This window comes from Chimaeribacter sp. YP20170169 (genome assembly GCF_056739715.1).
In genome coordinates, this window is the sequence record NZ_CP176826.1 from 57,672 (window position 1) to 115,342 (window position 57,671).

At 56.4% G+C, this 57,671-nt stretch carries 50 protein-coding genes and 3 pseudogenes (1 of these 53 only partly in view); 24 read left to right on the top strand and 29 right to left on the bottom strand.

Annotated features, from left to right (window positions below; genetic code table 11):
• Positions 1–649: 649 nt before the first annotated feature.
• Positions 650–1,630 (top strand): RepB family plasmid replication initiator protein, encoded by a 981-nt coding sequence (locus ACK3SD_RS19580; RefSeq protein WP_137765318.1) that lies wholly within the window; start codon positions 650–652, stop codon positions 1,628–1,630.
• 643 nt (positions 1,631–2,273) lie between these two features.
• On the top strand, positions 2,274–2,705 hold the full coding sequence (locus ACK3SD_RS19585) for a putative periplasmic lipoprotein (RefSeq protein WP_481127994.1): 432 nt from the start codon (positions 2,274–2,276) through the stop codon (positions 2,703–2,705).
• Between the two features lie 31 nt (positions 2,706–2,736).
• Here ACK3SD_RS19585 and ACK3SD_RS19590 read toward each other — a convergent pair whose 3' ends face one another.
• Positions 2,737–2,979: a DUF2442 domain-containing protein gene (locus ACK3SD_RS19590; protein ID WP_481127995.1), complete on the bottom strand. Its 243-nt coding sequence runs from the start codon at positions 2,977–2,979 to the stop codon at positions 2,737–2,739.
• A 144-nt stretch (positions 2,980–3,123) separates the two neighbouring features.
• On the opposite strand from ACK3SD_RS19590, the gene speG reads away from it, so the two are divergent.
• Positions 3,124–3,714: a spermidine N1-acetyltransferase gene (speG, locus tag ACK3SD_RS19595; RefSeq protein WP_481127996.1), complete on the top strand. Its 591-nt coding sequence runs from the start codon at positions 3,124–3,126 to the stop codon at positions 3,712–3,714.
• A 54-nt stretch (positions 3,715–3,768) separates the two neighbouring features.
• On the opposite strand, the gene ACK3SD_RS19600 is transcribed toward speG, so the two are convergent.
• Positions 3,769–4,665, bottom strand: coding sequence for a LysR family transcriptional regulator (locus ACK3SD_RS19600; RefSeq protein WP_481127997.1), 897 nt, complete (start codon positions 4,663–4,665; stop codon positions 3,769–3,771).
• A gap of 99 nt (positions 4,666–4,764) precedes the next feature.
• Between ACK3SD_RS19600 and aptA the strand changes: the two genes are divergently transcribed.
• The 4 genes and pseudogenes from aptA (at position 4,765) to ACK3SD_RS19620 (ending at position 11,023) form a co-directional block, all read left to right on the top strand.
• Complete coding sequence (gene aptA / locus ACK3SD_RS19605; protein ID WP_481127998.1) at positions 4,765–6,096, top strand: omega-aminotransferase AptA; 1,332 nt, start codon at positions 4,765–4,767, stop codon at positions 6,094–6,096.
• Between the two features lie 10 nt (positions 6,097–6,106).
• Entirely contained in the window at positions 6,107–7,603 is a 1,497-nt protein-coding gene (locus ACK3SD_RS19610; RefSeq protein ID WP_481127999.1) for a CoA-acylating methylmalonate-semialdehyde dehydrogenase, read from the top strand.
• 367 nt (positions 7,604–7,970) lie between these two features.
• A pseudogene (locus tag ACK3SD_RS19615) lies at positions 7,971–8,208 on the top strand (VOC family protein); the annotation flags it as partial.
• A gap of 196 nt (positions 8,209–8,404) precedes the next feature.
• Positions 8,405–11,023, top strand: a complete 2,619-nt coding sequence (locus ACK3SD_RS19620; protein WP_481128000.1) for a bifunctional diguanylate cyclase/phosphodiesterase — start codon at positions 8,405–8,407, stop codon at positions 11,021–11,023.
• Positions 11,024–11,055: 32 nt separating this feature from the next.
• Here ACK3SD_RS19620 and ACK3SD_RS19625 read toward each other — a convergent pair whose 3' ends face one another.
• The 3 genes from ACK3SD_RS19625 to ACK3SD_RS19635 form a co-directional block, all read right to left on the bottom strand.
• Entirely contained in the window at positions 11,056–11,979 is a 924-nt protein-coding gene (locus ACK3SD_RS19625) for a DMT family transporter (protein ID WP_481128001.1), read from the bottom strand.
• Positions 11,976–12,566, bottom strand: coding sequence for a TetR/AcrR family transcriptional regulator (locus tag ACK3SD_RS19630; RefSeq protein ID WP_481128002.1), 591 nt, complete (start codon positions 12,564–12,566; stop codon positions 11,976–11,978). The genes ACK3SD_RS19625 and ACK3SD_RS19630 overlap by 4 nt, the downstream gene beginning before the upstream one ends.
• Positions 12,567–13,089: 523 nt before the next feature.
• Positions 13,090–14,925: an ABC transporter ATP-binding protein gene (locus ACK3SD_RS19635; protein ID WP_481128003.1), complete on the bottom strand. Its 1,836-nt coding sequence runs from the start codon at positions 14,923–14,925 to the stop codon at positions 13,090–13,092.
• An 810-nt stretch (positions 14,926–15,735) separates the two neighbouring features.
• Here ACK3SD_RS19635 and ACK3SD_RS19640 point away from each other — a divergent pair.
• Complete coding sequence (locus ACK3SD_RS19640) at positions 15,736–16,944, top strand: phospholipase D-like domain-containing protein (RefSeq protein ID WP_481128004.1); 1,209 nt, start codon at positions 15,736–15,738, stop codon at positions 16,942–16,944.
• Here the strand turns inward: ACK3SD_RS19640 and ACK3SD_RS19645 are convergent, their stop codons facing one another.
• Positions 16,945–17,301 (bottom strand): ArsR/SmtB family transcription factor, encoded by a 357-nt coding sequence (locus ACK3SD_RS19645; protein WP_137765138.1) that lies wholly within the window; start codon positions 17,299–17,301, stop codon positions 16,945–16,947.
• Between the two features lie 140 nt (positions 17,302–17,441).
• Here ACK3SD_RS19645 and ACK3SD_RS19650 point away from each other — a divergent pair, with 140 nt between their 5' ends.
• Positions 17,442–18,833 carry an MFS transporter gene (locus tag ACK3SD_RS19650; protein WP_481128005.1) on the top strand — a complete coding sequence of 464 codons (1,392 nt, stop codon included), beginning with the start codon at positions 17,442–17,444 and terminating at the stop codon, positions 18,831–18,833.
• Positions 18,834–18,899: 66 nt separating this feature from the next.
• On the opposite strand, the gene ACK3SD_RS19655 is transcribed toward ACK3SD_RS19650, so the two are convergent.
• From ACK3SD_RS19655 to ACK3SD_RS19665, 3 genes are read right to left on the bottom strand one after another with little or no spacing between them, the layout of a single operon-like run.
• Entirely contained in the window at positions 18,900–20,222 is a 1,323-nt protein-coding gene (locus tag ACK3SD_RS19655; RefSeq protein ID WP_481128006.1) for a methyl-accepting chemotaxis protein, read from the bottom strand.
• Positions 20,134–20,565 (bottom strand): hypothetical protein, encoded by a 432-nt coding sequence (locus ACK3SD_RS19660; RefSeq protein WP_481128007.1) that lies wholly within the window; start codon positions 20,563–20,565, stop codon positions 20,134–20,136. The genes ACK3SD_RS19655 and ACK3SD_RS19660 overlap by 89 nt, the downstream gene beginning before the upstream one ends.
• A gap of 23 nt (positions 20,566–20,588) precedes the next feature.
• Positions 20,589–21,371, bottom strand: coding sequence for a serine hydrolase domain-containing protein (locus ACK3SD_RS19665; RefSeq protein WP_481128008.1), 783 nt, complete (start codon positions 21,369–21,371; stop codon positions 20,589–20,591).
• Positions 21,372–21,602: 231 nt separating this feature from the next.
• Here ACK3SD_RS19665 and vapB point away from each other — a divergent pair, with 231 nt between their 5' ends.
• Together vapB and ACK3SD_RS19675 are read left to right on the top strand one after the other, a co-directional pair.
• Complete coding sequence (gene vapB, locus ACK3SD_RS19670; protein WP_481128009.1) at positions 21,603–21,833, top strand: type II toxin-antitoxin system VapB family antitoxin; 231 nt, start codon at positions 21,603–21,605, stop codon at positions 21,831–21,833.
• Positions 21,830–22,246, top strand: a complete 417-nt coding sequence (locus ACK3SD_RS19675; RefSeq protein ID WP_481128010.1) for a type II toxin-antitoxin system VapC family toxin — start codon at positions 21,830–21,832, stop codon at positions 22,244–22,246. Before vapB ends, ACK3SD_RS19675 begins: the two co-directional genes overlap by 4 nt.
• Positions 22,247–22,627: 381 nt before the next feature.
• Here the strand turns inward: ACK3SD_RS19675 and ACK3SD_RS19680 are convergent, their stop codons facing one another.
• From ACK3SD_RS19680 to ACK3SD_RS19710, 7 genes are all read right to left on the bottom strand, one after another.
• A complete protein-coding gene (locus ACK3SD_RS19680) occupies positions 22,628–23,305 on the bottom strand; it encodes a hypothetical protein (RefSeq protein ID WP_481128011.1) in 678 nt (225 codons plus the stop codon).
• Positions 23,292–24,371: a hypothetical protein gene (locus ACK3SD_RS19685; protein ID WP_481128012.1), complete on the bottom strand. Its 1,080-nt coding sequence runs from the start codon at positions 24,369–24,371 to the stop codon at positions 23,292–23,294. The genes ACK3SD_RS19680 and ACK3SD_RS19685 overlap by 14 nt, the downstream gene beginning before the upstream one ends.
• Positions 24,371–25,372 carry a PD-(D/E)XK nuclease domain-containing protein gene (locus tag ACK3SD_RS19690; protein WP_481128013.1) on the bottom strand — a complete coding sequence of 334 codons (1,002 nt, stop codon included), beginning with the start codon at positions 25,370–25,372 and terminating at the stop codon, positions 24,371–24,373. Before ACK3SD_RS19690 ends, ACK3SD_RS19685 begins: the two co-directional genes overlap by 1 nt.
• Positions 25,373–25,754: 382 nt before the next feature.
• The gene (locus tag ACK3SD_RS19695; RefSeq protein WP_481128014.1) at positions 25,755–26,228 is read right to left on the bottom strand and encodes a hypothetical protein; all 474 of its coding nucleotides are present in this window, start codon (positions 26,226–26,228) and stop codon (positions 25,755–25,757) included.
• A gap of 368 nt (positions 26,229–26,596) precedes the next feature.
• Positions 26,597–27,496: a DMT family transporter gene (locus ACK3SD_RS19700; RefSeq protein ID WP_481128015.1), complete on the bottom strand. Its 900-nt coding sequence runs from the start codon at positions 27,494–27,496 to the stop codon at positions 26,597–26,599.
• Complete coding sequence (locus ACK3SD_RS19705; RefSeq protein WP_481128016.1) at positions 27,496–28,242, bottom strand: 2OG-Fe dioxygenase family protein; 747 nt, start codon at positions 28,240–28,242, stop codon at positions 27,496–27,498. The genes ACK3SD_RS19700 and ACK3SD_RS19705 overlap by 1 nt, the downstream gene beginning before the upstream one ends.
• A gap of 8 nt (positions 28,243–28,250) precedes the next feature.
• Positions 28,251–29,474 (bottom strand): argininosuccinate synthase-related protein, encoded by a 1,224-nt coding sequence (locus ACK3SD_RS19710; RefSeq protein WP_481128017.1) that lies wholly within the window; start codon positions 29,472–29,474, stop codon positions 28,251–28,253.
• 111 nt (positions 29,475–29,585) lie between these two features.
• Here ACK3SD_RS19710 and ACK3SD_RS19715 point away from each other — a divergent pair, with 111 nt between their 5' ends.
• Positions 29,586–30,530 (top strand): LysR family transcriptional regulator, encoded by a 945-nt coding sequence (locus ACK3SD_RS19715; protein ID WP_481128018.1) that lies wholly within the window; start codon positions 29,586–29,588, stop codon positions 30,528–30,530.
• 296 nt (positions 30,531–30,826) lie between these two features.
• Here the strand turns inward: ACK3SD_RS19715 and rluF are convergent, their stop codons facing one another.
• On the bottom strand, positions 30,827–31,696 hold the full coding sequence (gene rluF / locus ACK3SD_RS19720) for a 23S rRNA pseudouridine(2604) synthase RluF (RefSeq protein WP_481128019.1): 870 nt from the start codon (positions 31,694–31,696) through the stop codon (positions 30,827–30,829).
• Between the two features lie 321 nt (positions 31,697–32,017).
• Here rluF and ACK3SD_RS19725 point away from each other — a divergent pair, with 321 nt between their 5' ends.
• On the top strand, positions 32,018–32,653 hold the full coding sequence (locus tag ACK3SD_RS19725) for a DUF2268 domain-containing putative Zn-dependent protease (protein ID WP_481128020.1): 636 nt from the start codon (positions 32,018–32,020) through the stop codon (positions 32,651–32,653).
• Between the two features lie 87 nt (positions 32,654–32,740).
• On the opposite strand, the gene ACK3SD_RS19730 is transcribed toward ACK3SD_RS19725, so the two are convergent.
• Positions 32,741–33,511: an arylamine N-acetyltransferase family protein gene (locus ACK3SD_RS19730; RefSeq protein WP_481128021.1), complete on the bottom strand. Its 771-nt coding sequence runs from the start codon at positions 33,509–33,511 to the stop codon at positions 32,741–32,743.
• 98 nt (positions 33,512–33,609) lie between these two features.
• Between ACK3SD_RS19730 and ACK3SD_RS19735 the strand changes: the two genes are divergently transcribed.
• Positions 33,610–35,031, top strand: coding sequence for an aminotransferase-like domain-containing protein (locus ACK3SD_RS19735; protein ID WP_481128022.1), 1,422 nt, complete (start codon positions 33,610–33,612; stop codon positions 35,029–35,031).
• A gap of 120 nt (positions 35,032–35,151) precedes the next feature.
• Here ACK3SD_RS19735 and ACK3SD_RS19740 read toward each other — a convergent pair whose 3' ends face one another.
• Both ACK3SD_RS19740 and ACK3SD_RS19745 read right to left on the bottom strand, forming a co-directional pair.
• A complete protein-coding gene (locus ACK3SD_RS19740) occupies positions 35,152–35,934 on the bottom strand; it encodes an HNH endonuclease (protein ID WP_481128023.1) in 783 nt (260 codons plus the stop codon).
• Positions 35,935–36,280: 346 nt separating this feature from the next.
• Positions 36,281–36,682, bottom strand: a complete 402-nt coding sequence (locus ACK3SD_RS19745) for a (R)-mandelonitrile lyase (protein WP_137765163.1) — start codon at positions 36,680–36,682, stop codon at positions 36,281–36,283.
• Positions 36,683–37,093: 411 nt separating this feature from the next.
• Between ACK3SD_RS19745 and ACK3SD_RS19750 the strand changes: the two genes are divergently transcribed.
• From ACK3SD_RS19750 to paoC, 5 genes are all read left to right on the top strand, one after another.
• Entirely contained in the window at positions 37,094–37,546 is a 453-nt protein-coding gene (locus tag ACK3SD_RS19750; RefSeq protein WP_481128051.1) for a (R)-mandelonitrile lyase, read from the top strand.
• 11 nt (positions 37,547–37,557) lie between these two features.
• Complete coding sequence (locus ACK3SD_RS19755; RefSeq protein WP_481128024.1) at positions 37,558–38,304, top strand: carboxymuconolactone decarboxylase family protein; 747 nt, start codon at positions 37,558–37,560, stop codon at positions 38,302–38,304.
• A gap of 338 nt (positions 38,305–38,642) precedes the next feature.
• Positions 38,643–39,266: an aldehyde dehydrogenase iron-sulfur subunit PaoA gene (gene paoA / locus ACK3SD_RS19760; protein WP_481128052.1), complete on the top strand. Its 624-nt coding sequence runs from the start codon at positions 38,643–38,645 to the stop codon at positions 39,264–39,266.
• Positions 39,263–40,213, top strand: coding sequence for an FAD binding domain-containing protein (locus tag ACK3SD_RS19765; RefSeq protein WP_481128025.1), 951 nt, complete (start codon positions 39,263–39,265; stop codon positions 40,211–40,213). Before paoA ends, ACK3SD_RS19765 begins: the two co-directional genes overlap by 4 nt.
• Before the next feature lie 4 nt (positions 40,214–40,217).
• Complete coding sequence (paoC, locus tag ACK3SD_RS19770) at positions 40,218–42,413, top strand: aldehyde oxidoreductase molybdenum-binding subunit PaoC (RefSeq protein ID WP_481128026.1); 2,196 nt, start codon at positions 40,218–40,220, stop codon at positions 42,411–42,413.
• Between the two features lie 84 nt (positions 42,414–42,497).
• Here the strand turns inward: paoC and zigA are convergent, their stop codons facing one another.
• Positions 42,498–43,715, bottom strand: a complete 1,218-nt coding sequence (zigA, locus tag ACK3SD_RS19775; RefSeq protein ID WP_481128027.1) for a zinc metallochaperone GTPase ZigA — start codon at positions 43,713–43,715, stop codon at positions 42,498–42,500.
• Between the two features lie 121 nt (positions 43,716–43,836).
• Between zigA and ACK3SD_RS19780 the strand changes: the two are divergent.
• Positions 43,837–44,102, top strand: a pseudogene (locus ACK3SD_RS19780) (SDR family oxidoreductase); the annotation flags it as partial.
• A gap of 611 nt (positions 44,103–44,713) precedes the next feature.
• Here the strand turns inward: ACK3SD_RS19780 and ACK3SD_RS19785 are convergent.
• Both ACK3SD_RS19785 and ACK3SD_RS19790 read right to left on the bottom strand, forming a co-directional pair.
• Positions 44,714–45,199 carry an N-acetyltransferase family protein gene (locus ACK3SD_RS19785; protein ID WP_481128028.1) on the bottom strand — a complete coding sequence of 162 codons (486 nt, stop codon included), beginning with the start codon at positions 45,197–45,199 and terminating at the stop codon, positions 44,714–44,716.
• Positions 45,193–45,627, bottom strand: a complete 435-nt coding sequence (locus ACK3SD_RS19790; protein WP_481128029.1) for a rhodanese-like domain-containing protein — start codon at positions 45,625–45,627, stop codon at positions 45,193–45,195. Before ACK3SD_RS19790 ends, ACK3SD_RS19785 begins: the two co-directional genes overlap by 7 nt.
• A 95-nt stretch (positions 45,628–45,722) precedes the next feature.
• On the opposite strand from ACK3SD_RS19790, the gene ftrA reads away from it, so the two are divergent.
• Complete coding sequence (ftrA, locus tag ACK3SD_RS19795; RefSeq protein ID WP_481128053.1) at positions 45,723–46,691, top strand: transcriptional regulator FtrA; 969 nt, start codon at positions 45,723–45,725, stop codon at positions 46,689–46,691.
• Positions 46,692–46,784: 93 nt separating this feature from the next.
• Here the strand turns inward: ftrA and fdhA are convergent, their stop codons facing one another.
• The 4 genes and pseudogenes from fdhA to ACK3SD_RS19815 form a co-directional block, all read right to left on the bottom strand.
• Complete coding sequence (fdhA, locus tag ACK3SD_RS19800; RefSeq protein ID WP_481128030.1) at positions 46,785–47,975, bottom strand: formaldehyde dehydrogenase, glutathione-independent; 1,191 nt, start codon at positions 47,973–47,975, stop codon at positions 46,785–46,787.
• Between the two features lie 559 nt (positions 47,976–48,534).
• The gene (locus ACK3SD_RS19805) at positions 48,535–48,990 is read right to left on the bottom strand and encodes a DUF4174 domain-containing protein (RefSeq protein ID WP_481128031.1); all 456 of its coding nucleotides are present in this window, start codon (positions 48,988–48,990) and stop codon (positions 48,535–48,537) included.
• Between the two features lie 115 nt (positions 48,991–49,105).
• Positions 49,106–49,228 (bottom strand): annotated as a pseudogene (locus ACK3SD_RS19810) (IS5/IS1182 family transposase); the annotation flags it as partial.
• A gap of 137 nt (positions 49,229–49,365) precedes the next feature.
• Positions 49,366–50,085: a GntR family transcriptional regulator gene (locus tag ACK3SD_RS19815; RefSeq protein WP_481128032.1), complete on the bottom strand. Its 720-nt coding sequence runs from the start codon at positions 50,083–50,085 to the stop codon at positions 49,366–49,368.
• A 188-nt stretch (positions 50,086–50,273) separates the two neighbouring features.
• Between ACK3SD_RS19815 and mngA the strand changes: the two genes are divergently transcribed.
• Together mngA and mngB are read left to right on the top strand one after the other, a co-directional pair.
• Complete coding sequence (gene mngA, locus ACK3SD_RS19820; protein WP_481128033.1) at positions 50,274–52,187, top strand: PTS 2-O-a-mannosyl-D-glycerate transporter subunit IIABC; 1,914 nt, start codon at positions 50,274–50,276, stop codon at positions 52,185–52,187.
• A 24-nt stretch (positions 52,188–52,211) separates the two neighbouring features.
• Positions 52,212–54,833 (top strand): mannosylglycerate hydrolase, encoded by a 2,622-nt coding sequence (gene mngB, locus ACK3SD_RS19825; protein ID WP_481128034.1) that lies wholly within the window; start codon positions 52,212–52,214, stop codon positions 54,831–54,833.
• A gap of 154 nt (positions 54,834–54,987) precedes the next feature.
• Here mngB and ACK3SD_RS19830 read toward each other — a convergent pair whose 3' ends face one another.
• Together ACK3SD_RS19830 and ACK3SD_RS19835 are read right to left on the bottom strand one after the other, a co-directional pair.
• Positions 54,988–56,019, bottom strand: a complete 1,032-nt coding sequence (locus ACK3SD_RS19830; RefSeq protein WP_481128035.1) for a methionine synthase — start codon at positions 56,017–56,019, stop codon at positions 54,988–54,990.
• A 27-nt stretch (positions 56,020–56,046) separates the two neighbouring features.
• Positions 56,047–57,024 carry a DUF1852 domain-containing protein gene (locus ACK3SD_RS19835; protein WP_481128036.1) on the bottom strand — a complete coding sequence of 326 codons (978 nt, stop codon included), beginning with the start codon at positions 57,022–57,024 and terminating at the stop codon, positions 56,047–56,049.
• A gap of 367 nt (positions 57,025–57,391) precedes the next feature.
• Between ACK3SD_RS19835 and hiuH the strand changes: the two genes are divergently transcribed.
• On the top strand, positions 57,392–57,671 hold the 5' portion of the coding sequence (hiuH, locus tag ACK3SD_RS19840) for a hydroxyisourate hydrolase (protein ID WP_481128037.1). It continues 131 nt past the right edge of the window; the window shows 280 of its 411 coding nt (coding positions 1–280); it begins with the start codon at positions 57,392–57,394; its stop codon lies beyond the right edge, outside the window.

Sequence of the window (57,671 nt, forward strand, 5' to 3'; positions counted from 1 at the left end):
ACACTTTAATTTATCCCAATCCTGCTCGTTATTGTTTCCGAGAGAAAGCAATGTTGGGACAGTTAAGTTTTATTGATGGATAATTATTCCTGATAGCCTGAGATGAATCTGGAGTGTATGGCCGTAGCAAAAGTGGCTTGGGTAGGTTCAAGGCACCTCCCTGCTTTTCAGCGATGCCGACACCATGTTTGCCAAAAAGGTTATCCACTTATCCACCGGCCAGATCCTAATAATAAGATCCGTATAAGATCCCTCTAAGATCCAAAAGAGATCCCCGATCGCCGCAGGCCGCGCCACGTCTGGGCTGGCAGGGGGTTCACATAAGCGGAAAACAGTAGAATATAAGCTGTAGTGAGTAACCGATAAGCTGTAGGTGGCTGAATATAAGCTATAATTAGCGGATGACATAAGCTATAGTGAGCGGGAGGGGCAAAATGGGCATCCATCCGGTGGATAGATTTTATCATTTATTTACAATGGCTTATGTCGATACATCCCTTTTGTTGCAAGATTTGCCGTAAAGTGTCCACCGCGCGGGGTGCACAACAGGCGGCGTTAATTGGCCATTTTCTGCTGTAGTCAGGCCACCGTATCTACCTGGAGTCCCATGGATAACGACAGCATTGATTTTGACAACCTGTTCCAGGAAGTGGACAAGGTCACCGGTGAGTTGGTGACGCTGACACCCAATGCCAACAACACGGTGCAGCCGGTGGCACTGATGCGGCTAGGGGTATTTGTCCCAACGCTCAAGTCCCTCAAGAACAGCAAAAAGAATACCCTGTCAGTCACTGATGCCACTGAAGAGCTATCACGGCTGACGCTGGCTAAGGCCGAAGGCTTTGATAAGGTTGAAATTGTCGGCCCCCGGCTGGACATGGACAACGATTTCAAGACGTGGGTGGGGATCATTCACTCCTTTGCCAAGCATAAGGTTATTGGCGACAAGGTACAGCTTCCGTTTGTCGAGTTTGCCAAGTTGTGTGGCATCCCCTCCAGCCGCTCGTCTAAAAAGCTGCGGGAGCGTATCAGTCCCTCCCTGAAACGGATTGCCGGTACGGTGATCTCATTCACTGCCAATACCAAAGAGCACACGAAAGAGTACGTCACCCATCTCGTGCAATCTGCCTACTACGACACCGCCAAAGATATTGTGATCCTTCAGGCCGATCCGCGGTTGTTTGAACTCTACCAATTTGATCATAAAGTCCTTTTGCAGCTCAAGGCCATCAACGTGCTGAAGCGCCGGGAGTCGGCTCAGGCCATCTATACGTTTATTGAGAGCCTGCCGAAGAACCCCGCCCCTATCTCACTGGCCCGGTTGCGGGCCAGGCTGAACCTGAAATCTCCTGTCTTCTCCCAGAACCAGACGGTGCGCCGGGCGATGGAGCAGCTCAAAGAGATTGGCTATCTGGACTACACCGAGGTGCAGCGCGGGCGGGCGGTCTTTTTCAACGTCCACTACCGCCGGCCGAAATTGAAAGCGCCAAAGAACGCCAGTGAAGAGGTGATCCCGACTACCCCGGCCGTTGTGGCCGAACAGGATCCAGCGTTGGCGAAGAAGCTCCAGGTGCTGGAAAAGCTGGGCATCACCATGGAAGACCTTGAAAAGTTGTTCAAAAACCAATAGCGGCATAAGCTGGAGTGAGTAACGCAATGGCATTTGTCAGGCCGTTACTCACTACAGCTTATCTATAGTGGCTGGTGAGTAAGGTTACTCACTATAGCTTATCTTCTGCCGCCACCGCTGCGCCGCTTCTGTGCTGGCCCCCTTTCACTCCCCAAGCGGTACAGGCTTCTCACCGGTATTTTGAATATAAGCTGTAGTGAGTAACTTACTCACTACAGCTTATATTGCCCGATCACTTTCTCGCTCAAACGCCTAAAGTCCGCCCGAAGGTTGCCGATAGCTCTGCTACAGCGGGTCACTTGCTTGCCGTTCAGCGCCCGGCGGCTCACTTCAGCTTATGCCCTGACGTTGTGTTGTCGATAAGCGAGCAATACCGAGATATAAGCTGTAGTGAGCAACATAAGCTGTAGTGAGTAATCTACTCACTACAGCTTATGTTCAACGGACGGCATATTGCGTCAGATAATGGATGTCTCCGGGCCTTGTTCCTTAGGGGCAAAGGGTGAGCCTATCTTTGGCTGAACCTTCCATTCGGACACGGAACACTTGCCCAGTTATCTTGGGATTAAACTTACTGTTAGGTTTTATAACTGCCGCTTTCAAGGTTAAAACAAATTTATAGAAAATAATCAAAGGGATAAGTATGAAACATTTAGTGATGTTGGCACTGTTGGCTTCAATGTCTTTGACAGGATGTGCAACCATCGTAGGCGATGATACGCAGCTGGTGCAGGTGAACAGCAACCCGACCGGGGCGCACTTTGCCATCTCTGATGAGACAGGAAAAGTGGTTGCCCAAGGCATTACTCCACAGGACGTGACGCTGGAAAAATCAAACGGTGACTACTTCGGCAAGAAGGGCTATCAGGTCACCTTTACCAGAAAGAACTACCAACCGACCACGCTGCCCATTGAGGCCGAGGTCAATGGCTGGTACATCGCTGGTAACCTGATCTCTTTCAATGTGATTGGCTACCTCCTGGTAGACCCGTTCAACGGCGGGATGTACACCTTGAAACCGAAATCGATTGATGCGCCGTTGGCGCTGACTGCCAGCCCACTAGTGATGCAATAGAACAAGCCCGCAGATTGCGGGCTTTTTGCTGTCAGGGGCGGATAGGGAGATCGACCAATGGCTGCGTGGAGAGCAGCCCCTGCAAAGAGAGATCCTCATCCAGTACCTCCCAATGAATGCCCCGAGGGCTTAGCTCATACTGGCTCAGCTGGTCTGGGCTGGCCCTCCGTAAACGCGGAAAGGGCTTCAGGGGTATTCCCAGGGTACGGCCATCACTCAACTCCAGCCACATTCTGCCATCGCTAAACTTCGCTGCCTTGATTGATACGCTCATCATGCCTCCACGTCAGATCCAGCGTTAATGATAGGAGCGCCCACGCCCACCGTCCACGGGCGGCCCGTCTCGGAAAAGTGGTATAACGCGCGCGCACCCTGCTATACACTGCCCAAAGACCCTAATCAGGCAGGAGAGTGGAATATGGAAATAACCAACACTGAAAAAAACGCGCTGGCGAAGAAGGGTGAGGCCGCCAAAGCCAAGGAGAAAAACGCGCCGGTGATTAAGCTGCGCCCGCTGGAGCGGGAGGATCTGCGTTTCGTGCACCAGTTGGACAACAACGCCAATGTAATGCGTTACTGGTTCGAGGAGCCTTATGAGACCTTTGCCGAGCTTTCCGCGCTGTATGATGAGCATATCCATGACCAGCGGGAGCGCCGCTTCCTGATTGAGCATCAGGGGCTGAATGCCGGGCTGGTGGAGCTGGTGGAGATAGACCACGTCCACCGCCGCGCGGAGTTCCAGATCATCGTGGCACCGGAATTTGGCGGCAAGGGCATTGCCTCTCAAGCCATCAAATTGACGATGGATTACGGCTTCAGCGTGCTGAACCTCCACAAAATCTACCTGATCGTGGATAAAGAGAATCCCCACGCCATCCATATCTACAACAAGATTGGCTTTGAAACAGAGGGCGTGCTGAAGCAGGAGTTTTTTATCAACGGCAAATACCGTGACGTCATGCGCATGTGCCTGTTCCAGGCCGATTACCTGAAGCGCTTCTCCTCCTGAGGTCAACCCCGGCCCGCCGGGGCTTCACATCATCCGCCCCGATCATCGCGGGAGTCAGAGGGCGTCCAGGAAAAGCTCCAGAATGGCATTGGCGCGGCGCACTTTGCGGGTGACGATGGCGATGCTGCTGCTGAAGGTCAGGCGCTCGGGCGCGATGGCGCGCATCATCCCCCTGGCGATCCACTGGGCAGCGTAGTGGTCAGGCAGAAAGCCAATGAAGCGGCCGGTGAGGATCAGGAAAGCGATGCCCTCACGGTCAGAGGCGGTGGCGGTGCAGTTCAGCATCTGGTGCATTCCGATGGCCTGCGCGGTCATGCGGAAACTGGGGGCGATGGCGTCATGCTCTGCCAGCTGCGCGTCATCCGGCTCGCCCTCCAGCGCAAACAGCGGGTGGGTGTGGCTACAGTAGAGGTTTGAGTGCTCATCATAGAGCTGGCGGTAGTCCAGCCCGGAAATGGGCGCAGTGAACGGCAGTGCGCCGACATGCAGTCGCCCATCCATCAGGCCACGCTCAATCTCCGCCGCGGTGCTCATGCTAAGGTTGATGCGGATCTCCGGCCCTTTCTCCCGCAGCGCCTCCAGCGCGTGGGTGATCTTCATCATCGGCTGCGTCACCAGATTGTTGATGATGCCGATATTGATCTCACCGCGTAAGTGCTTGTGCATCTGGTTGACCTGCTGACGGAAAATCTCAATCGCCGCCATCATGGTATCGCTGTAATGCAGGATCTCCCGCCCCTCATCCGTCAGGGCAAAGCCCGCGCGCCCGCGCTGGCACAGCCGCATCCCCAGCCGCTTCTCCAGATCGCTCATGTGCAGGCTGATGGCCGAGCGTGTAATGCCGAGCAATCCTTCTGCCGCCGAGAAGCTGCCGCACTCACTCACCACCTTGAAAATGCGCAATAACCGGATCTCAAAATCGGTCACCTGAGCCAGCGATTTGTTTTTCATATAGGTGAGAAATTCCATAACCAAAGATGTGTTTATATGGATTTAACTTACCTAAGGCTTGGATGCAAACTCTTCCTACACTTGTTGGGAGGAAACACCATGTCTGACGCCATTGACACCTCATCACTGAACCTGAAAGCGCACTGGATGCCGTTCAGCGCCAACCGCAATTTCCAGCGTGACCCGCGCTTTATTGTTGCCGCCGAGGGGCGCTGGCTGACCGACGACAAAGGGCGGCAGATCTATGACAGCCTCTCCGGACTGTGGACGTGTGGTGCCGGGCATACCCGCCGCGACATTCAGGAGGCGGTTGCCAAACAACTCGGAACGCTGGATTACTCGCCCGGCTTCCAGTACGGCCATCCGCTCTCTTTCCGGTTGGCAGAGCAGATCGCCGCGCGTATGCCGGGCACGCTCAACCACGTCTTTTTCACCGGCTCTGGATCGGAGTCCGCGGACACGTCGGTGAAGATGGCGCGTGCCTACTGGCGCGCCAAAGGGCAGCCAGCAAAGACCAAGCTGATTGGACGCGCGCGCGGCTACCACGGCGTCAACGTGGCGGGCACCAGCCTCGGCGGCATCGGTGGCAACCGCAAAATGTTCGGGCAGTTGATGGATGTCGATCACCTGCCGCACACCCTGCAACCCCATCTGGCCTTTACCCCCGGCATGGCGGAGAGCGGTGGCGTGGCGCTGGCGGATGAGCTGCTGAAGCTGATTGAGTTGCATGACGCCTCCAACATCGCCGCTGTAATCGTTGAGCCGCTCTCCGGCTCGGCCGGGGCGATTGTGCCGCCGCAGGGCTACCTCCAGCGCCTGCGCGAGATCTGTACGCAGCACAACATCCTGCTCATTTTTGATGAGGTGATCACCGGCTTTGGCCGCATGGGGCGCTGGAGCGGGGCGGAGTACTTCGGCGTCACGCCAGACCTGCTGAACTTTGCCAAACAGATCACCAATGGGGCAATCCCGCTTGGGGGCGTGGTCGCCAGCAGCGAGATCTATGACACCTTTATGGCGCAGCCGCTGCCGAAGCACGCCGTGGAGTTTGGCCACGGCTACACCTACTCCGCGCACCCGGTGGCCTGTGCCGCCGGGCTGGCAACGCTTGGTTTGCTCGAGAGCGAGGGGCTGATCGCACAGTCGGCAGAGCTGGCGCCGCACTTTGAGACATCACTCCATGCCTTGCGCCACTGCCCGAACGTGGTGGACATCCGCAACTGCGGGCTGGTGGGTGCCATCCAGCTGGCCCCGCGTGAGGGCGATGCGATCGTGCGCCCGTTCGATGCTGGCATGGCGTTGTGGAAAGCCGGGTTCTATGTGCGTTTCGGCGGCGATACCCTGCAATTTGGCCCAATGTTCAACACCCCGCCGGCCGAGCTGGATCGGCTGTTTGATGCCGTGGGCGACGCCTTGCACCATATTGATTGAGGAACCTGACATGACCACCCTTACCCATTTGATCAATGGCGAGATGCGCCCGGCCGATGGCCGCACCGCCGCGATCTACAACCCCGCCACCGGCGAGGTGATCCGCCAGGTGGAGCTGGCAAGCGCCGCCACCGTCCAGGAGGCGATTGCCGCCGCCAAGGCCGCACTGCCGGCGTGGCGTAACCTGCCACCGGCCAAACGGGCGCAGGTGCTGTTCCGCTTCAAGCAGCTGTTGGAGGCGCATGAGCAGGAGATTGTCGTGCTGATCAGCGAGGAGCACGGCAAAACGCCGGAGGATGCGGCGGGCGAGCTGAAGCGTGGGATTGAGAACGTTGAGTACGCCTGTGCCGCGCCGGAGTTGCTGAAAGGTGAGTACAGCCGCAACGCCGGGCCGGAGATTGACGCCTGGAGCGACTTCCACGCGGTGGGGGTGGTGGCTGGCATCACGCCGTTCAACTTCCCGGCGATGGTGCCGCTGTGGATGTACCCGCTCGCCATCGCCTGTGGCAATACCTTCGTGCTGAAGCCCTCCGAGCGCGATCCTAGTTCTACACTGCTGATCGCCTCACTGTTCCAGCAGGCTGGCCTGCCAGCCGGGGTGCTGAACGTGGTGAACGGCGACAAGGAGGCGGTGGACGCGCTGCTCGACAGCCCGGACGTCAAGGCCATCAGCTTTGTTGGCTCCACGCCGGTCGCCGAGTATATCTACAGTGAAGGCACGCGGCGCGGCAAGCGTGTGCAGGCGCTGGGCGGGGCAAAAAACCATGCGGTGGTGATGCCGGATGCCGATTTGGATAATGCGGTCAGCGCGCTGATGGGTGCGGCCTATGGCTCCTGTGGCGAGCGCTGCATGGCCATCTCCGTGGCGGTCTGTATCGGTGATGAGGTGGCGGACGCGCTGGTCGCCCGTCTGACGCCGAAAATCACTGCCCTAAAGGTGGGCGCGGGCAGCCAGTGCGGGCTGGACATGGGGCCACTGGTGACTGCCGCCCACCGTGACAAGGTGGCGGGCTATGTCGCGACCGGCCTCACCGAGGGCGCGACGCTGGTGGTGGATGGCCGCTCCCTTCAGGTGGCGGGCCATGAGGAGGGCTTCTTCCTTGGCGGCTGCCTGTTTGACCATGTCACACCAGCGATGCGCATCTACCAGGAGGAGATATTTGGCCCGGTGCTCTGCATCGTGCGTGCCGCCTCGCTGGAGGAGGCCATTGCGCTGATCAACGACCATGAGTATGGCAATGGCACCTGCATCTTCACCCGTGACGGCGAGGCGGCGCGGCGCTTTGGCAATGAGATTGAGGTGGGCATGGTAGGCATCAACGTGCCACTGCCGGTGCCGGTCGCCTTCCACAGCTTCGGCGGCTGGAAGCGCTCGCTGTTTGGCGATCTCCATGCCTATGGGCCGGACGGCGTGCGCTTCTATACCCGCCGCAAAACCATCACCCAACGCTGGCCTGCGCAGCAGAGTCAGGAAGCGGCGCAGTTCGCGTTTCCCAGCCACCGCTAATCCCTTCCCGACCAGATAATGGCCCCCTTTAAGGCCGGTTTCCAGCAGGAGATCGGCCTTATCACATTTCTCATTGTTATCATTTTTCCCCACATCGCCCGGCCGCCAAGGGGCCGGCGGGGCTGTGCGCTTATCATTGCCTCAATTGCAGAGAAATGACGATTTCTGATTTGCTGTCTATTCTGTCGCCTCACTTCTCCTGCGATGGCATCAATCACTCTGGCGAGCCAGAAACAATTCACCAGCGGGAGGAGGGCGAAGGGTATGTCTGCAAGAGCGATGTTCTTTAAACATGCGGAAGAGAATTTGAAGCGCAAGCGATCGGCCACTGATGGCCTGAAAGAGGATATTGACCAGTTTCGCCAGGAGACCCAGCGACCACGGGCTACAGCACGTCGCGGTCTATGTCGATGACATGGCAGCGGCGGTCAGCCGTTTCGAGGCGGCGGGCGGGCAGATGTTTACCGCGCCGCAGCCGCTGATGTTCCCGACCGAGCGCGGCGAGGGCAACCTCTTCTGCTACGGGCAGCGTGAGTGAGCTGATCTCTTTGCCCTCACCACTGCCTTATGAAATCGAAACCTCCCTGCGCCACTGGAAACCCTGATCCTGACGGGCCTGCCGCGGGCAGGCCCTGCCCGCCCGCCATTCACTATACTTAGCTTAATCCGTTGAGCCTTCAGGCTTTCGCCCGCCGTGCCGATAACAGAGCGGCCCGCCTTGCAGCCGGCCGGGACGGGGCCAGCCGCCGCGCGGCTTCTCCGCTGTTCGCACCCATCCGAAACCTGATTTGGTAAGAGTGAATGAAGAAAAATATCTCTGTGAAGCGTTTTCTGGCGCCTGACGGCGACCATCACACCACCACTACCTTTATCCGGCGCACCCTGCGCTGGGTGATGGCACTGCTGGCGTTGCTGTTCGCCATCGCCATTGGCGCGCTGGTCAGCATTGCTGGCAACCTCAATGATCAGGCAGACGCGCAGAGTGCGCTGCTGCTGAAAAAGGCCCTCGACAACCGGCTGGAGCGACTGGTAACCCACACCAACGACAACGCGTGGTGGAGCGAGGCCTATGAGAACCTGCATGTTGAGGTGAATACCGATTGGGCCTACAGCCGCGAAAACTTGGGCGCCTCCCAGTACTCGGATTTCGGTTACGAGGGGCTGTTTGTGATCGATGGGCAGGGTCACACCCGCTACAGCGTCATCCGGGGCAAACTCTCCTCCCTGAGCCTGACGCAGTGGCTGGGCAGCGATCCGTTGCCGCTGATCCACGCGGGCCTGAAGCCGGACGAAAGTGAGTCCTCCACCAGCGCGCGGTTCCTGCTGAACGGCAATCTGGCGCTGCTGGCAGCCTCCACCCTCTCGGCGGGCAACGGGGGGCATGTCAGCCCGGTGACGGGGCCGCCGTCGCTGCTGGTATTTGTGGACGTGCTGGGGCCGCAGAAGCTGGCGGCGCTGGGCAACGAGTATGGCATCCAGCAGGTGAGGGTGGCGCAGGGCGACACCGCGCATGGCCCCCGGCTGGGCACGTTGCGGGTGCCACTGCCCAGTGGCGAGGTGACGCTGGCGTGGCGCAGCGCGGAGCCGGGCCGCCAGTTGTTGCGCTACATCCTGCCGCTGCTGCTGGCGCTGGGGGTGATAACCGGCCTCAGTGCCGTCTTTATGATGCGCAGCGCCCTCAACAAGGCGCGCCTCTACGATGAGAACAACTTCCTGTTGGAGCAGCACCGGCAGGCGCTGACCGCCAGCGAGCGCCGCTTCCGCGATGTGGCGGAGGCCACCACCGACTGGATCTGGGAGACTGACGCCCAGCTCAATTTCACCTACCTCTCCGAGCGCTTCCCCAGCATCACTGGCCACCGCATCGCCGCGTGGCTGGGCCAGCCAGTGACGGAATTCATGCAGGCGGACAACGTGTCGCTGGGCGACTGGATCACCGAGCCGGGGCAGACCGGCCACCGCCGCCTGCTGCACTGCCGCTACCTCTCCGCGCAGGGGCACCAACGTTACTGCCACATCGCCCTGAAACCGGTGATTACCGAGAGTGGAGCGGTGTGCTACCGCGGCACCGCCACCGACGTCACGCTGGAGGTGGAGGCACAAGCGCGGGTGCAGTACCTCTCCCTGCATGATGAGCTGACCGGCCTGCCGAACCGCACGCGGATGCGCGAGTTCCTGGAGGGAAAATTGCAGGCGTTGCCAGATAACGAGCATCCGCTGGCGATGGTCAGCCTGGATCTGGACAAGTTTAAGCCGGTGAATGACCTGTTCGGCCACCCGGCGGGCGATGCGGTGCTGCATGAGGTTTCGGCGCGCCTGCGCGGTTGCCTGCGCGAGTATGATCTGGTGGCGCGGCAGGGCGGCGACGAGTTCATCCTGATCCTGCCGGACATCATGCGACGCGAGGAGATTGAGGCGATCTGCGCGCGCATCCTGACTGAGGTACGCAAGCCATTCATCGTTAGCGGCAATGAGATCTTCATTGGCGTCAGCATGGGCATCGCGCTCGCGCCACAGGACGCGGTGGACGCGGGCGAGCTGCTGCGCTTCTCGGACATCGCCCTCTATGAAGCGAAAAACGCCGGCCGTAACACCTGGCGCTTCTACGCGCCAGAGATGGAGCAGCAGATCGTGCAGCGCCGCGAGCTGGAGGAGAGCCTGCGGGACGCCATCCGCCTGCAACAGTTCCGGCTGGTCTACCAGCCACGCTACGATCTGCACTCGCGGCGCGTTACGGCCGTCGAGGCGCTGATCCGCTGGGATCACCCGCAGCTGGGGGTGATTATGCCTGACCAGTTTATCCCGCTGGCGGAGGAGACCGGGCTTATCAACGCCATCAGCGAATGGGTACTGCGCACCGCCTGCCGGGACGCGGCACAGGCGCTGGGCGATCTCGCCATCTCGGTGAACATCTCCGCCGTGGAGTTTGGCTCACGCGGGCTGATTGAGCGGGTCAAGGCAGCCTTGGCGGCCGCCGGGCTGTCGCCAGAGCGGCTGGAGATTGAGGTGACGGAGGGGGTGACGCTGCACAACCCACAGCAGAGCCTGGCGCTGATGCAGGAGCTAAAGGCGCTCGGTGTGCGCTTGCTGATTGATGATTTTGGCATCGGGTACTCCTCCCTGAGTTACCTGCGCAGCTTCCCGTTCGACGGCATCAAGCTGGATAAATCCTTTATCGACGCGATGCCCCATGATGAGAACGCCAATGCGGTGGTGGAGAACATCATTGGCTTGGGCAAGGCGTTCTCCCTGAGCATCACCGCCGAGGGAGTGGAGACACAGGCGCAGTTGGACAAGCTCAAGATGTTGGATTGCGACGAGATGCAGGGCTATCTGGTGGATCGTCCGCTGGAGCTGGCGGCGCTGCGTGAGCGGCTGGCGGCGATGGGTTCTGGCAAGAGTGGGGAGGAGGGGCGTTGACGGGGCATGACGCCCCGCCAGCGCGTTACGTGTCAGGCAGTCGCGCGGCGGGCGGCGCGGCGCTTGAGCGGTACGGTGATCACCAGCAGGCTGGCGACCACCAGCGCGATGCCGCCCCAGCCGAGCGCTGGCAACCGTTCACCGACGATCACCACCGCCAGCAGTGCGGCGATCACCGGCTCCAGCAGGGTGATGGTGGTGGCGGTGCTGGCCGGAATGCGCGCCAGCCCGTAACCGTAGCAGAGGTAGCCAATAAACATCGGCACCGTGGCCATGTAGAGGCCGACCGCGGCGTTGCCCCATGAGGCCAACAGCGGTGCGCCGGTCACCAGCAACACCGGCAGCAGCAGCAGGCCGCCAAGGCCAAAGGTGGCGCCCATTGCCGCACCTGAGGCGATGCCGCGCTGCATCAGCCGCCGCGCAGACCATGAGTAGAAGGCGTAGGTAAAGCCCGCCACCAACCCCAGCGCCATGCCGACCATCACCCCGGTAGAGCCGCCATCCGTATGTACCGCCGCTTCCGCCAGACAGAGCAGCACCAGTCCGGCAACGCCAAGGGCCGCACCCACCATCCAGCGCGGCGTCAGGCGCAGCCCATCCAACCGGTACTCAATCAGCGCTGAGAGCAGCGGGGCAGAGCCGATCGACACCACGGTGCCGATGGTCACGCCGGCATAGCGCATCGAGGCGTAGAAGGCCAGCGGGTAGATTGCCACTGCCAGCGCGCCCATCAGCAACATCTGCCATGAATGGCGCAGGTGGGCGCGCTGGCGTGCGATGCCACGAAAGGCAATGGCCGCCTGTAACAGGCCGCCCAACCCCATCGCCGCTGCGCCAATGGCGGCGGCGCTGACGTCTGGCGCAAAGGTGGCAGCGGTGCCGGTGGTGCCCCACAGCAGGGAGGCGACCAATACCCCGGCGACGCCCAGCAGGCGCTGTTGTGGTGTCGGGTTCACAGCGCCTCCATCATGGCGAGCGCCATGGTTTTGGCCTGGCGCACGCACTCACCGCTGCCCTCCAGCCCGGCGCGGGAGATCGAACCCTCCAGCAAAAAGGCAAAGTGGCGGGCAAGCAGCGCGGCCCGCTCCCTGTCCCCGGCCAGCATCTCGGCCAGATGCCCGGCGAGAATCGCTTCCACCTCCTCTTTGTGGATGCGCACCGCCTGCCGCCCCGGCGCACCGGCCGGCAGTTCGGCGGCGGCGTTCAGCAGCCCACAGCCGCGGAATCCGCGCTCATAGGCATACTCTGCATGATCCTCATAGGCGAGGAACACCGCCAGTACCCGCTCCTGTGGCGTGGTGGCCTGTTGCAGGCGCAGCGCATAGAGTGCCAGCCACTCCTCATGGCGGATTTGCAAATAGGTGGCAATCAGCTCCGCTTTGGAGGCGAAGTTGTTATACAGGCTCTTTTTGGCGACGCCAGCCCGCTTGATGATGGCGTCAATGCCGGTGGCGGCAATGCCATCGTTGTAGAACAGCACCCGCGCCGCGCCCAGCAGGCGGTCACGGGCGCTCTCCGGTTTCTCGTGCAGCGTGTCGCTCATGGCAACCCCCAAAGCAATAGGTAGGTAGACCAGCCTACCTACTTGCCGAGGGTCGTCAATCACTATTATCAATGTCAAAAGTAAAAAGCATTCACAAAGACCATAAAACTGGGGTGCCAGTTCGGCACCCTAATTACATAAAAACAATGCCTTTTTAGTACCATTTAAGCGCTGTTAACACACATGAATGGCACTGTTTTTTATCAGTTGGATTCGCTGATCGAGCCAGCACTCTATTGACGCTATAGCAACTGGTCAGCCATAAAATCAGGGTGCCAGTTCGGCACCCTAATTACATAAAAATAATGCCTTTTTAGTACCATTTAAGCGCTGTTAACACACATGAATGGCACTGTTTTTTATCAGTTGGATTCGCTGATCGAGCCAGCACTCTATTGACGCTATAGCAGGTGGTCAGCCATAAAATCACAGTGCCAGTTCGGCACCCTAATTGCATAAAAGCAATGCCTTTTTAGTACCATTAAAGTGCTGTTAAGGCACATGAAGGGCACTGTTTTTGTCATCAGACGGATTCGCTGACAAAACCGGCGATCTGGTGTCGCCATAGTCGGCTGTATAGCCCGTTGAGCGCCATCAACTCTTGATGGGTGCCCATCTCCACAATCTGCCCTTGGTTCAATACAATCAGCCGATCCATCTTGGCGATGGTGGAGAGGCGGTGCGCGATGGCAATGACGGTCTTGCCCGCCATGATCGGCTCCAGGTTCTCCTGCACCGCCGCCTCCACTTCGGAGTCGAGGGCGGAGGTGGCCTCATCCATCACCAGAATCGGCGCATCCTTCAACAGTACGCGGGCGATGGCGATGCGCTGGCGCTGGCCGCCGGAGAGCCGCGTACCGCGTTCGCCGACATGCGCATCCAGCCCGGTGCGCCCTTCGCTGTCACTGAGCTGGGTGATGAACTCGTCAGCCTGCACCTGGCGCAGCGCCTCCATGATGGCCGCATCCGAGGCGTTGGGGTTGCCATACATCAGGTTCTCACGCAGCGAACGGTTTAGCAGCGAGGTGTCCTGGGAGATGACGCCAATCTGCGCGCGCAGGCTCTCCTGACTGACATCGGCGATGTTCTGCCCATCAATCAGAATCTGGCCGCTCTTGACGTCGTAGAAGCGCAATAGCAGGTTCACCAACGTGGATTTACCGGCACCGGAGGGGCCAATCAGGCCAATCTTCTCGCCGGGACGGATGGTCATATTGAAGTTCTGCACCACGGAGTTGTAGCTGTCGTAGTGGAAGTGGATAGCTTCAAAGCGGATCTCGCCACGCGGGATGGTGAGCGCCGGGGCATGGGGGCGGTCAGCGACATGGATCGGTTGCGCCACCATCTCTAGTCCATCCTGTACCATGCCGATGCCGCTGAACACGCCATTGATGACCCACATCAGCCAGCCCGACATGCTGACAATCCGCAGCATCAATCCAATCGCCAGCGCAATCGCGCCCACGCTGAGCAGCGACTGCGTCCAGAGCCAGAGTGCCAGCCCGGTGGTGGCGACAATCAGCATACCGTTCAGCACCGTAATCAGCGTGTCGATGGTGGTAATGGTGCGCCCGGCCTGCTGCGCCTTCTGGGTCTGGTCGGTGATGGCCTGACGGACGTACTGCTGCTCCAGCGAGGTGTGGGCAAACAGTTTCAGGGTGGTGATATTGGTGTAGCTATCCACGATGCGGCCCACCAGCCGCGAATAGGCATCAGAGGAGCGCACGCCGGTTCTCTTCAGGCGCGGGATGAAGTAGTAGAGCGTGAAGGTGTAGCACACCAGCCAGACGATCAGCGGCAGCATCAGCCGCCAGTCGGCGGAGGCGAACAGCACCAGCGAACTGATGATAAAGATCAGCACCTGCCAGAGGGCGTCCACGGCCTGTACCGCCGAGTCACGCAGGGCATTGCCGGTCTGCATGATGCGTTGGGCGATGCGCCCGGAGAAGTCACGTTGGAAGAAATCGACGCTCTGTTTGATCACATAGTTGTGGTTTTGCCAACAGATCAGGCTACCCATGCCGGGGCTGATGGTCTGGTGAATCAATAGATCATGCAGGCCGACGCAGAGCGGGCGCATCACCATCGCCACCACCGCCATCCACAGCAGCTCGCCGCCATACTCGCTAAACAGCTCGCTCATGGTGGTGGTGTTGACGATATTGATAATCCGGCTGAGGTAGTTGAACAGTACCACCTCTATCAATGCGCCAATCAGGCCGACCACCAGCAGCGCGATAAAACTTGGCCACACCTGGCGCAAATAGTAGAGATAGAACGGCAGGACTTTATTGGGCGGCGCTTCACTGGGCGCGGTCTGGAAAACGTCAATCAATCTCTCTAAACGTCGATAGAACATGGTAGCTCTCACGTAATCAGTGATCCAACAATGCAGACACCATCGATTGCCCCTTTTGGCAATCACAAGGCTGCCCCATACATGGCTAACAACTTCTGGTTTACTGAGCGGGAAATCCGGTGCTGTGTGCCGTTCAATTACGTCAACAGGAGTGAGTGGGCATTAGGACAGGCGTGGGAATATGCCATTTTTGGAATAGTGTTCTGAATATAAGCGCCCTCTACAAAAATAGTCGCTCCATCAGGGACTGTATATGCCGCACAGCTTAAGGAATCGTAAAGACACGCCCCATCGCAAGGTGAAAAAAGATGAGAAAACACCAGAAAAGAGCGGAATCAAAATGATGCTCTATTGGTGCGGTAGTGATATATTTTTGGTACTGTAAGTGTACCTTTGTGATGCCTTTTAGATACCTTTCTTATGTCATTTATTACGGTGGGAATAGCATAAAAGCCTGTGATGAGAAAAGGCTCCATCTTTCAAAGGCGCGAGAAAACCCTGTCAGGCAGCCAACTTGAATCTTCGCGGCATGGCGGCTTTTACGGACTATTCTTAGCGTAAAAATTTATCGGCACCGCGCTGTTTCTCCCCGTATCCTGTTTTTACACCCGTGAATCAGGATTAAAAAAATCGTTAAGGTGACACTTGGGACGGTACTCTGGCGGTTTTTTTAAAGACCCGGTACGCTTAGCCAATCACAGCAGTCGATGGTTTCTCGACCACGACTTTTTCAACGCTCAAACATAACCGTGTTATGTCGAACCCAACATGGGCCTGAACAGATACGTTTCAACAGAGAGGTTTTGACCCATGCTTGATACCCCACTGGCCCGCCTGTTTCACCGCCTGAGGCAGAGGGTGCGCGGCACGCCAGCAGCCTCCGGTTTTGAGCTGGTGTATGACGCACCCGTTGAGACCACCCTTCAGGCGGCGGATCTGCGCAATAGCGCGGAGGTGTGGTGCGAAATGTTCGCCCGCGCGCGACAGCGCATCGACATCGCGCAGTTTTATGTGGCCGGGCAATCTGGCTCGCGACTGGATGCAGTGCTGGCAGCGCTGGAAGGTGCGGCAGCGCGTGGCGTAAAGATCCGTTTATTAATCGATGAGAAGGGGGTGGGACTCAGCACCCCGGAGACGCTGGCGCAGTTGCAGGCGATGCCGGGGCTGGCGTTCCGAGTGATTCCCTTTAGCCGATTGGCGGGCGGCATTCTCCATGCCAAGTATTTGGTGGTGGATCGGCAACAGGCATTTGTCGGCAGCCAGAATATTGACTGGCGCGCGCTGGAGCATATTCAGGAGACCGGTCTATTGATCACCGGGGGCGAGGTGGTGGCCCAGGTGGCGGCCATCTTCGAGCAGGACTGGCGCGCACAGGCGCGGCTGGTGGCTGGCCAGACGGTGCCACGGCATGTAGGGCATGGCCCGCGAGGCGACGTGCGGCAGGGTAACTATCTGGTAGCCAGCCCGCGTGACTGGAACCCGCGCGGCGTGGCGGATGCCCAGGAGGTATTGCCGCGCCTGCTGGCCTCCGCCCGCCGCCGCATCCGGGTGCAGGTGATGGAGTACGCGCCGCTGGCCTATGGCGAAAATCGATCGCGCCCCTTCTATGGTGTGATTGACAGCGCCTTGCGCGCGGCGGCGGCACGCGGCGTGCCGGTGGCGCTGATGGTCTCGGCGTGGAGTACCAAAAAACCGGAGATTGAGTGGCTCAAAAGTCTGGCGCTGGTGCCCGGCGTGACAATAAAAGTGGTGACGCTGCCGCCTGCCGAGGCTGGCTTCATCCCTTTCGCCCGCGTGGTGCACAGCAAAATCATGACCATTGATGGCGAGCTGGCTTGGGTTGGCACCAGCAACTGGAGCGGCGGCTATTTTGACAACTCGCGCAATGTGGAGTTGGTCTTGAATGACACAACGATGGCGCGGCGGCTCGATGCACTCTACCAACAGTTATGGGACAGCCCCTACGCTGCGCCACTGCGCATTGATGGGGATTACCCAACCCCGCGCCCCGGCGGGTAGTCACGCGCCCTGACGTGGCGGCAGGTTCTGGGTGGTGACCGCCTGTGTCAGGGCATCTTCCTGAACCGCGTTCAACAGCGCATCCAGCAAGCCGGGGAAACGCGCGTCCAGATCCTCCCGCCGCAGTGACAACAAGTTCTCCCGGCCATAGGGCCGCTGCCAGATCACCCCACTGTCACGCAACACGCGCCAGTGGTGGGTGAGGGTCGATTTTGGGATGCCGCTCAGTACGGCGCTGCATGGGTGTTCGCCGCCGCCGGCCAGCACCCGCACCACGGTCAGGCGCAGGGGGTTGCCCAGCGCGGTCAGCACATTTTCCAGACGGATCTGGTCACGCTCAGGGTGGTTCACAATCATCAATGGCTCCAGGGACTCGACACGCTCCACGTAATCTACTTTAAAATTCCTCCATTGACTATTGTTCGAGTATATACGTACATTGATAGTACGAATGTATTCGTACTGTAGTCCTTTAATCGCATATGGAGATCTGCCTCATGACTGTTCCTTCGCCCTCGCTGGCCGCCAACCGCACGGGAAGCCTGGCGCTGCTGGCCTTCGCCCAGCTCATCTACTCACTGGACATCAATATCGTTTTTGTCTCCCTGCCGGAGATTGGCGCGGGGCTGGGGTTCTCCGGGCAGACCCTGCAATGGGTGGTGAGTGCCTATACCGTCTGCTGTGGCGGTTTCCTGCTGCTAGGCGGCAGGGCGGCGGATCTGCTGGGGCAGCGCCGCATGTTTATGGTGGCATTGGCGATCTATGCGCTCTCCTCGCTGATGGGTGGGCTGGCCTGGAACCCGATGGTGATCGTCGTGGCGCGGGCGGTGCAGGGCATTGGCGCGGCGTTGCTGTTCCCGGCCACGCTGTCACTGATTAACCGGCTGTTTGCCGAAGGGCCGCCGCGCAACCGGGCGCTGGCGATCTGGGGCGGGGCAGGGGCCAGCGGCCTGACGTTAGGCTCACTGGCGGGCGGCCTGCTGACCAGCCTCTGGGGCTGGCCGGCGGTCTTCTACGTCAATGTGGTGCTGGCCGCACTGGCGATGGCGGCGGCCTGCGTGGTGCTGCCAAAAGATGTACCGCCCACCGCGCGCCGCCACTTCGACCTCGCTGGCGCGCTGACCGTCACTGTTGGCGCGACCCTGCTGGTCTACGCGCTGGTACAGGGGCCGGAGGAGGGCTTTGGCTCCACGCCGATTCTGTCAGCGCTGCTGCTGGCGGCCTTTTCCCTGCTGGCCTTTGTGGTGGCCGAGCGCCGCAGCCATGACCCGCTGATGCCGGTACGCCTGTTCGCCAATCGCCATCTAGTGATCGCCATGCTCATCACCTTCGTCTACATGGGCACCTTTGGCGCGCTGCCCTACTTCCTGACGCTGTTGTTCCAGCAGGTATGGGGTTACAGCGCCTTGCAGACCGGGTTGGCGTTTATCGTGCCTTCGCTGGCGATTTTCGCTGGCACGCAGTGTGGGGCGCGACTGGCGAACCGCCTGCCGGTGCGCACCGCCCTCGCCGTAGGTTTCATCACAGGCATTGCGGGCACGCTGGGCTTGGCGTTGGCGGCGCTGGCTGGCATGGGCTATGCGTCTATCGTGCCGGGGTTGATTATCTCAGGCGTCGGGCAGGGCATTGTCTGGACGGCCATGTGGATCGCGGCCTCTGCAGGTGTCACCCCGCAGGAGCATGGCGTCGCCTCGGGCATGGCCTCCACCACCCTGAATGTCGGCAACGCCATTGGCATTGCGCTCCTGATCGCCTGTGCCAGCGGTGCGACGCACAGTTTCGCGCTGGTTGCCCAGCACGCCTTCTATCTGGCAGCGGCTGGCATGGTGCTTGGCCTGTTCATTGCGCTGGGACTACCGCGCCCGGTGAATGTGAGGGCGTGGCAATAGCGACGCCCAAAATTCACTGCATAGGCCGAAACAGGCACAAAAAAGCCGGCAATTGCCGGCTTCTTTTTACTCTTGCTCGAGGGCATTGGTGACGTTGCTGATGGCGCGTACCACCTGCTCAGAGCTTTGCTGGATTTCGCTGATCACCCCGCCCGCCTGATGGGCCAGCTCGACCCCCTGATCGGCACGCTTGAGGTTGGATTCAATCCCCTTTAGCGCTTTCGCTGCCAGCAGGTGGTTTTGCTGCACCATGTTCTCAATTTCGCTGGTGGAGCGGTTGATGTTGGCGGCCAGCGTCCGTACTTCATTCGCCACTACCGCGAAGCTGCGTCCCTGTGCTCCGGCTCGCGCCGCCTCAATCGCCGCGTTGATGGCAATCAAGTTGGTGTGGCTGGCGATGCTGCGGATGCTCTCTACCAAGCTGCCAATGCGCTCCGAGGAGTCGCTCAGATCGGAGATGTCGCCGGAGATGCCATTCAGTTCGCCAGCCAGCGCATTGATGTTCTGCACGCTGTTTTCAATCACGTTCGCGCCAAGGCGCGTGCTCTCGTTGGTCTGCAACGCGGTGTGGTACGCCTGCTGGGCGGCGTCCCGCTCCATCTTGTTCTTCTCCACCTGCGCGGTGACGTTGGTGGCGAACTTCACCACTTTATAGAGCGCGCCCTTATTGTCGAATACCGGGTTGTAGGTGGCGCGTAGCCAGATGGTGCGCCCCTGTTTGTCCATGCGTGAGAACTGGCCAGAGATAAACTCGCCCCGGTTGAGCTTTTGCCAGAACGTCCGGTACTCCGGGCTGGTGCGCAGCGCCTCGGAACAGAACAGGCTATGGTGCGCCCCCTCAATCTCTTTGGCCTGATAGCCCATGGTCTTCAGGAAGTTGTCATTGGCGGTCAGCACTTCACCCTTCAGGTTAAAGGCGATGACCGCCATTGAGCGCTCAATGGCCGCGGTCATGGCGCGCTGCTCCTGCGCATCAATGATGCTGACGGTGATGTCGGTCGCCAGCTTGACGATTTTGATCACGCGACCATGACGATCCGGCACCGGCACATAGTTGGCCTCCAGCCAAACTGGGCGGCTGTGCTTTGCCAGCCGTATAAACTTATCGCTGAATTTTTCACCGCGCCGCAGCCGCTGCCAAAAATCGCGGTATTGCGCGGAGTGCACCAGATCGGGCGGGCAGAACATGCTGTGGTGCTGGCCGATCACCTCACTGGCCTGATAGTCCATGCAGTCCAAAAACAGCGGGTTGGCGGTAATGATGGTGCCATCGGGTGTGAACTCAATCATGGCAATGGAATCATTCAACGAATTCAGCGTCGCCGTTGAATGCGTTTTTTTCTGCCATGCAAGGCGTGACAAAATTCCTGATGTAATAGTGGAAAACATGTAAACCTTTCATTGTGATTATTGTATACAGGTTGGTTATCGGCAGGCGGGCAGGGGAGTTGAATGAATTTGCTTCACATCGCCGCCCAAGGCGGGCGGCGATGGCGACCTGTTGCCATGCGCCGCTCTGGATAGGGTACATAATGCTCACTCTCCCATCCTGCATCTGATTAATCGTTGAGAAAGTGCATGGCTCGCCTGACTTCAGCCCTCTTGGAAAACGGCAGCCGCGCACACTGTCCCGTTTAAGCTGCAGATAGCGCTGTACGATTTCAAGCGGTGGGCCGTCTTCATCAAAAAAGGCATTGATGCGGGCTATATCACTTTCCGCGATCTCATTCATGGCTTCGCCAGCGAGGGCAAGTTTCAATGGAAAATGGTGATAAAGGCTGCCGGGTCAATCCAGTAGTGGGTGTTGAGCGCACCTGCCCAGGCAGCACTGCGTCCATAAGGGCCGGGCCGCGTATTGATGTCGAATGAAAACCCCCACTTGTGCGGCATATCGGGGAAAAGGTCAAAATTGTTCGAGCGGGAGGGATAATGGCTCACCATCTCAGCAACATCTAGTTCACCCATCTGATTGCTCAACATTGAGGCAACTGTCTCAGGTGCCAAGATGTTAGCACCATGAAAACGGCCACCATTAAGCAGCATTTGCAGGAAAGCCATATAGTTACGCGGCGTGCTGAACAGGCCAGTGCCAGCCAGTGAAAAATCGGTCTGCTGTGGGGATTCATAGGGCGCGGAGGTGAAGGAGCCATCTGCTTCCCTCTGGGCCGCCGTCGCGGTGCGTGCACGCTGCTTATCACTGATCACGAACCCGGTATCATGCATACCCAGCGGTAAAAAGATGTTGTCGTGGAAGTACTCCTCCAGCCCCTGCCCGCTGACGGTTTCAACCAGCCTGCCCACCCATTCGATCGACATGCCATACTGCCAGCGTTCACCGGGGGTCAAACTCCAGCGGCGATGAAGCAGAGGATCAAAATCAGCAAAAGAGGCCTGCCCCAGGACCCTAGATCCGACATCAACATGTGCACAGTCGGCAGGCTGTAATACTCCTGGATCAGGAAGGTCAACCGTAAATTTACGGCCCTGAACAGACAAATCCCAGTTAATGTCTGTCCATGATTTCGTCGGGAGAACCATTATGCATCTTCCGTAAACATGCGCCTGCCTTCGCATAAGCAGCTCTGCAATGAGTTTTCCGGCTTTATCCGTTTTCGGATCTCACCGGAAAAAGAGTGAAACCCATATAGGCTGAACATACCCATATGCTTGGCATCTGCATATGTAACACCTATACAAGCTGGGTTTGCAGGCATATACTTCACCTATGTGGGAATACTCCCTGGCACACTCAGCATATGAGGAAAAACCATGCGCACAGTTTCTATTTTCAAAAACGGCAATAACCGCGCCATCCGTCTGCCGCGCGATCTGGATTTTGAGGGGGTGAGCGAGCTGGAGATCGTCCGGGATGGGGACAGCATCATCCTGCGCCCCGTCCGGCCGACCTGGGGCTCGTTCGCGCAGCTCGAAAAAGCCGATCCGGACTTTATGGCGGAGCGCGAGGACATTGTCACCGACGAAGGACGATTTGAGCTGTGAACAAGACCTACATGCTCGATACCAACATCTGCTCGTTCATTATGCGTGAGCAGCCGGACGCCGTGATCCGACGTCTGGAGCAGGCGGTGCTGCGCAATCACCGGATTGTGATCTCGGCCATCACCTATGCCGAGATGCGTTTCGGCGCCATCGGTAAAAAGGCGTCGCCCCGTCATGCGCCGCTGGTTGATGCATTCTGCGCCCGCCTTGATGCCATTCTGCCGTGGGACCGGGCCGCAGTGGACGCCACTACCGAGATCAAGGCGGCGCTGGCCGCGGCCGGCACGCCTATCGGGCCAAACGATACGGCGATCGCTGGGCATGCGATTGCCGCCCGCGCCATCCTGGTGACAAATAATGTGAGGGAGTTTGAGCGGGTGCCGGGCCTGACGCTGGAAGACTGGGTTAACTGATGGCAGAAAAAACGGATGAAGGGAGGATGTCCTCGGTGTGCCAGAAGCGGAAGTTGAAGTGCCAGAGGCTCTCTAAAAGTTGGTGGCTAGTTTGCAGAGATAGTTGGGCATCACTTGGATACAATGTTAATACCGCCTGTGATACCCGCAGAGGTACTAGATTTAGATACTGAGAAGGATACCTTGAACATGAATTAAGAGTACTAAAAGGCAAAGAACGGCACTTGGCATATCGAAAATATGGGTTATTAACATTGGTAAGATTATAATTTTACCGCGCAAAAAGCATCAGAGCGATGTAACACAAGACATAGGAATTCTTAAATTTGAAAAGAGGATGTATTTTATTAAAGCAAGGCCGCCTTTAGGCAGCCTTTTATCTTACTTGTGAATATTCATTAAACTGTCAAATAGTTTTTTGATTAACTCCTTTTCCGCTCGTGCTTCGATTTGAGCCATACTATTTCGGGAAATTTTTAGCTTACCGCTAAATTCTTGGTCATGAATAGTGCATGTCAATCGGTCAAGTCTCATTTTTTTGTGAATAAGCTCATCTTTGAAATATTTTTTTAGATCGCTGGTGCTATTAATTTGCATCTTGGCAAGAGCAAATTCAGCAACCTGAATTTGAGATACATCTAGTTGCACTATATTAAGTGTTAGCTCTGTGTTTAAATAACTGAACCATGTGAACGGGTCAATCTCAATCTCTTCTAAACTGGTGCCAAGACCAAGGTTTTTTACCAGTGCCTGCGCAAATGGTTTAAGTGTTCTTGGTGGATTATCAAGAAGTAAAACTGGGGCGTATTGTTCGTCAAAACTGAAAGATGTTACTCTATATTCAATGCGTTCAATAGCAGTACTATTGCCGTATAGATTACTTATTCTGTCTTCGCTTATTATCTTTTCGATGAAGCGAGCGTGAAAATGAGAGGCTCGTGATTTATCAAATATAAACCCTTTCCCTTTCTCTTCAGTAAAAGGATCACCCATGAGTTTTTCAACTGTTTCACTAGTAGTGAAACGATTGTTTAGTATAATCCATTTAACTTTTTTCATGCTCTCCCACCTTTTTACCCGTCACGATATTATAGGCGTTTACTGCTGACTGTTCAATTAGTGAGCTGATTTTCTTTTTTTCAATTTCATTTGCTACACGAAGGGTAACATTGTATCCACTACCTTTTTGGTTATTGATTCCTTTAATTTGATAGGAAAAATCAGAGCATTTTTCTGAATCCTTGAAGAAAGCTTCAACCAAAATTCTATCTCCTGTTCCGCTTTTGGGTTTAGCAGACCAAGCAATTCTCCCGATATAGTACCCTTTGTTATGTAGTTGGGTGAAAATAGCAGAACTATTTACAGAATCACCTTTTAGAACAGCTTTTTTTACGAATCCTGTTTCGATTTCTTCTTCTTCCTCGTCATCACCTTTGCTTGTTGAGCGGTTAAGCTCTACGTTAGTAACGTCGTCAATTTCATACCCACTTAATCCTCCCATGACCTCTTGAAAAAACTGACTTCTTAACGCTGGTGCAGGAATTGCTTCTAACGAGATTTCAAACTTTTCAACATCAATGGATTTAATCTTTGATAACTCTTTTTGTAATAGTGTTATTACATCTTTAGCCTTTTGGTTCTGAGGCATACGAATATCAACATTATCGGTATTTACTGTAAGATCAATCTTGATGTTGCGATTGTCTATCTGGCGCAATGCTGTTCTGGACAAGTCTACTTCTTGGAAATTTACCTCGATTGCTAGAGACCCATCTTTTTTCGCAGTGATTTTTACGGTTTCACCAGATCCGGTGGCTAACTTTTTCTTAACTAATTCCGCTGCTGTTTTTAATTCTGTCTGAGAGGATGATGCTTGGAGCTTGACACTAGTTATACTCTCTCTCTTATCATAAGTTTGTACAAGCTCCTTAATTGAATCTAGATCACTATATCCATGAGGTAGTTTGCAAACCTCTTCAATTAATTCTTCCTTTGTTAAGTCTTGAGAGACAATAATACCTTTCCGCAGTAATGCCTCGCGTAATCTTGCGATGGTAATTCTTTTATGATGAAGTGCGTCATATATATTTTTGTCAGTAGCGAAATAAATATTCATATTGTTCATCAACGTTGCTCCATACCTATAGCTTCAAGACTGTATTGAATTACTATTGCAACTGTTTTTTCGAATGAGACTTTTGAAAACAAACGTTCACTTTCGCCTGATAACCAATGGGCACTATACTTTTGTTTTGCTCTTTCAAAGTGATGAATGGCGTCTTCATGCGGATTTATATGACAATGTCTAATTTTTATTCTTTTTGCATCAATCAGTATTTGATAATTAGAAAGCATGTCAAGGAAGTAGATGAACTCATCTTCACTATTTCCTGGTTGATTATAATAAATTACGTAACCACTATCTTCTTTTTCGCCCATCCAGTCGAATTCTTCATGCTTTATTATTATAAATGGTGATGTTAAAACCTCAACAGTAGCTGCAGTCTTGTTGTTGATAGGATGTTTTATCCTAGTGAGTGCTAAGTCTGGGTAATAGAAATAGTACAAATCGGGTTGAGGCAAACCCCCGGATCCAATAAGCATTTTAATATCTGATGCTACATTTATCATATCGGATATTTTGAATGGATCTAAAAGGTGTAATTTTATGCTTGGAGGGCATTTTATTATTTCAGGATCGACTTTTTTCATAATGGAGGAATAAAAATCTTTGTCGTAAAGGTTGTCATGATTATAAAGAAATAATAAACCTCGAACTTTGTAACCTAATGACTCATCCCGCACATATCGTTTACACCACTGCTGGCTAATATTGGCGCATTCTGTAGCGAGAGCCAAAGAAGAAAGTGCATCTTCTACCATCCCTTTGCCGATACTACTTTGGGCATAGCTTTTAAGGTCTGTGTTCAAGTACACAACCTCTTCTTCATAGGGATCGGTATAGTAAAACACCACATCGCTAGGATGTGTTTTTTTGTCATGAGCTTTTAAGTCGCAATCCCAGTTCATATCTTGACTAGTTGCTCGTAGCCATTTGAAAATTTTAAAAATATCTTGGGTTATCTTATTTGCAACATGCTGTATTGAAGAAGTCTCTCCGCCCATTTTTAATATTCCTTTTTAGTGTGTGTAGATAAAAATCATTCAACGATATGAATTACATCATATTTTGTAAATATGTCTAGTGTGAATGAAGTTGCATGTGAGTTGTTGTGATTACAGTGGTATTAAAACGAACGCAGGGCATGGTATTGTAAGTAACTCTGAAATTCGCACCATTCTCTTTTAGAGAGTGGGCTACGCTACTGTGGAAGCGAGCATGGTGATCCATGGGCATGCGCCCGTTCCTGATGGTTTCAGGATTTAGTGAACTTCCGCTTCTCGCTCTAAGCGGACATCAGCCGATGAGTCAGCCCGCTCTCCCGCTCTGTACCAGAAGCAGCCACTAACCCCTTCACTAGGAACCGCCCTTACAGAGGGAGTACGTTTAAGAGCGATTTGGGCGCGTTGCGAAGAAGACCACTGCTGCTCCGATAGCGACGATGAGCGTATCTTCGATCAGGCCACTCTTGGTCTGCCCCATCCCTGCCATGGCCTTTTTGCGTGCCGCAAGCGTGACATAAGCAAGTGGCACAGCGGCAGAGATAGCGATTGCTGCCCCGGTTTTTTCTTCTCCGCTGGGTGCCAACGCGGCACCCGCAATCCCTGCACTGGCCACGCGTGCTGACAAGCCCAAAAGCACGGTGCGGTCTGGTGCTGACTTCATCTTGTCGCCAAACAGTTCACCTACACCCATCGCTAACGCGCCGTATTTGAATAGCGGACGGTCCAGCAGCAGGAGACTGCCCGATGTGTCGCGCCCGGTAAGGCGTGCTCCAGCAAGCGCCGCCATCGGCGTCATGGAGCGGCAACTGGCGACAAAGCCAATCAGGGCGGAATAAACAAAATCGGTTATTTTCATTCATTATCTCCCGGATAGATAAATTTTTTAATTCTTCAAGCTTTATGCGGAGGGTGCCAGGTCATTAATTTTGCGCGGCCTCGTATACCAATGACCACTGCCATAGTCAGTATAGATGATCGGTCTGAGACAGCAGAAATGACGGAAGTGGGAGGCTGAAGAACGCAGGCTGGATTGAATTGCCGTGTCAAACCTCAGCGATAATCATTTGCTGTCAAAGCGAGTTGCAAATAGACGGCACCGCACCCGGCCGGCTAGCCGTATCACGCATCAGCACCCAACGCAGTGGTTCACCCCCGGCGGCTGCCAGATCGATACAGCGGTGACGCTCCGCCGGGTAGCGCGCCGCCTGCCTTACGCGGCAAGCCTCAATTACTGAGCGCAACCTCCGCCACTTTGCGGGGGCGCGTCGCCCATACGGAGGCACCGACAATCAGCAGGCCGCCCAGCCAGGCGGCGGGGGTCAGGGACTCCTGTAGCCAGAGCATGGCGAACAGCGCACCAAACAGCGGCTCTGTGCCCATCAGCAAAGAGGCGCGGGTCGGCGTGAGGCGTTTCACGGCATAATTCTGTGCGAAGAAGGCGAACAGCGTGCAGAACAGCACCAGATAGAGCGTCGCGCCCCAAAACGCCGCGCTCTGCGGCAACGCCGGGATGCCCTGCCGGGTAACCAGCAACAGCGCCAGCGAACCGGCCGCGACCACACCGGTCTGCACCGCAGTCAGCGCCAGTGCTGGCACGTTGCGGTGCTGCATCAGTTTTTTTGTCAGGCACACCATCACTGCCCGCAGCAATGCGGCCCCGAGGATCAGCTTGTCCCCCGCGTTCATCGTGATGGCGACGCCCCCGGTCAGCAGCAGCGCCCCGCATAGCGACACGCCTGCGGCGATAAACGCGTTGTTTTCCGGCCGCTGACGCAACATCAGCCATTCAACAAACGGTGTCAGCACCACGCAGAGGCTGATAAGAAACGCCGCGTTGCTGGCGCTGGTCAGCGCCACCCCAAAGGTTTCACACAGAAATATCGCCAACAGCACCGTCCCCAGCAGCAGCCCCGGCACCAGCGCCTGTCGCCAACAGCCCCTTAACGCCGGCACCAGCAGCACAAAGGTCAGCATAAAGCGGATAAACAGAAAACCGGCAACCGGGTAGAACAGCACGGCCTGTTTAGCCATGCCGTAGCTGGTTCCCCAGACCACGGCCACCACCAGTAACATAACGGCCGCATACTGGGCCGTCGCATTCGCACTCTGGCGTTGATTATCCATTACTTAACCCGCTCATAGGCAATAACCAGCACATCACGATACCCCTGTGAACCTTTGCTGCATAAGATGGGCGAAACCTCATGCATCACGCGATGGTCATCCGCCACAATGACATCCAGCGGCTGGTTCAGCGTTTTGGTGCAGAGCACATTCCGCGCATTATCCGTAACGGTCGTGATGCCGCCCGAGACGTTCACCCGGCGGAGCAGCATCATCGCGATATAATCAACCCCATCCCGATGCAGCCCCTCCGGGGTGGGTTTGCCGGTTTCTTCGGCGTCCGTCAAAATGCGGTAAGGGTGCAGACGGATACGCCATGTGCAGCGCTCCCCTTCCGCTTGATTAAAGATATTACCCAGCTCACGCAGCAGGGAAGTAAACAGCGGGTGGGTGATAAACCCCTCCTCCAGCGGTGGATAGACCCGATCTACCCCACCGTTGAGCGTATTGATGTTTTTAGGTTGTGAGTAAGCGGCGTGCGGCAACAGCGTCAGTTCACCCTGTGGATCGCACAATTCAAACTGGCTGTAACGGCGATAGCGATACGTCCCGTTATCTGCCATAAATTCATCACGCGACAGCGAATCCCAATAGCGGGAGAACGAGGAGAGGGAATCCTCTTCCAGCGCCAGATCCTGTTTTAAGTCATCCCCGGCAATAAAAATCCAGCCATCGGTTTTAATAGCCTGCGCCGCATGATGGATGGCGTGGGCTGGCAGAGCGTAAGATTTGCTGATGATATCCATGGTTCACCTCAGGCAGTTAATGAGCAATCAGGGGTTACAGAGGAGGACAGGTCGGCCAGGTTGCGGCTGCCGCGTACACGGGCAATCTGTTTTTCCCAGCCATCACGGTCGGTCAGGTAGAGCGGGTCGCGCGCCTTGATGGAGACCAGGTCAGCAGCGCCCCTGCGTAGGTTAAACGTCACGGTGCCGCTGACGGTTTCCGCACTGGTACGGATAAAGGCGGCAATGGACGCAGCCAGCAGGCTGTACCAACGGCCTTCTATCGCCTCGTTTACCCAGATTTGCTCCAGCGCCAGTTTCTGACGCAACAGCCCGGCATCCAGGGTGGCGGTTTCCAGATGACGGAACGCCGCCATCAACAGCATGGCAGCCGGGGCTTCCCGCACTTCCAGCACCTTCTCGCCACCTTCAAGGTGTTCCAGCCCACTGAAGCGGCCGATACCATGGCGGCCAATGACCGTGTTCAGCTGTTCAATCAGCGTCAGCAATGGTAGCGCCTCGCCATTCACTGCCACCGGCAGGCCGTTTTCAATACTGATCGCGAGGTGTTCGTCCGGTTGGGGCTGCTGACATGACGTCCACTTAAACAGGGCTTCCGGCATGATGAAATCTTCTGGATTATCCAGCGCACCAGATTCGTACTCACGCACCCAGATATTGGCATCACCGCTGATCCCGCGCGCTTGGAAGCACGGCAGGCCTGCCTGCGCCAGCGCCTGGATTTTCTCCTCGCGGCTGAGGGCCGAATATTCATAGGGGCTGCCGGTAAAACCGGTAAAGTTCAGTTGGTGCAGTGCCCCATTAAGACGACGAAGGCTGTTTTGTGACTGATTGGCGGTATGCAGGATAGCGTCACAGCCGAGTATTTCCGCCTGCTCAACGGCCAGGCGGGCAATCAATGGCCGGGAGAGGGATGAACTGATGGGGTAGATCCCCAGGTATTGCGCATTGGCCCGGATCGCCGGAATGATAAACTCGTGCGCAAAGGCTTCACGTGCATCAATAATCTGTAAATCGACGTTGAAAAAACCGGCGATGTCCCGCAGGTCCTCGGCGTGCACCCCATCTCCGAGATCGACGGTAAGCGCGGTGACTTTGCAACCGGTCTGCGATAGTTTGTACAGCAGGTAGCTGCTGTCCACGCCCCCGCTAAACAGGGTCAGGATATGTTTCGACTGACGGGATATATAAGAGAGATCGTCAAGGCTGCGCACGTGTTGGTAGCGATTCATGGCCTCTTTCCTTATGAAGTAAACGTTGGTTTTTCAGGGCTTGCCGTCAGGCGAGTATGGGCGATCCCGCGCAGGTGAATAAGCCGGGTAAACAAACAAGACTCTTACGCTATGCGAACAAATCAATACATGGGCTTGCTGCCGTATATGGCGGTGTTTGTCAAAGTGGTGGAGACAGGCAGTTTTTCTGCGGCGGCGGAACAGTTGGGCACGACGGCCGCGTCGGTCAGCCGCCAGGTAGCGAGCCTTGAGCAGGCGCTGTCGGTCAAGCTGCTGATAAGAACTACGCGGCGGCTGAAGCTCTCGGCGGCGGGGAGCGATGCCTACGCCCGCTGCTGTGAGATGGTCGAGTCGGCCAGATCCGTGCTGGAGCTGGCGGAACGGATCAACGACACGCCGCAGGGGATGGTCAGGCTCAGCGCCCCGCGCGCCTTTGGCAAAGAACTGATCGCCCCGCATATCGAGGAGTTCTTACACCGCTACCCGGAGGTGGATATTCAGCTGAAACTCACCGATCGCCCGGCTGACCTTATCGGCGATGACCTAGACCTGATGGTGCGCATTACCGACACGCCCCCGGCCGGGCTGGCGGCGCGCCCGCTTATCCGCGTCAGCCATATCCTCTGCGCGACGGCCGCTTACCTGGAAAAACGCGGCTGCCCGCAGCACCCCAATGACCTCGCGCAGCACAGTTGCCTCTATCTCGGGGAAGTGGCTGGAGATAACTGCTGGCGATTTTCCCACCTGCACACCCAGGAGCAGATTAACGTCACGGTGCGCGGGCGCTATGTCACCAACCACAGCAAAGCGCGGCTGGAAGGGGTGCTCAGCCATCTGGGAATCGGTTGTTTGCCGTGGTTTGTTGCCAGAGACGCGCTGGCCGCCCAACAGGTCGTCGAGGTGCTGCCGCAGTGGGACTACCAGACCTCGTACTACGGCATGTCGTGGATCCTCTACCACCCAAACCGTTTTCTGCCGCCGAAATGCCGGGTGCTGATCGATTTCCTGGCGGAAAAGATTGCAGATAACGATGTAAACCGGCGTGCCTGCCGTTAATCAAAAGGTGAAGCTTCGGTGGATCACACCGAAGATTGTCCGGTATACGTTATCTTGACCTTTGGGTGGGTGCGCTGCCCCCACCAACTCCGTTTGGCGGTACTCTTTCACCGGGAGCGAAACAACGCTGCTTACCACTCCAATTCTGAGCATCAGACACCGGCCTCTGCCGTTTTTTGATCTGATTGCTTTCGCCAAGCATTCCAGATAGGCGGGAACCCGGCATCGTCAATGTCGCCGTCCGGCGTGGGGGAGGGCAGTGGGACTAATCCAGTGAGGTAGGAAAGCAGCGCGGATCAGCGCCCCTTTTTCTTGCGGCCGGGTTGGGTGAAGCGCTTGCGACCGGCCGGTGCGCCACCGGATTTGTCCGCGCTTTTCGGCGCGCCGCCCGTGGGCTTTTTCACCTGCGGCTTGGCCGGCGCTTTTTTCGCGGGTTTATCTTCAGAAGAGGAGTGTTCAAGCAGCTTGAACAGGTCGATCAGCTCATCGTCGGTCAGATCCCGCCATTCACCCTGCGGCAGCCCTTTCAGGCTGATATTCATGATGCGCGTGCGTTCCAGCTTGGTGACTTCATAACCAAAGTGCTGGCACATGCGGCGGATCTGGCGGTTAAGCCCCTGCACCAGCGTGATGCGGAACACAAACGGTGCCTCTTTTTTCACTTTGCACTTTTTGGTGACCGTACCGAGCATCGGCACCCCAGCGCCCATGCCGCGGATAAACTCGTCGGTGACCGGCTTATTTACCGTGACCACATACTCTTTCTCGTGATCGTTACCGGCGCGCAGGATTTTATTGACCAGATCGCCGTGGTTGGTCAGCAGGATCAGCCCTTGTGAATCTTTATCCAGCCGTCCGATAGGGAACACGCGTGTGCTGTGGTTCACAAAATCAACGATGTTATCCTGCTCGCCCTCTTCAGTGGTGCTGACAATGCCGACTGGTTTATTCAGCGCGATCAATACCAGATCTTCTTCATTGCGCGCTTCAATCAGCCGGCCGTTCACTTTCACCACATCCCCGGCCGAGACCTGATCGCCAATGGTTGCGCGTTTGCCGTTAATAAAAACCAACCCCTGTTCAATGTAACGGTCGGCTTCGCGACGGGAGCAGATACCGCTCTCGCTGATGTATTTGTTAAGACGGGTGGTTGAGTGGCTCAGCATGGTTCCTCCGAAAAAAACGGACTATACCCTATGCCCGGCAGGTCGCGAAGCCTGGCCTTAAAAAATCCGCGCAGGCGGCTAAAGCGCATACAGGCCGTGGTGGCCCAGCTATTTTTGCTGTGGCCGGAAGCGGGCTACGGTGGCGCGGTTGTCGTAAACCCTAGCGTGTATTGCGGTTCCACACCCGGCCAAAATCAACCTCTGCCAGCAAAGATGGCACCGGCCCCCACAGCGCTACCGGAGCCTGCCACGGAAACACCATGACATGAGGTATCGCCATGTTAACATGCTGTTATTTCCTGACGCCTTGGGGGCCACACAATGTCTCATATGACTCTGCATATTCTGGATGCGCAGAAGAAACTCACCGCTCACCGTCAATGGTTTCATACCTGCCTGACCGCTACCTACGAACAAGCAAAAAAGGTGATGCAAATCCCTGCTCTGGATGTCGTGATCAAGGCTGGAAAGTTCGTCATTCCGGAAAAGGGGCACTTAGGATATTGTCCCGAGCCTGGCATCGTGTATGTGACAGTTGATCCTGAAAACCCCGCATTCTGCAAAAATGACGCCCAGTCGCTGGAGCGCATGTTTGCTCATGAACTGCACCATGTGGCGAGGTGGGCCGGGCCGGGGTATGGCACCACGTTAGGCGAGGCGTTAGTCTCAGAAGGTCTTGCAGGGCATTTTGTTCTTGAGCTTTTTGGGGGTGAGCCTGAACGTTGGGAAAGCATTCACCCAGATAGCGTGCAGGCTTATTATTCACAACTCGATGAAAACTGGCACCGCACCGATTACGATCATAACCGGTGGTTTTATGGCACCGGTGATTTACCTCGGTGGCTGGGGTATACCGTAGGGTTCAATCTGGTTTCCAAATATCTTGCAGTGGCACCGCATCTAAGGGCCTCAATGCTCTCCAATGTGGATGCAAATGCGTTTAAGGTGTTTATTTAACAGCCAGCGAAATACTATTTGGCACTTTCATACCGGTGTGCGGTATACAAAGTGCCGTAGTGCCGCGGGTTAATTTATCATTCTGGCTTATTGCATAACTGATAAAGCAAAGCGGCTTTCCAGTACATGGGCGATGTTGTCTGTCGTCAGCTGCTGCTTCTCGACCTGATCTGCGGTGATTGTCTTCAGCATGTCGCCCAGCAGAATGGCGCGCCCCTCAGGTTGGTGCTGGATGACCAGCAGCTTTTGCACGAAGATGGCATCGGGGTGCGTGGAGTTAAGGTAATTGGCTGGGGCAAAATCAATCCACTCCTGATGTGACAGGTCAAAGGCATATTGATTGGCCCACTCTCCTTCAACCTTTGCCTGAAGCAGATACTCCCCACGCGCGTCACGGCTGAGCCGGAACGTGTCGAAATCCTGCATGATGTCCGTATCAAGCATGTCCAAAGCCACCGGTGCGCGGATGCCGTAGCTCCCAAACCCCAGGTCGCAAAGCCACTGGCGGCCATCGACCTCTGCCACTACCGCCATATGGGTCTTTGGCCGGCGCGCCGGATAGAACATCGGCCGGGCCGCAACAAAACGGTAGGTGATCCCCAGCGCTGCCAGCGCCATCGCAAACAGCCCGTTAAGCTCATAGCAGTAGCCGCCCCGCCGCTGGTGTAACAGCTTGCCGGCAATCTCCTCGGGTATCATCGAAACGACTTTACCCGCCTGTACATCCAGATTCTCGAACGGGATCGAGAAGAGCTGGTGGCGCATAATCGCGTGTAGCGTGGCGCTATCGGCCGCCGCCTGCCCGCCATAGTTTATGCGTCGGAAGTAGGCGGAAAGGTCGAAGTTGTCACTGTGCATGTTGCCTCCTTGGCTGGATTGTATTGGGCACACTATAGATGGCGACGGCCATCATCTGTATAGTCAGATTTATCAAAAACTAGCCTGTACAGATCACGATGTCCCTCCCACACCCGTCGACTCCCCACTACCGCCGGATTGCCGAGATGCTGCGGCTTACCCTTGCCTCAGGCGCGTTGCGACCGGGGGATCGCCTCATCTCCGCGCGTAAGCTGGCCGAGCGCGAGCAGGTCAGCCTGCCCACCGCGCTGGAAGCACTCCGTTGCCTTGAAGTGGAGGGCCTGATCATTGCGCGACCGCGATCGGGCTACTTCGTCCGCCAGAACAGTATGCCCAGACATGCGCAGCCCTCCCGCCCCGTGCCGGTGACCCTGTCTGCCGTGGCCCGGTCACTGTTTGGCAGTGCTGAAACGCGGCTGGTTCCGCTTGGCGCCGCGTTACCCGATCCCGCCTGGCTGCCCGTGGATACCCTGCAACGGGCACTGCAGGCGGCAGGCCGTCGGCTGGATGCACGCGGGCAGAGCTACAGCCTCCCGCCGGGAAGGGCAGATCTGCGCCATAAGATAGCCGCGCGTGCCGCCCAGTGGGGCGCGCTTTTTGGCGCGGACGATCTGGTCATTACGGCTGGCGCAACGCAGGCGCTGCGGCTGGCCCTCCATGCGGTGTGCCAGCCAGGCGACGTGGTGGCGATTGAACAGCCCGCCTACTTCGGCACGCTCCTGCTGCTGGAGGATTTGGGCCTGAAGGCACTGCAGATCCCCACTGACCCTAAAGAGGGCTTATTGCTGGCAGCGCTTAAAAAAGCCATTCAGCGCCATCGCCCGGCAGCCGTCATTGCCTCGCCTACGGTGCAAAATCCACTCGGTGCCAGTATGCCCATCGCGCGCAAACGGGAGCTGGTGGCGCTGCTTGCCAGTGCGGGCCTCCCTTTGATTGAGGACGATGTGTATGGCGATCTGGCAGGCGGGGCGCAGCGTCCACCCGCGTGCAAGGCATTCGACCAGAGTGGGAATGTCATCTATTGCAGCTCACTGTCCAAAACCCTTGCTCCGGGCTGGAGAGTTGGCTGGATTGCGGCCGGACGCTATCACGCCAAGGTATTGCAGGCCCGCATGGCAGGCGACTGGGCGGGCGCGCCGCTGATAGAGGCTGCGGCGAGCGAGATGCTGGCAAGTGGTGACTACTATCGGCATCTGCGGCACCTGAAGCTCCGCATTGCGGAGGGCGTACGGGCTGTTATCGCGCAGGTCACGGCGAGCTTCCCACCGGGTACGCAGGTGGCCGCACCAGAAGCCGGTTTTCTGGTTTGGGTGGAACTGCCGCCCCAAGTGGATGCGTTGGAGGTACATCGCCGCGCACTCGCCCTGGGCATTGGCGTCAGCCCTGGCCCGCTGTTTTCCCCAGAGGCAGCCCTACAGAACTACCTGCGGCTGAATTGTGCGAATGAACCCACGCCCCACCTATTAAATGCAGTGGCCCAGCTCGGCACCCTATGCCATGAATTATCCCAAGGGCAATGACGCCTGATATTTGTCTGCGGCTGCTTTCGGCGTTTCAAGAGCTAATGAGGGGTTGGTTATCATTAATATTATGTGCCACTTTATCAGCCATATTTTATACGGCTGATAAAGTGCCAATAGCTATCTATTGATATTGACGGGATACTTTGGCTTCCTTAGCTCTTTATTATGGAGTGCCTGATATCGCTCTTCTTTTTGTGCCCTCTCTGACAATATGACTTTATTGTTGCGAAAGCTCAGATCGCCATTGTCAAATAAGTGGTGCAGATCTGCTGCCAGTGCAATGCCGTTTTCAACGCTGGGTTTTCCCTGATTGGCATGGCCAATGATATGGCAGGCTTCAAGCGCAAGGGAACTGCCGGTGACGGCACATCTGCCGTGCCAGTTGTCCAACACCTCACGCCTGAATGCCGCCTGATCCATCCGGACTTTTACCATCCGCAGGCCATCTTCGCGACGCGAGCGTGGTTCATAGCCTGCTGCGTATGAGCCTGTCAGCGTAGTCAGGACGTCTACGACCTCCTTCACCAGCGGCGCGGCGAAGGAGGCGCCCTGGCTGCAAAAGTGGCGTTGGAAGAGGTTGAAGCGCTGATCCCCACCTTTATGGGGCAACATCTCGCTCACTTTTAGCGGGTCTAACATGATAAATGGATCGAGGCGAGACAGGTCTTTCAGCGCAAAACGGTATGGGTAGCCCGAGTCGGGATTTATCGAGTGGCCGGTGATCTCATATTCGCCGCATAGATAGAAGCAACTCGCTTTGCCAGCCAGCCTTTGAATGATGAATACCCGGTCGCCAACCTTAACGCGTGCATGTCTCGTTTTTGAGCTAATGCCATAGCCGCCTTCAGGCTTAAAAGTATGTTCGTTTTGTGGGCCGTGGTAAGCGTAGAAATAGTGCATCTCATCGTCCTTGAAAAGTTTATATTTCTATATCGGCAATTCATGTGAAAAGTTTAATCACCCTGTAGAGCGCATTAAAAGGGTGGCATGAGTAACTCGCCAAGTTTCAATGCAGGTGTCGTTTTGCTGGCGGGGAGTGATAAAGGCTTCCCTGACGCAGCAGAGAAAGCCTTCATACCTATTGATCAGAGTTGCTGGCTGGTGGGCCGACGGCAGGGTGTTTATAAAATCACGTTTTCCTGCACCGATCTCTTACTCGGTAATATGGCCGGTAAGCTCCGTCGCCACCGCGTCGTGCACCCAGCGCCGGTGATGATGATGACGTTATCTTTGTTACCGTGGCTCCTCACTTTTCCCCATACTGTTCATCGGTCACTTTTTCCAGCCACTCCACTGCCTTGCCATCCTGCGCTTCCTGAATCGCAATGTGCGTCATGAAGGTGGTGGCGCTGGCACCGTGCCAGTGTTTTTCAAACGGCGGGATCCACACCACGTCGCCGGGCCGGATCTGGCGGGCTGGCTCGCCCCAGGTCTGCACATAGCCGCTGCCAGCGGTGACAATCAGCGTCTGGCCGAGTGGGTGGGTATGCCAGGCGGTACGCGCGCCGGGTTCAAAGGTCACGCTGCCGCCGCTGGCACGAGCCGGCTCATTGACCGGGAAAAGCGGATCGATACGCACTGTCCCGGTGAACCACTCTTCAGGGCCGACAATGGACGCTTGTGAACCACACGTATAAATATCAGTCATCTGCTGCTCCTCAGTTTTGCTGCTGGCATCTGTCAGGGCTGGTTGATCGGCTCTGGGATTTGTCTCGCTCTTGCGAGGCCATTAAAGGAGTGAGTGTAGGCCAGATCAACGCCGTGAATAAGTTGCTCGATAAGAATGGAGTAATGAGCAGATTTCATCAATAAGGGGTGATTAACTGCTGAGTACCGGTCGATCGCAGAAATTAGGAGGCCCAAGGGGTTAATAGCCAGAAGAGGACATGCACAAACAGATTATTGCATTCCATTCATAACACCATGCGGGAATCAGGAATAATTCCCTCGGCAGGTGGGTTTTATACTGAAAAGCTGGCGGTTCCACCACGCTGCCCGAGCCTTCACTATTAAGCATGGAGCCTGTATGAAGCGAATATCCGTTATTGCACTCTCATTGATGTGTTGTTCTTTTGCCCTCTCCGCTGAGGAAAATACTTCTGCCATTACCGTACGGGAAAATGGCACCCAGCCTTCGGTGAAAGGTTCTGCCGACTATTTTACCGGTTCCGTGCGCATTGACGCGCCGTTCAAAGGAACGGGGGCCGCACGGGTGAGCGGGGCTTCCGTGACCTTTGAGCCGGCGGCGCGCACCGCGTGGCATACCCATCCGCAGGGCCAGACACTGATCGTGACCGCCGGCGTGGGGCGGGTGCAGGAGTGGGGCAAGCCAGTGCGCGAAATCCGTCCGGGCGATACGGTCTGGATCCCGGCGGGCGTGAAGCATTGGCATGGTGCCGCGCCTGAAAGCAGCATGACCCACATCGCCATCGCGGAGAACGTTGGCGGCAAGGTGGTGGATTGGATGGAAAAGGTCAGCGATGAGCAGTATGGCATGGCGGAAAAATCCTGAGGAGAGAGCAGATGATCAAAGGTTTTAACATGGCGCTTGTGATGTGTGCCGCGCTGGCATCCTCCTCCGGCCTGGCTGAGGAGCAGCCCCATCCTGAACAGCGGCGAATCGACCAGATGCTGCAAAAGCAGACCCACCCGCTGACCGAACAGCAAAAAAACATTGCCCTGATAGCGGCCACGGCGGCAGTGGGCAATATGTCTGGTCTCCATGCCGCGCTCGGGCGCGGGCTGGATGCGGGCCTGAGTGTGAGTGACTGCCGGGAAGTGCTGGTGCAGCTGTATGCCTATGCGGGGTTTCCGCGTAGCCTCAATGCGTTGAGCGAACTGATGCGGGTAGTGGATGCACGCCAGCAGCAGGGCAAGCAGGATGAGCCGGGGCAGGATCCAGGCGCACTGCCGACCCCCGAGGAGATGCTGGCGGCAGGCACGCGCAACCAGACCGCGCTGGTGGGCAAGCCGGTACAGGGCGCGCTGTTTGAGTTTGCACCGGCGATCGACCAGTACCTGAAGTCCCATCTGTTCGGCGATATCTTTGCGCGCGACAACCTTAGCTGGAAAAACCGTGAACTGGCGACGGTAGGGGCGCTGGCGAGCCTCAGCGGCGTCGAATCGCAGCTTAAATCCCATCTCAATGTCAGCATGAACGTTGGATTGAGTGCCGGGCAGCTTGCTGAACTGGTGCCTTTCTTTAACGCACAGGGCGAGCAGGGCACCGCACAGCGGCTCAAATTAGCACTGGACTCCCTCAATCAGTAACGTCTTACCTAAACCGTGTCGGAAAAGGTTCCGGCACGGTGAGGTAAAACCTCTCAATCATTAATCGTTCAGGCGGGCCAGTTTCTCTGCTTCTGATTCATGAACCGCACTCATATCACTATGTAACAATCAGGCAGAGTCATTACCCCTAATTGCATCTATCTTTAAAAGTTGAAAATAAAAATCGCGCCCCTGGGTAGCGAAGCGCCTGCATTTTTCACTTTTTGCGTTGGAGGCACGATATGAGCAATGATAAAAACAATACACCCGCACACCATCCCCACCACGATAGCCACCGCCTTTCCGCCGAACCCGGTGCACCGCACGTTGATCTCTCTCTGTCGAGACGGGGGTTGTTGAAGGCCGGTGCAGCCACAGCCATTGTGGCGGCGGTGCCCTCAACCACGGCATTTGGGGCCAGTGAACCTCAGGTCACGCCGCCGCCAGAGATATCCCCACTGACCCTCAACGTGAACGGCGAGGTGCGGCAGCTGGACGTTGATACCCGCACCACGCTGTTGGATGCGTTGCGGGAGCATCTGCACCTGACCGGCACCAAGAAGGGGTGCGATCATGGGCAGTGCGGTGCCTGCACCGTGATGGTCAATGGACGCCGCATCAACTCGTGCCTGACGCTTGCGGTGATGCATCAGGACGATCGCATCACCACGATTGAAGGGTTCGGCAACCCGGACAAGCTGCACCCGGTGCAGGCGGCCTTCATCAAGCATGACGGCTATCAGTGCGGTTACTGTACGCCAGGGCAGATCTGCTCCACGATTGCGGTACTGGAGGAGCTGAAAGCGGGCATCCCCAGCCACGTCACGGCGGATCTCACCTCCTCGCCCCCGCTGAGCGACAGCGAAATCCGCGAGCGCATGAGCGGCAATATCTGCCGTTGCGGTGCCTATTCCAACATTCTTGCTGCCATCAATGACGTCGCCGGGAGTGAACACTCGTGAAAGCTTTTACCTATGAACGCGTAAAAACAGCGGCGGAAGCGGCGGCAAGCGCGCAGCGTACGCCGGGAGCAAAATTTATCGCTGGCGGCACCAATCTGCTCGACCTGATGAAGCTGGAGATAGAGACGCCTGCCCATCTGATCGACGTCAACGGACTGGCGCTGGATAGCATCGAGCCGACCGCCGAGGGAGGGTTGCGCATCGGCGCGCTGGTGCGCAATACCGATCTGGCGGCAGATATGCGGGTGCGCCGGGATTATGCGGTGCTGTCGCGCGCGTTACTGGCCGGTGCCTCTGGCCAGCTGCGTAACAAAGCCACCACCGCGGGCAATTTATTGCAGCGTACGCGCTGCCCCTACTTCTATGACACTAACCAGCCCTGCAACAAACGCCTGCCCGGCAGCGGTTGCGCGGCGCTGGAGGGCTTCAGCCGCCAACATGCGGTCATTGGGGCCAGCAAAGCCTGCATCGCCACGCACCCGAGCGATATGGCGGTGGGTATGCGCCTGCTGGATGCCGTGATTGAAACGGTTGACCCGGCCGGCAACGGACGCAGCATTCCCATCGCCGATTTTTACCGTGCGCCGGGCGATACCCCGCATCTGGAAACCGTCCTGACGCCCGGCGAGCTCATTACCGCCGTCACCCTGCCGCGCCCGCTCGGCGGCAACCACATCTACCGCAAGGTGCGCGATCGCGCCTCCTATGCGTTTGCGCTGGTGTCGGTCGCCATGGTGGTGCAGCCGGACGGCAGCGGCCGTGTGGCGCTGGGCGGGGTGGCGCATAAACCTTGGCGGCGCGAGCAGGCCGACGCGGAGATGGCACAGGGTACTCAGGCGGTGTACCAGCGCCTGTTTGCTGACGCCCAGCCAACACCTGAGAATGAGTTCAAACTGACACTGGCGAAGCGCACGATCGCGTCCGTACTGGCAGAAGCGAGGGCATGAACGCATGAAATTTGAGAATCCGGCCAAAGATAACCCCATAGACCAGCTCAAGGTGGTCGGGAAGCCCCATGACCGTATCGACGGGCCGCTAAAAACCACCGGCACCGCGACCTATGCCTACGAGTGGCATGATGTTGCGCCTGATGCCGCCTATGGCTATCTCGTGGGTTCATCCATCGCCAAAGGCCGCATCAACGGCATCAACACCGAGGCGGCGCGCCGCGCGCCGGGCGTGCTGGCCGTGGTCACCGCTGACAATGCTGGCCGTCTGGGCAAAGGCGACAAGAATGCCGCCGCGCTGCTGGCAGGCAAGGAGATCCAGCACTACCATCAGGCGGTTGCCATCGTTGTGGCGGAGACCTTTGAGCAGGCGCGTGCCGCGGCGGCGTTGGTTGAGGTGGATTACCGGCGGGAGCGCGGCGCGTGGGATCTGGCGCGCGAAAAAGAGACAGCGAAGCAGGATGAAAGCGAGCCGGACAAAAAGACCGGCGACTTCGAGCGCGCCTTTGCCACAGCCGCCGTGAAGCTTGACGCCACCTACACCACCCCCGACCAGAGCCATATGGCGATGGAGCCACATGCCTCGCTGGCCATGTGGCAGGGGAATAAAGTCACCGTCTGGACTTCTAACCAGATGATCAACTGGGGCCGGGAAGATCTGGCGAAGACGCTGAATGTGCCGGTCGAAAACGTTCGCTTGATCTCGCCCTATATTGGCGGGGGCTTTGGCGGCAAACTGTTTTTGCGCAGCGACGCGGTGTTGGCGGCACTGGGTGCCAAGGCTGCACAGCGCCCGGTGAAACTCGCCCTGTCCCGTCCTCTTATCCCTAACAACACTACCCATCGCCCGGCCACCATCCAGCACATCCGCATTGGCACCGACAGCGTGGGGCATATCACCGCGATTGCCCATGAGAGCTGGTCGGGCAATCTGCCTGAAGGCAAGTCCGAGACGGCCGTCCAGCAAACGGAGCTGCTCTATGCCGGTGCCAACCGTTTTACCGGGCTGCGGCTGGCAAGGCTCGATTTGCCGGAGGGCAACGCCATGCGCGCACCCGGCGAGGCACCGGGATTGATGGCGCTGGAGATCGCCATTGACGAGATGGCGGAGAAGCTGGGCATGGACCCGGTGGCGTTCCGTATTCTCAATGACACGCAGGTCGATCCGGCGAATCCTGACCGGCCCTTTTCCCGGCGTCAGCTGGTGGAGTGCCTGCGCACCGGCGAGGAGAAATTTGGCTGGAGCCGCCGCAATGCCCAGCCCGGACAGGTGCGCGACGGCCGCTGGTTAGTCGGCATGGGCGTGGCGGCGGGCTTCCGTAACAATCTGGTGATGGCCTCTGGCGCGCGGGTGCATCTCGACCCACAGGGCGTGGTCACCGTTGAGACGGATATGACGGACATCGGTACCGGCAGCTACACCATCATCGCCCAGACCGCTGCGGAAATGATGGGCGTGCCGCTAGAGAAGGTGATGGTACGTCTGGGCGACTCAGATTTTCCGGTGTCGGCCGGATCGGGCGGGCAGTGGGGCGCCAACAGTTCCACCGCTGGCGTCTATGCGGCGTGCGTGAAACTGCGTGAGGCGGTGGCGCAAAAGCTTGGGCTGGCCGCTGACGAGGCGCGCTTTGTCGAGGGTGAGGTGCGCGTCGGCGACCGCCGTATCCCACTCGCTGACGCGGCGCAGGGCGGCCGGATCACGGTGGAAGACACCATTGAATTTGGCGATCTGGCGAAAAAGTACCAGCAATCGACCTTCGCCGGGCACTTTGTCGAGGTGGGCGTCGATATGGCCACCGGCGAGGTGCGTATCCGCCGTATGCTGGCGGTGTGTGCCGCCGGGCGGATCCTCAACCCTAAAACCGCGCGCAGCCAAGTGATTGGGGCGATGACGATGGGCGTGGGTGCCGCGCTAATGGAGGAGCTGGCGGTGGATACGCGGCTGGGCTACTTCGTGAACCACGATTTGGCGGGCTACGAGGTGCCAGTCCATGCTGATATTCCCGAGCAGGAGGTCATTTTCCTCGACGACACCGATCCCGTCTCGTCACCGATGAAAGCGAAAGGCGTCGGCGAACTGGGGCTATGCGGCGTCAGCGCGGCGATTGCCAATGCCATCTACAACGCCACCGGCGTGCGCGTCAGGGATTACCCGATTACGCTCGACAAACTGCTGAAGGGCTTGCCACAGCTGGTCTAGGCACAGCTGATAGACGCGGGCGGCCATAGGCCGCCCGCTTTTTACCTTCAGAGCCAGTGCCGCGCCAGCAGGTGCAGACGGGCATTACCCAAACCACGGCTGAAATGGGTCGGGGAAGTTCTCCCAGCCTTCAGGCCCCTTATTCATCTCATCATACGTCAGCAGGGCAGCATCAAGTTGCTGCCTTAACTGCGCCTCATCCATGTTGATGCCGATAAACACCAGCTCCTGGCGCGCATCGCCGGTGCCTACCACCCAGTTCTCCAGAATGAACTGCAAGGTGTCCGGATCCTGCGGCCAGCGCTCCTGTGGCACACTCGCCCACCACAGGCCCGCCAGCCCCTGCCGGCTGACCCCACCGGCCTGCGACCAGGAGCCAGCATGGCGCGGGCGGCTGGCCAGCCAGAAGAAGCCCTTCGACCGCACCACGCCGCGCATATCTCCCTCCACGATCTCCCAGAAGCGCTGCGGGTGGAACGGGCGGCGCGCGCGATAGACAAAGCTGCGAATGCCATACTCTTCCGTCTCTGGCGTGTGCTCCCCACGTAGTTCTTTCAACCAGCCCGGCGCCTGCGAGGCGGCATCAAAGTCAAACAGGCCGGTGTTCAGCACCTGATCGAGATCCACCTGACCAAAAGAGGAGGTAACAATCTTGGCGCGCGGGTTCAGCGAGCGCAGAATGGCGGTCAGCCGCTTTTTCTGTTGCTCATCAACCAGATCCATCTTATTGAGGATCAGGACGTCACAGAACTCAATCTGGTCGATCAGGAGATCCACCACCGTGCGCTCATCCTCTTCGCCCAGCGATTCACCCCGGGCGCGGATGCTCTCATCAGACTCATAGTCGCGTAGGAAATTGAAGCCATCCACCACGGTCACCATTGTATCGAGGCGGGCCACCTCAGAGAGGCTTTGCCCATCCTCATCGGCGAAGGTAAATGTCTCCGCCACCGGCAGTGGCTCAGAGATCCCAGTGGACTCAATGACCAAATGGTCGAAACGGCCCTCTTTCGCCAGTCGGTTCACCTCAAGCAGCAAATCCTCACGCAAGGTGCAGCAGATGCAGCCATTGCTCATCTCCACCAGTTTCTCATCCGTTCGCGACAGTTCGGCCCCGCCATCGCGCACCAGCGCGGCATCAATGTTGACCTCAGACATATCGTTGACGATGACCGCTACCCGCCGCCCCTCGCGGTTATTCAGGATGTGGTTAAGCAGGGTGGTTTTGCCAGCGCCGAGAAAACCGGAGAGCACCGTAACCGGCAATTTTGGGGGGTTGGATGTGAAAGGGATGAATGACATTGCGGCTCCTTGAAGAAAATAAACTAAAGGTGTGCTCAAGGGGGATACCCGCTGACGCCACCTTAAATGTTATGTTATAACATAACTAAAGTGACTGTCTACACGGAGTCTGCTGCTTCACATTCAGCAACCTGCTCTCTTCGGCTCACTCAATTCAGGCTCCTCTGTTCTGGTAACCTCATCGTCTTCTGTTTACCAAGGTGCGGCAATGACAAGCCTGTATGCCGCCACTAAAGGTGCCGTTGTCGCGATGGTGAAAGTTGGGCCTCTGCGCTAGCCGGGCGCCGTATACGCGCCAATACATGGGTGCCGGGTCCAATTAAAACGAATTTCAGGCATTTTATGCCGGAGGAGTCGCGTCAGCAGTTTGAGGATAATGGAATTAGCGGGCAGTACAAATTATTGCTGGCCCGCTTCTCATGCTCTACTCCACCTAATTGGCAAGCGCCCTCTCTTTCAGGCCGTGCTGCACTACGGGCGGTTTAAAATTAAAGATTTTCCATATAGTGAAATGCTTTAAGCAGTTTTTCTTCCGATTCCGGTGGTGATTCCAGATTTATCCCTATCTCCTCTTCAACCTTCTTCATTAATTCATAACGGGTAATACCCAATCTGTTAGCGACATGGTTAACACAACTTCTTGCATGCGAAGCCCTGTGTGCCAAGGGTCTTGTGGGGTCCAGAACTCTTTTCCTTGATGAGGAGTGAGACATTGATTCATCCTTAAAGTAGGGTTTTCTCCAATCTGCCACTCTTTATAGTGGCATATCCCAACTTTTTCCATAGGCCATCAATTGTTTACGCTGGAAAGGATATCTGAGACGTTAAGCAAGGAGTCTGCTCCATTCAATATAACCCGCAGCCATCTTTATGCCATGCCGAATGTCCCTATATTACTGTGGGCTTCTACATTAGGAGGCTATTTTTATAGTTCACTCCCCATTACCCAAATAGTGCACCAGACCTATCAACGACTATTTTATATAGTGCGAAGAGATTCACTTGTGCAGGTTTTGCAGTGCCTCTTCATTCATTGCATAAGGTATCCACTTCTGGTCAGGGGCGCCGCCATGCTTTTTATAGAAGGCTTCAGCCTGATGATTCCCGGCCATGACATCCCATTTCAATCGGCCGCCCCCTTTTGCCAAAGTCCAGGCCGCGAGATGGCGAAAGAGTGCTGACCCCACGCCATGTCCCCTATAACCCGCATCGACAAACAGCTCCTTGAGAACAACCGTGCATTTTAGGTCATAGGTAAAAGGGATAATTAACCCCACGGCATAACCCGCAAGGCCATCACTGCACTCAGCCACAAAAATATGGCATTCAGGGTGCTCGCCAAACGCGCGTGCCAGCAGTGAGTGCTCGTCGACGTCAAATTCCCTGATATAGTCCTCGAACTCCGCCAGAAAACGCATGTGCTTGAGCAGGGCGGGTATATCATCGGGCATTGCTGCCCGAATCGTCATATCGCGACTTAACATTCGCAGGAGAATCCATCGGTAGCGGCGGGGGTGGCTTCTCCCTGCAGGGAAAGCCCTTCATCCACCCAACCGGTCAGGCCGCCAATCATCTCTTTTACCGGAAAGCCCAAACCAGCCAGACGAACCGCTGCCCGGTGTACGCCGTTACAGTGCGGGCCTGCGCAGTAGACCACAAACAGCGTATCGCGTGGATAGTCGGCCATTCTCTCTTCAGTTATGGTACGCGTCGGAATACTGATTGCGCCGGGCACATGCGCTGCCGAGAATGCCTCATGGCTTCTTACATCGACCAACACATAGTCTACATTGCCCGTCTTCTGGCTTTGATGCACATCAGAACAATCGGTCTCAAAGGCCAGGCGACGGCTAAAGTGTTGCAGGGCTTCTGAAGGGGTAGCGGCGGCTATTTCACTGATTAAACTTGGCATAGGAAAGGTCTCTTGTGTGAATGTAGGTTGATTGTATGGAGCGCGGACAAACTGATACAGTGGCGCATCTGACAATAACTGGTAGTTTTCCGCCAATGTTAAATCATCCAAATGTCGTGGCTATTCTTGCCTATGACGGGCTGTGTACCTTTGAGTTTGGGATCGCGGTGGAGATATTCGGCCTGCCACGCCCCGAATTTAATTTCCCTTGGTATGAACACCGGATAGTGGCGGTGGATGCCTATCCAATGCAGGCGTCAGGTGGGATCCAGGTTGCCTCCCGTTTTGGGCTGGAATCATTGAGTGAAGCGCACACCATTATTATTCCCGGCTGGCGTAACCGTGATGAAACACCACCGCAGGAACTGCTGGACGCCTTAAATGACGCCTACCAGCGCGGGGCGCGCCTGCTCTCAATCTGTTCGGGGGTATTTGTGCTTGCCGCCGCAGGTTTATTGGATGGGAAGAGTGCAACCACGCACTGGCGATATACCGATGAACTCGCTGAACGTTATCCCGGCATCACTGTTGACCCCAATGTGCTTTATGTTGACAGCGGGCAGATAATTACCTCGGCGGGGAGTGCTGCGGGTATTGATGCCTGCCTTCATCTGGTGAGCCGTGATTACGGGATGCATGTCGCCAATATTGTTGCCAGGCGCTTGGTCATGGCTCCCCAGCGTTCTGGCGGGCAGACCCAATTTATCCCTTCTCCCGTTGCCCAGAAGCCCCGGGATGAAATTGCCTCCGTGCTTGAGTGGGCGCTCCAGAATTTGGACAGCGATCTGTCAGTCAAACAATTGGCGGATAAAGCGTTAATGTCAGAGCGGACTTTTTTAAGGCGGTTCCGGGAAGCGATGGGTATTACGCCCAAGACATGGGTGCTGCAAGCGCGAATGAACTTGGCGCGTGACTTATTGGAAAGCAATCACCTGCACAGTGAGCAGATTATGGCGCGCTGCGGGTTCAACTCTATGGAGAGTTTCCGTGCCGCTTTCCGTAAAGCCGTTGGCATCTCGCCCTCTTCATATCGCAATCAGTTTGGGAAAATAGGCGCAGAGTAGGCGTTTATTTAATGACATAGGAAACGAATTGCCCCTAAAACAGAGCCACAGGCGCTTAGGCTCTCTGTGGCTCTGGCGAGATTTTAGCAGGGATTAATCAGTCAGCATCCCATGCGGGTCGAGTACATATTTTGCCGCAACGCCCGCGTCAAACTGCGCATACCCTTCGATAGCCGCTTCCAGCGGAATGACCTGTGCATTCACAATTTTCGCGATGGGCAAGCGGTCATGCAGGATGGCGTTCATTAGCTGGCGGTTGTAGCGCAGCACCGGGGTCTGGCCGGTGTGGAAAGATTGCGCCTTCGACCAACCCAAGCCGAACTGCAGACTAAGCGATCCCTGCTGTGCCGCTTTCTCATGGGCGCCCGGATCTTGTGTGACATACAGGCCGGGAATGCCGATCTTGCCCGCCACGCGGGTAATTTCCATCATCTGATTAAGCACGATCGCCGGCTGCTCTTTGCCAGAGTGTCCGCGCGCTTCAAAACCGACCGCGTCAATGGCGGAGTCCACCTCCGGCACGCCCACCACCTGCTCGACCATCTCCCCCAGACGATCGTGTTTACTCAGATCGATTGGCACAAAGCCCATTTTTGCCGCGTGCGCGAGGCGCTCCTGATTGAAATCGCCCACCATGACCACCGCTGCACCAAGGATCTGCGCTGACGCCGCGGCCGCCAGGCCCACCGGGCCAGCGCCCGCCACATAGGTGATGGAACCGACGCCAACGCCCGCCGTCACAGCCCCATGGAAACCGGTCGGCAAGATGTCTGAGAGCATGGTCAAATCTTTTATCTTGGCTAGCGCCTGATCGCGATCGGGGAACTTCAGCAGGTTAAAGTCAGCGTAGGGCACCATGACATATCTGGCCTGCCCACCCACCCAGCCGCCCATATCCACATAACCATAAGCGCCACCCGCGCGGGACGGGTTGACCGTCAGGCAGACACCGGTATCCAGCTCACGGCAGCAGCGGCAGCGGCCACAGGCCACGTTGAAAGGCACTGACACAATGTCGCCGACGGCCAGCATCTCTACATCGCGACCCTTTTCGATCACTTCCCCGGTAATCTCATGCCCCAACACCATGCCCGCAGGAGCCGTAGTCCGGCCGCGCACCATGTGCTGATCCGAGCCGCAGATGTTGGTTGAAATGACTTTCAGGATCACGGCGTGTTCGATTTTCTTACCGGCAGGATTGGTAAACGTGGGATCAGGGATATCTTCAACTTCCACCTTGCCCGGCCCCTGATAAACGACGCCGCGGTTTGATTGAGTGCTCATAACATCTCCTTAATGTGATGCCCTATGCTTGAGGGAGGGCATGTTGTGAAGTAGTTGTTTATCTCTTCCTCATCATTACCGCCGTTGTGGCTCATCACTCTTTCGCCATCAAGCACGGGCTTAGGTACTACAGACTCCCACTCCACAGGCTCAAAATATTGTCAGACTTGCGCTGGCGGCAGTTCATTCGGTGTGAAGACCGACGCAACCCTCACGGCCGTGCCGGACTCCTGGAACCGTACTGCCAGCAGGGCCTCCCCAAGGACTGGAAACGCCCAGCTACGGCTTCCCTATTGGTTGTTTAACCACCAAATGAATCTTCATAATAGACTGATATCTCAGGATTGGCCTTTTACAGACATTCACGTACCGCGCCTGGATGTTCAGCGCGGGGTAGCAGGCACGATAGGGAATAATTTGCGGCAGTCGCGCGATACACACGCCCGATCAGGGAGAGGGCGGTAGAGCCTGCCATTGATGGCTAATACATGACTTTTTACCGTTCGAATAATGGGCGAACACGTTCCCCCATAAAACCGGTACGACCATGAGCGGGCTGTTAATCTTGCCCCGCTTTACGCATCGGCATCCTGTCGATGGTGGATAGCAAAACCTCCGCTGAGATAGGTGACGTTTCCCGCAGTTTTATGCCGCCATCTTTCCCCACCAACACGATTTCAAAACCTTCAGGCTGTAACTGCGAACGCAGCGTGCTTTTGGTATTCGGCGAGGTATCTGTCAGCACAATAATATCGCGCTCCTCCAGTGCGGGCTGCTGCTGTTTGAGCATCCTGACCTGCTCAATATATTTCGCATCCTGCTGTGAGGCAGCAAATATTATCACCGGCCGTTTATTCCAGCGATATGCCTCCAGCGCGGCTGAATCCGCTGCCAATATCTGAAACATTGAGTTCTCTACTGCATGGGCTGTATTGCTCAACACCACACAGAGCAGGGTCATAAGCAGGCTTTTGCCCGGTGCACGCAAGAGGAGGGAATATGCTGACATAGACATTCTTTTTTTCCTTATCCGTTACAGACACCCTGATAAGGGTAGAAGAAAGAGGGCAAAGAACATACAGATTCACTTTTCTTTACCTGGCAAGATGCCCTGCATAAGAGCATCAGGGCGTAGCTATACGACGGTACTCTTTCAGGCGACCAAAACATCGCTCAACAACGTGACGATTGCGGTACGCATTACGCTCCAGTTGTGAACGCCCATCCGATGCCATTTTCTCATTTGATTTTCGGGTGAAGTGGGGTTAATAGGCAGCCCACCCTTAAGGGCTTCGGGTGCATTAACCGCACGGAGAACATCGTCCCAAGACAGAAAATCCGTGCCCGGGTACGGCGTGTCATCAGGCTCAGTTTTTTGTCTGGTAAGACTTCACCGCTGCTTTCGCCGCGCCACCAGGGTGAACTTATACTCATCGCGACGGAAGGTGTTGCTGCTGTACTCAAATACCCGCCCGTCCTGCAAAAATCCCCGTGAGATCTTCTCCAGCACCGGCTGCGCCGGATCGAGCGCCAGTGCGGCGATCGCCTCCGCGCTGGGCATCACCGGCACAATTTCCTGCTCGCTGCGATCGATTACCATCTTTTTGATCTGCTCAATGTAGTGGTATTTGGAATTCTCCATCACTTCCCAAGTGAGATCGGGAAACAGAGCCAGCGGCATCCAGGTTTCTTCCATCGTGACCGCTTTTTGCTTGATAAAGCGCACGCGCTTCACGTGCCACGCCTTTTCGCCCACGTCTATCGCCAGCCGATCGGCAAGGGTTTCATCGGTACTGATCACTTCAAAAACGTGCACTTCGCTGTGGGTGGCGACATTACGATCCGCCAACTTCTCGTAAAAACTGGTGAGCTGGTAGATATCGTAATTGACCCGCTCCTCTTTCACATAGGAGCCGCTGCCTTGAATGCTTTCGATAATGGCTTCCTGGGTGAGCTGTTTTAGCGCCTGGCGTACCGTGACGCGGCTGACGCCGAACTGCGTCTGAAGTGCGGATTCAGTGGGCAGCGCGTCGCCGGGTTTTAATTCGCCGCACTGCACCTGCTCGCGAAGGGCGTCGGCAATCTGACGGTACATCGGTTTTTTGGTCATGGGCGCTCGCAGTTGTATCGCACAAATTATGGCGATTATGCCCGTCGCATTGACAATGTAAATAATACAACTTTAATACAAATATAGTGAATCGATGAAATTGATCACGTAATTGTCTTGTTTTGTTCGGCACAATGCGCCTTCCTGAAGCCGTTACCCCGACGGCTTAGCAACACAGTGAGGACGTGATGAAGTTAACGGCGTTAACCCACCCGGATACCTGCCTGATTCAGACCTGTTTCAACAGCCGCGATGAAGCCATCCATGCGCTGGCGGAACGGCTGAATGCATTGGGTAAATTGAGCAATAAGCAGGATTTTTTAGCAGACGTGTATGCCCGAGAAGCCAACGGCCCCACCGCACTGGGTGAAGGGTTGGCGGTGCCGCACGGTAAATCCGCAGCGGTCAACGAGGCGGCATTTGCGGTGGCAACCTTAACTCAGCCGCTTGAATGGGAGGGTGTTGATGGCCCGGAAAACGTCGAGCTGATTTTTTTACTGGCCATTCCCTATGCCGAAGCAGGCTCTACCCATATACAGCTGTTGACCGAACTCACCAGCCTGCTGGCCGATGACGATGCGCGCGCAGCGATAATGGCGGCAAAAACGCCTGACGCGCTGCTGGCGGTGTTGGCAGATGGCCACGCGGAGACAACGGCGGAACGGGTGCAGGACGCGCCCACTATCGTATGCGTAACCGCCTGTCCGGCGGGGATAGCGCACACCTACATGGCGGCGGAGTACCTCGAAAAGGCAGGGCAAAAGCTCGGTATTAACGTGCACGTTGAAAAGCAGGGGGCGAACGGTATTGAAGCGCGATTAACCGCGGAGCAGCTCAATCGCGCGCAGGCCTGTATTTTTGCCGCCGAAGTGGCGATTAAAGATAGCGATCGCTTTGCTGGCCTGCCCACGCTAAGCGTGCCGGTAGCAGAGCCGATTCGCCACGCGGAAAGTTTACTCGCCAAAGCTCTGGCGTTGCCACCCGTTGCGGCTTCACGTGCCACACCGCATACCGATGCGCCGAAAAGCGTCAAAACCGAGCTGAAGCAGGCGCTGCTCAGCGGCATTTCCTTTGCTGTGCCACTGATTGTCGCCGGAGGGACAATGCTGGCGGTGGCGGTTCTGCTGGCGCAAATTTTTGGCCTCCAGCATCTGTTTGATATGGAGAACTCCTGGCTGTGGCTCTATCGCAAGCTGGGTGGCGGGATGCTCGGCACGCTGATGGTTCCGGTGCTGGCAGCCTACACCGCGTATGCGCTGGCAGATAAACCCGCGCTGACGCCTGGTTTTGCGGCGGGTCTGGCGGCCAACATGATCGGCTCCGGCTTTTTAGGCGCGATTGCAGGTGGTCTGATCGCGGGCTATCTCATGCGCTGGGTGAAAGCGCATATCCGCATGAGCAGCCGTTTCAACGGTTTTCTGACGTTTTATCTTTATCCGGTGATCGGCACGCTCGGCGCGGGCAGTCTGATGCTGTTTGTCATCGGCGAACCGGTGGCGTGGATCAACAACAGTCTGACCGCGTGGCTTAACGGCTTGTCCGGGGCCAATGCGCTGCTGCTGGGCGCGATTATAGGTTTCATGTGCTCCTTTGATTTGGGCGGGCCGGTCAATAAAGCCGCCTACGCTTTTTGCCTTGGCGCGATGGCGAACGGGGTCTACGGCCCCTATGCCATTTTTGCCTCGGTCAAAATGGTTTCCGCGTTCACGGTTACCGCTTCAACGCTGATTGCGCCGCGCTACTTTAGAGAGTTTGAGATCGAAACGGGCAAATCCACCTGGCTTTTAGGGCTGGCAGGTATCACTGAAGGGGCAATCCCCATGGCGATTGAAGATCCGCTCCGGGTCATCGGCTCCTTTGTGCTGGGTTCGCTGGTCACGGGCGCGATGGTCGGCGCGGCGGGCATCGGCCTTTCGACGCCGGGCGCGGGCATTTTCTCGCTCTTTTTGCTACACGATAACGGGCTGGGAGGCGTGATGGCAGCGGCAAGCTGGTTTGCAGCAGCGCTGGTCGGTACGGCCATTTCCACCTGCATCCTGATCATCTGGCGGCGTCAGGCGGTTCGACAGGGCAAATATGTTATCGACACCCTTTTACCTTAATTCAGACACCTTCAGGATATCCGGATGAAAGCTGTATCTTGCGTTCACATTACCCCACATATGCACTGGGATCGGGAGTGGTATTTCACCACCGAAGAGTCCCGTATCTTGCTCGTCAACAATATGGAAGAGATCCTCACCCGTCTGGAACAGGATGCGGAGTACAAATATTACGTGCTCGACGGTCAGACGGCAGTGCTGGAGGATTATTTTGCCGTGAAGCCCGAAAGCCGGCCGCGTGTAAAAGCGCTGGTTGAGGCAGGCAAACTGATTATCGGCCCCTGGTACACCCAGACAGACACCAGCATCGTGGCGGGCGAGTCCATCGTGCGCAATCTGCTGTACGGGATGCGCGACTGCATGGCCTTTGGCGAGCCAATGAAAATCGGCTATCTGCCCGATTCGTTTGGCATGTCGGCGCAGATGCCGCATATCTATAACGGCTTTGGCATTACGCGCACTATGTTCTGGCGCGGCTGCTCGGAGCGGCACGGCACTGACAAAACCGAGTTTTTATGGCAGAGCGAAGATGGCAGCGAAGTGGTGGCGCAGGTGCTGCCGCTGGGCTACGCGATTGGTAAATACTTACCGGAGGATGAGGCGGGGCTGCGCAAACGCCTCGACAGCTATTTCACGGTGCTGGAAAACGCCTCGCTCACCAAGGAGATTTTGCTGCCCAACGGCCACGACCAGATGCCGTTGCAGCAAAACATTTTTGCGGTGATGGACACGCTCAGGAAAATCTACCCACAGCGCGAATTTGTGATGAGCCGTTTCGAGCAGGTGTTTGCGTGCATTGAGGCACAGCGCGAAACGCTCGCCACGCTGAAAGGGGAGTTTATCGACGGCAAATATATGCGCGTCCACCGCACTATCGGCTCCACGCGCATGGATATCAAACTCGCCCATGCCCGAATCGAGAATAAGATTGTCAATCTGCTCGAACCCCTGGCAACCATCGCCTGGACGCTGGGCTTTGACTATCACCACGGCCTGCTGGAGAAGATGTGGAAAGAGATCTTAAAAAATCACGCCCATGACAGCATCGGCTGCTGCTGTAGCGATCAGGTTCACGGCGAAATCCTCGCGCGCTTTGCGCTGGCAGAAGACATGGCCGACAACCTGACGCGCTTTTATATGCGCAAAATCACCGACAACATGCCGCAAAGCGCTGCTGACAAGCTGGTGTGCTTCAACCTGATGCCGTTCCCGCGTGAAGAGGTGATTAACACTACTCTCCGTCTGCGCGCCAGTCAGTTCCGCATTGTTGATGCCCAAGGGCGTAGCGTGCCGTTCTTTATTCGTCAGCAGCGGGAGCTGGATCCGGGCCTGATCGATCGTCAGATTGTCCATTACGGCAACTATGAGCCGTTTATGGAATACGATATTCAGCTTCACCAGACATTGCCCGCGATGGGCTACGCTACGCTGTTTATCGAGCCAGGTGTCGTGGGCGAACAACAGCACGCGGCGGCAGGACAGAAGGTGCTGGAAAACGCCTTCTGGCGGGTGTCGATTAATGCCGATGGCACGCTGCAACTGCGCGATAAAGAGAGCGGCCTGACTTATGACCGAGTGCTGGAGCTGGAGGAGGGGTCTGATGATGGCGACGAGTATGACTACTCACCAGCACGTGATGATCGGGTGATCACCTCGGCGCAGGCCAGCTGCTGTGAGTATGAGATACTCCATGAGGCCTGGCAGAGCAGGGCGCTTATTCGCTATCGTTTGGCGGTGCCGCAGGATCTGGCTGAGCGCGCGGCGGGTAAAACCAGCGGTAGCCTTGGCGTGGAAGTGGAAGTGACCCTTGGGCATCACAGCCGCCGTATCGATGTGGTGGTGCGTCTCGACAATCAGGCCAATGACCACCGCGTGCGCGTGCTGATCCCCACGCCGTTTATCACCGAGTCGGTGCTGGCGGATACCCAGTTTGGCGCCATTTCCCGTCCGGTGCGCGACAGCGCCATGGCGAGCTGGGAAGAGGAGGGCTGGAAGGAAGCGCCGGTGCCGGTGTGGAATATGCTCAATTATGCGCTCCTGCAACAGGAACGGCACGGTATGGCGCTGTTTACCGAAGGGCTGCGCGAATTTGAAATCATCGGCGAGAAGGAGAAAACCTTCGCCCTGACGCTGCTGCGCGGTGTGGGGCTGCTGGGTAAAGAGGATCTGCTCCTGCGCCCCGGCAGGCCGTCGGGCATTAAAATGCCGGTGCCTGATTCGCAGATGCGCGGTTCGCTGACCTGCCGCTTTAGCCTGCTGAGCTTTACCGGCACGCCGGAAGAGGCTGGGGTGGCGCAACAGGCCAGATCATGGCTGACGCCCGTGCAGTGTTATAACAAAATCCCGTGGAATGCGATGAAGCTGAATCAGGCGGAGATCACCACGCCAATCTATTACAGCCTGCTGCGGATGCCGCCGGTGGGCTGCCAGCTCAGTGCGCTGAAAAAGGCAGAGGATAGCGAGGCACTTATTCTGCGCCTGTTTAACCCTTCGGCGGCGACAGATTGTGATGCCACGGTCATGTTTAATCAGGCTACGGAGATCACCACCGTCGGCATGAATGAACAACCGCGTAATAGCGAGGAAACGGTGACAGAGAGGCTGCGGCCCTGTCAGTCACAGACCTGGCGCGTCACGCTGAAATAGTCTTTTTGATATTTGTCTTAAGCCACGTTTGCGTGGCTTATTGCTTTAGCAATGGCTCAATATCACGACGCATACCCAGTCCGGGTGGACTTTGGCGATGGATAAGTTCGCCCGCCCGGACTGAGTTTTTTAGGGTAATCGAGGCGTTGGCGAATTATTTCGCCAGCAGTTCCTTACGGACAATCTCTGCACCGGCGCTCAACGCATGGAGTTTGCCTCGTGCCACCTGACGCGACAGGGGAGCCATGCCACAGTTGGTGCACGGATAGAGCTTGTCAGCATCGACAAATTGCAGCGCTTTACGCAGCGTCTCGGCCACTTCCTCAGGCGTCTCGATGGTGTTGGTGGCTACGTCAATCGCGCCTACCATCACTTTTTTACCGCGAATCAGTTCCATCAGCTCCATCGGCACGTGGGAGTGCTGGCACTCCAGTGAGACGATGTCGATATTGGATTTTTGCAATTTGGGGAAGATCTCCTCATATTGCCGCCACTCGGTGCCCAGCGTCTTTTTCCAGTCGGTATTGGCCTTAATGCCATAGCCGTAGCAAATATGTACCGCAGTCTCACACTTGAGGCCTTCGATCGCTTTTTCTAAGGTGGCAATGCCCCAGTCGTTCACCTCGTCAAAGAACACGTTAAAGGCTGGCTCATCAAACTGAATGATATCAACGCCTGCTGCCTCCAACTCTTTGGCTTCCTGATTAAGGATCTTGGCGAACTCCCAAGCGAGTTTCTCACGGCTTTTATAGTGACCATCATAGAGGGTATCGATCATGGTCATCGGCCCCGGCAAGGCCCATTTGATGGGCTGATCGGTCTGCTGGCGCAGGAACTTGGCATCTTCAACGAACACCGGCTTCTGGCGGCTCACGGCACCCACGACGCTCGGCACACTGGCATCATAGCGATTACGGATTTTCACCACTTCGCGCTTCTCAAAATCCACGCCATCAAGGTGCTCGATAAAGGTGGTGACAAAGTGCTGGCGCGTCTGCTCGCCATCACTGACGATATCAATGCCTGCCTGTTGCTGGTCTGCCAAGGACAGCGTCAGGGCATCCTGTTTGCCCTCAATCAGGCTCTCATCTTGCAATTTCCACGGCGACCAAAGCGTCTCCGGCTGCGCGAGCCAGGAGGGTTTAGGTAAACTGCCAGCCGTTGAAGTAGGTAATAACTTTTTCATAATAGATGACCTTATATTTTTAGTTGATCAAAGAGTGCATTCAGCAGACCATTTTTCGAGGAGAGTCTGGTAAGGCTTAATAAAGTGCTCCTCGGTGAATTTTCCCTGCTCAACCGCCAATTGGCTGCGTTCCTCTCGATCATAAACAATTCGAGTTAAGGAGTAATCCTGGTAATTCAGGCTGGGCTGATAGCAAATTCCCGCCGCGGAATTCGCATTGTAGATCTCAGGCCGGTAGATCTTCTGGAACGTCTCCATGGTGCTGATGGTGCTGATAAGCTCAAGGTTGGTATAGTCACTGAGCAGATCGCCGTGGAAATAGAAGGCCAGCGGCGCAACACTGTTTGGTGGCATAAAGTAGCGAACCTGCAACCCCATTTTCGCGAAGTAGCGATCGGTCAGGGAGGATTCATTTTGCTGGTACTCAATGCCCAGTACAGGGTGCACATTGCCCGTCCGGCGATAGACGTTCTTGCTCGACACGCTCAGGCAGATCACCGGTGACTTGGAGAAGTTCTCTTTGTAAGCCTCTGACTCAACAAAGCATTTGAAAATGTTGCCATGCAGGTTACCAAAGTTTTCTGGGATGGAAAAACTGGCCTTGCCTTTATTATGCTCAGAGAGCAACACGCTGAAATCATAATCGCGCACATAGGAAGAGAAATTATTGCCAACAATCCCTTCAATGCGTTCGTTGGTTTTTTTGTCGATGATGCTTGTCTTCAGTATTTCAATCACCGGGAACGTCTGGTCATTATCCGCAACACGCATCTCCGCAGAAATAATATCGAGTTCAACCGAGTAACGATCTGAATTAGGATTATCCCAGTGCGCCAGAGAGTTGAAGCGGTTGTCAATCATCACCAGAGCATTGCGCAAGTTCTCCTGGCGCTTTTCGCCCCTGGCCAAATTGGCAAAGTTGGTCGTGATGCGCGTGCCTTCAGCGGGATTATAATTTTCGTCGAAGCGAATGCGCTTAATGGCAAAGGTAAATTCTGTATTCATCGCAATCTGGTATCCTAATGTCGGTTATTAAACTGATTTTATTAATGGATTATCAGGACTTCCCGATCTTCATCTGTGGCGTTTTCATTGAGTCGTCTTCATATTTCTATAACTGATGACAATGCATAATTTATGCCTTATTCCTTAATTGAATAAAAGTGATTTGTTTTCAACGAACATGAGCCAAATTCATGATCGGCGATGTGGCCTGAATTTTCATGGCGGTGGGCAGCGTGTTTGCAGAGTAGAACGTGAGGTTTTAGGTATGGCTGGCTTAGCCAATCTGACATTTTTGTCATGGTGGCGTCAGCTCCCTGATCCGGGATGCCAGTTATAACAGGGACACATCCACACAGAGGCATTCACTATGAAACAATACCTTACCGCGGCGGCGCTGGCGCTTGCCCTTACCGCGACCACCAGCGCCGTGGCCGCCGAGCAGAATCTTTTGAGCGTCCATGTGCTGAACCAGCAAACCGGTAAACCCGCCGCCAATGTGGACGTAACACTGGAGCAGAAGCAGGGCAATGGCTGGACGTTGTTGAACAAGGGGACGACCGACCGCGATGGGCGCATCAAACAGTTCTGGCCTGCACAGCCAGCGGCCACGGGCGACTACCGTGTGGTCTTCATGGTCGGACACTACT

Coding starts and splice junctions, on each gene's coding strand:
- ACK3SD_RS19585 (WP_481127994.1), top strand. CDS start 2,274: ATGAAACATTTAGTGATGTTGGCACTGTTGGCTTCAATGTCTTTGACA.
- ACK3SD_RS19590 (WP_481127995.1), bottom strand. CDS start 2,979: ATGAGCGTATCAATCAAGGCAGCGAAGTTTAGCGATGGCAGAATGTGG.
- speG (WP_481127996.1), top strand. CDS start 3,124: ATGGAAATAACCAACACTGAAAAAAACGCGCTGGCGAAGAAGGGTGAG.
- ACK3SD_RS19600 (WP_481127997.1), bottom strand. CDS start 4,665: ATGAAAAACAAATCGCTGGCTCAGGTGACCGATTTTGAGATCCGGTTA.
- aptA (WP_481127998.1), top strand. CDS start 4,765: ATGTCTGACGCCATTGACACCTCATCACTGAACCTGAAAGCGCACTGG.
- ACK3SD_RS19610 (WP_481127999.1), top strand. CDS start 6,107: ATGACCACCCTTACCCATTTGATCAATGGCGAGATGCGCCCGGCCGAT.
- ACK3SD_RS19620 (WP_481128000.1), top strand. CDS start 8,405: ATGAAGAAAAATATCTCTGTGAAGCGTTTTCTGGCGCCTGACGGCGAC.
- ACK3SD_RS19630 (WP_481128002.1), bottom strand. CDS start 12,566: ATGAGCGACACGCTGCACGAGAAACCGGAGAGCGCCCGTGACCGCCTG.
- ACK3SD_RS19635 (WP_481128003.1), bottom strand. CDS start 14,925: ATGTTCTATCGACGTTTAGAGAGATTGATTGACGTTTTCCAGACCGCG.
- ACK3SD_RS19640 (WP_481128004.1), top strand. CDS start 15,736: ATGCTTGATACCCCACTGGCCCGCCTGTTTCACCGCCTGAGGCAGAGG.
- ACK3SD_RS19645 (WP_137765138.1), bottom strand. CDS start 17,301: ATGATTGTGAACCACCCTGAGCGTGACCAGATCCGTCTGGAAAATGTG.
- ACK3SD_RS19650 (WP_481128005.1), top strand. CDS start 17,442: ATGACTGTTCCTTCGCCCTCGCTGGCCGCCAACCGCACGGGAAGCCTG.
- ACK3SD_RS19655 (WP_481128006.1), bottom strand. CDS start 20,222: ATGTTTTCCACTATTACATCAGGAATTTTGTCACGCCTTGCATGGCAG.
- ACK3SD_RS19660 (WP_481128007.1), bottom strand. CDS start 20,565: ATGAATGAGATCGCGGAAAGTGATATAGCCCGCATCAATGCCTTTTTT.
- ACK3SD_RS19665 (WP_481128008.1), bottom strand. CDS start 21,371: ATGGTTCTCCCGACGAAATCATGGACAGACATTAACTGGGATTTGTCT.
- vapB (WP_481128009.1), top strand. CDS start 21,603: ATGCGCACAGTTTCTATTTTCAAAAACGGCAATAACCGCGCCATCCGT.
- ACK3SD_RS19680 (WP_481128011.1), bottom strand. CDS start 23,305: ATGAAAAAAGTTAAATGGATTATACTAAACAATCGTTTCACTACTAGT.
- ACK3SD_RS19685 (WP_481128012.1), bottom strand. CDS start 24,371: ATGAACAATATGAATATTTATTTCGCTACTGACAAAAATATATATGAC.
- ACK3SD_RS19690 (WP_481128013.1), bottom strand. CDS start 25,372: ATGGGCGGAGAGACTTCTTCAATACAGCATGTTGCAAATAAGATAACC.
- ACK3SD_RS19695 (WP_481128014.1), bottom strand. CDS start 26,228: ATGAAAATAACCGATTTTGTTTATTCCGCCCTGATTGGCTTTGTCGCC.
- ACK3SD_RS19700 (WP_481128015.1), bottom strand. CDS start 27,496: ATGGATAATCAACGCCAGAGTGCGAATGCGACGGCCCAGTATGCGGCC.
- ACK3SD_RS19705 (WP_481128016.1), bottom strand. CDS start 28,242: ATGGATATCATCAGCAAATCTTACGCTCTGCCAGCCCACGCCATCCAT.
- ACK3SD_RS19710 (WP_481128017.1), bottom strand. CDS start 29,474: ATGAATCGCTACCAACACGTGCGCAGCCTTGACGATCTCTCTTATATA.
- ACK3SD_RS19715 (WP_481128018.1), top strand. CDS start 29,586: ATGCGAACAAATCAATACATGGGCTTGCTGCCGTATATGGCGGTGTTT.
- rluF (WP_481128019.1), bottom strand. CDS start 31,696: ATGCTGAGCCACTCAACCACCCGTCTTAACAAATACATCAGCGAGAGC.
- ACK3SD_RS19725 (WP_481128020.1), top strand. CDS start 32,018: ATGTCTCATATGACTCTGCATATTCTGGATGCGCAGAAGAAACTCACC.
- ACK3SD_RS19730 (WP_481128021.1), bottom strand. CDS start 33,511: ATGCACAGTGACAACTTCGACCTTTCCGCCTACTTCCGACGCATAAAC.
- ACK3SD_RS19735 (WP_481128022.1), top strand. CDS start 33,610: ATGTCCCTCCCACACCCGTCGACTCCCCACTACCGCCGGATTGCCGAG.
- ACK3SD_RS19740 (WP_481128023.1), bottom strand. CDS start 35,934: ATGCACTATTTCTACGCTTACCACGGCCCACAAAACGAACATACTTTT.
- ACK3SD_RS19745 (WP_137765163.1), bottom strand. CDS start 36,682: ATGACTGATATTTATACGTGTGGTTCACAAGCGTCCATTGTCGGCCCT.
- ACK3SD_RS19750 (WP_481128051.1), top strand. CDS start 37,094: ATGTGTTGTTCTTTTGCCCTCTCCGCTGAGGAAAATACTTCTGCCATT.
- ACK3SD_RS19755 (WP_481128024.1), top strand. CDS start 37,558: ATGATCAAAGGTTTTAACATGGCGCTTGTGATGTGTGCCGCGCTGGCA.
- paoC (WP_481128026.1), top strand. CDS start 40,218: ATGAAATTTGAGAATCCGGCCAAAGATAACCCCATAGACCAGCTCAAG.
- zigA (WP_481128027.1), bottom strand. CDS start 43,715: ATGTCATTCATCCCTTTCACATCCAACCCCCCAAAATTGCCGGTTACG.
- ACK3SD_RS19785 (WP_481128028.1), bottom strand. CDS start 45,199: ATGTTAAGTCGCGATATGACGATTCGGGCAGCAATGCCCGATGATATA.
- ACK3SD_RS19790 (WP_481128029.1), bottom strand. CDS start 45,627: ATGCCAAGTTTAATCAGTGAAATAGCCGCCGCTACCCCTTCAGAAGCC.
- ftrA (WP_481128053.1), top strand. CDS start 45,723: ATGTTAAATCATCCAAATGTCGTGGCTATTCTTGCCTATGACGGGCTG.
- fdhA (WP_481128030.1), bottom strand. CDS start 47,975: ATGAGCACTCAATCAAACCGCGGCGTCGTTTATCAGGGGCCGGGCAAG.
- ACK3SD_RS19805 (WP_481128031.1), bottom strand. CDS start 48,990: ATGTCTATGTCAGCATATTCCCTCCTCTTGCGTGCACCGGGCAAAAGC.
- ACK3SD_RS19815 (WP_481128032.1), bottom strand. CDS start 50,085: ATGACCAAAAAACCGATGTACCGTCAGATTGCCGACGCCCTTCGCGAG.
- mngA (WP_481128033.1), top strand. CDS start 50,274: ATGAAGTTAACGGCGTTAACCCACCCGGATACCTGCCTGATTCAGACC.
- mngB (WP_481128034.1), top strand. CDS start 52,212: ATGAAAGCTGTATCTTGCGTTCACATTACCCCACATATGCACTGGGAT.
- ACK3SD_RS19830 (WP_481128035.1), bottom strand. CDS start 56,019: ATGAAAAAGTTATTACCTACTTCAACGGCTGGCAGTTTACCTAAACCC.
- ACK3SD_RS19835 (WP_481128036.1), bottom strand. CDS start 57,024: ATGAATACAGAATTTACCTTTGCCATTAAGCGCATTCGCTTCGACGAA.